Raw genomic sequence first — 48903 nt, 5'->3', positions numbered from 1 at the left:
CTTTAGGAACACGTTGGACCACCAGTCACACCGTCTCACTGCGTTGTTATAAGAGGCGCAATCCACACAAGCATTGCTTGTGATGAAGAGTTAGTGAGAGTGGGATAACACTCTCTCGGTGTAAGACCGTAGAAGCCCGCTCATTTATGAGCGTGGAGTTGTCACTAATGCGAGTATGCATGACGTGGGCATGTTTCAGCTGGAGGATTGAATGTACTGTTTATCAACGATGATGTTCGTTTCGGTCGAGTCAGAAGCGAGTGAGGAAAATCTCAAGAGCCATACCATATTGTAGCAGATGGATAATGCAACATCTCTTCTGTAAGAAGTTGGGAGCATCCCTGAATTCTTTGTGCTCTTATTCGTTTTCTATTCGTTCGTAAATGTCAGATAAGCCGTGCCGCTCTGCCAATCATCGCTGATACACTATTTCCTACGAGATTGCCCGTGATGAATCAAGACCGGGCAATCTGCGCTGAGATCGGGAGCGCTAGTTAGTGAGCCGCCATTGCTGGTTGTAATCTTGTCCCCACCACCAGCCCCAGTTGACCATGGGAGCTCCATTCGTGGAGACGCCGTAATTGTCGACACATTTGCCGGACGCGCGGCAAACAATGTTGAAGTATCCGGAATCCGCCGGCGTCAGCGCCCATTGCTGATTCCAGCTGCCGCCGTTCTGCCACTGCCCGATCGAGGAGCCGTCCGCCGTATTGTTGACGGTATCCAAATACAGGCCACCGGTGACACAGCTGAGCTTGTAGTAACCGTTCCCGATCGCCGTCAGCACCCACTTCTGGTTTGGGCTGGAGCCGGAGCTCCATTGATACACGCCTGATCCATTGGCCGTTCCTCCCAGATTGTCTAAAAACTCGCTATCGGCTCGGTTTTGCAGCCGGTATGTGCCGCTGGCGTACGGGAATTTCGTCGTGTCGCTCAGCCCCATATCCGCCCGAAGCGCGCCGACGATTGCGATGTGCCGATATCCCGTGGGTTCATTGTCATAATTCGCGCCGTAGGGCCAGTAGTGCTGAGCGTCACAGCCGATCACAGCGCTTGGGCCATCGAGCTGCTGCACTCGCGCCAGGGCGTTCGCCCCGGTCCACGCCCCATTGTTTCGAAAATTGTTCCAGCTTGAGTAGGTGCCCGTGCCCAACCAGTGGGAGATTTCATGCTCGGCGACCCGCGCATTGATCGATCCTCCGAACTCAATCCATCCCCCATAGCCGTCGGTCTGCGCCGTGGGAACGCCGGAGTTATACGTCACCGCGATATTGCCGCTGTAGTTTGCGTAAGTGTTGTAGTTGCCAACGGCGGTATTCATTGCGTTCGAGATCGCTGAGTTGATATTCGGATCGGAAGGAACTGATACCCACGACCACGTCAGCGCGGCGTGGCTCGCAGCCGCAAGATTGAGCATCATGAGAGTCAAACAGATCCTGCCGACTGACTTCTGTACAGCTTTTGTTGCATTCATAACTATTTTCTCCTTAAGCACTATCGCATCACGCGCCAGCGAACTCTCTCTCGATTTGATCTGTATAGCAATTATCTCTATCAAAACACCATAATTTTGTTGTGTATATTCTCCTTTCAGAGATCTCACTGAAGCGTTCCCCATCACTCCAAGGACGCATCAGAAGAGCCGCGAATACGCAGTTCCGCCACCAGGCGTGCGTATTGCCTTGGTATCTCAGGATCTGCCAGGCGAGCTTGCAGTAAATCCCAGGTGAGTTTGCACATTTCCTGAACGGGCTGTACGATCGTGGATAACGATGGAGCCACATCTTCGCTGACTTCGATGCCGTCACACCCGACAATGCGTACGTCCTGCGGAATCCGATATCCCAATCGCCGCAATTCCCCATGCACGCGAATAGCCAGCACATCGTTGGTGCATATGATTGCATCTGGGCATCCATGGACAGCCACATATTGCTTTAGCGCCGCGATCGTCCCAGCACGGGTCCAATCGACGCCACTGATGATTACCGGTTCAATCCCCCGCTCCGTCGCGGCGCGGTAGTAGGCGACGCATCGTGGGTCCGCCTGGCCTTGCTGGGATCGTTCGATAAGCGTTTGATGATCCGTATTCGACACATTAGCCCCGAAAAACACGACATGGTCTTTATTCGGCAGGAACAGATGATTGCACGCGGCTGCCGCCGCCACGGAAATATCCACATGAACGCTGTCCACGCCCGTCACATCGACGATGCCCATGGAGACGACCGGCTTGGAGGAAGGAACAAGCTCATCGACGTAAGGACGGTATCGATCGAAGACATCGACGAGAACGATGGCGTCATTCGGCGCGTTGAGTAAATCCCAAAGGTCCGGCAGCGCATTGGACGGAGCAATATGGCCAATCGTTGTGGCGATCAGATGGTAGCCGTGAGCATTGGTAATACGCTCAAAAAACTGCAGGACATTGCTATGATAGACGTCGATGGTTCCTGGGAACGCAACGGTAATCGTATTGGTGCGGCCGGAAGCAAGCGCGCGCGCGGCAAGATTCGGTCGGTAGCCAATTTCCTCCGCCGCCTGTTTGACACGCTGTCGCGTCGTCTCCGGGATGCCAATGTCATATCGGTTGGTGAGAGAAAATCCGACCGTAGCCTTGGAAACCCCGGCGCGTCTGGCGACATCCTCTTGCGTGGGCCTGCGTAACAAAATAGAAAGCTCCATTGAAATTTCAAGCGTGACGCCAAGGGCTACCCATAACTAGTGCGCGCTACTAGTGCGCGCTACTAGAAAACCATTATATACTGGGAGGCTGCGCTTGTCAAGAGATTTGATTGTGCAAAGTTGAAAACAGAGGGAGAGCATCTTTTGCAAGCCCCAAAATATATCAAAATGATGGGGCTCTTCGAAGTCGGATGCTCTGGCGAGTTAGAACCCATATCAGGGAAATCCAGGGATGTCAGCCATCCTGTCCAGGTTCTCTCAAAAACTGGCGACATCGATAACGGCGTCGGCAAATGCGCGCGGGGCTTCTTGCGGAAGATTATGCCCGACCCCGCCCTTGATGAGCCGGTGCTCATACTTGCCCGAGAACTTCTTGCGGTATGCGGCGCTGTTCGGGTGAGGGGCGCCGTTGGCGTCGCCCTCCATGGTAATCGTGGGGATGGTGATGACCGGAGCTTCCGCCAGCCGTTTTTCAAGAGCGTCATATTTCGATTCGCCTTCCGCCAGACCGAGTCGCCAGCGGTAGTTGTGAATGACAATGCTGACATGATCGGGATTGTCGAAAGACGCGGCGGTGCGATCGAACGTGGCGTCATCGAAGTTCCATTTCGGTGAAGCGATCCGCCAGATGAGTTTCGCAAAATCGCGCCGGTTTTTGTCGTAACCTGCTTTGCCTCGCTCCGTTGCAAAATAATATTGGTACCACCATTGCAGTTCCGCCTCGGGCGGCAGTGGTATCTTTCCGGCCGCCTGATTACCAATCAGGTAGCCACTCACGGAGACCAGCGCCTTGCAGCGCTCCGGCCACAGAGCCGCGATGATGTTCGCCGTTCTTGCTCCCCAATCAAAACCGGCAATAGTCGCCTTTTCGATCTTGAGCGCATCCATCAAGGCGATGATATCGACAGCGACTACAGATTGCTGACCATTCTGGATTGTTTCAGTGGAAAGAAATCGCGTCGAGCCATAGCCGCGCAGATATGGGACGATCACCCGATATCCCTGCTTGACTAACAGAGGCGTGACATCGACGAAGCTGTGAATGTCATACGGCCAGCCGTGCAGCAGAATGGCCACAGGACCATTCGCAGGTCCCTCGTCCGCGTATCCAATGTTGAGGACCCCGGCGTCGATCTGTTTCAGCGGACCAAAGGATGCCGGCGGATCGACGCCCACCGTATTGACCGCTGCTGGAGCGGCCTCGCCCTGGTCCGCGAAGAGCGGGCGCTGGGCGAGAAAAGTCGCCCCCACCGATGCGCTGGCCATCGCCAAAAGACGACGGCGCGATATGCCGGTTGGTACTGTTTCATTCATGATCGATCTCCCTACTCCATTCAAATATCAAGGACCACATTCGCAGCGGGCTGTGAGCAGCAAACAAGAACATTACCGGAAGCGGGACGCTCAAGTGGCTCGGGTCGATAACTCACCGACCCGCTAATCAGACCGCTGATGCAGGTGTGGCACACTCCCATCCGGCACGACCATCTCACCGAGACGTCGCAGGCCTCAGCGAACTCCAGCAAATTCTCGAATTTCGGATCCCAGGCGACCGTGATTCCACTGCGCGCAAAAGAGACGGATGGACCAGGGCCTGGCGGCCCTTGTGGCGGGTGAGGCGTGTGGTCAACCCGCGCCACACCCGGCGTAACGCCGTCAAGGGCGCCGAATATCTCCAGATGTATTTGCTCGAAGGGCGCCCCCCACGCCCTGAGGCCGTCGCTCATGTTCTTCAGGAATGCAGAGGGACCGCAAAGATAGAATTCGCTATTGGCGGGTACGTTCATCTTCTCTAGCAAAGGGATGTCAATGCGCCCTGAATCATCAAAATCCACCCCTTCCTGGTCAGCTGGAGCCGGCCGGCTATACAGGAAGCAGCTTCGCCCTTGAGGCAGCTGTCGCAGCAGAGAGCGGGATTCTTCCGCAAACGGGTGGTCCTCGCGATTGCGCGCTCCATAGATCCACCAGACGCGCCGCGGTGATGTCTCCGCAGCGAGCGCGTGCAGCATCGCTAATACTGGCGTGGCGCCGACGCCGGCGCTGAGCAGCACAACCGGACCGTCGCCGGGGCGTAACGTAAAGGCGCCCCGCGGTGCACTGACATCCAAGATATCGCCTTCTCGCACCTGGTTATGCAGGAATGAACTTCCAACCCCATGGGATTCGAGCTTGACGCTGATACGAAAGGAATCGATGCCCGGCAGATCAGACAAGGAATAACTGCGAAGAATGGGCGGTTTCTCCGGATCCACTTGCAGGCGCAGCACCACAAATTGTCCTGGCTGGGGCCTGACAAGGGGGAGCCCGTCGTTTGATGTCAGCACAAAGGAGCGAACGCTGCTGCTTTCTTTTTGGATATGCGAAACTCGCATTGGTCTAAACCCGAGCCATGCCGGCGGCGCTTCCTCTGTGGCAAGCCCTGAATTACCTTGACCCGTTTGTGCGCTCGATCCTTGCCTGAGCATCGCCTCAAAGGATTCCCGCCAGCCTTTACTGAGGGCTGGAATCCGAAGCGCGCGTTCCATTTGCTCGTGAGAATGCCCGGGCAAATACAGCAGCGCATCCACGTCAGCGACCGTGAGCCCTTCGGGACCATCGGCGATTTTCACGATCTCATCACCGGCTTCCACTTCTCCCTCCTGCAAAACGCGGAAGTAAAATCCGGGTCTGTGATGCGCCACGAGCAGGGCCGGCATACGAGGTTCGTTCATGCGGATGCCCACTCGGTAGCAGGTGACACGTGGCTGCGTCACTTCAAATACCGCGTCACCGATACGATAGCGATCGCCGATACAGACCTCCTCATCGAGAAGTCCCTCCACAGTGAAGTTCTCTCCAAACTGGCCGAAGGTGAAATCGTTACGCCCTAAAAAGCGCTCCCAGTAGTGGTAGGAGTCCATCTGGTAGACAAACACGGCGCGCTGCTCTCCGCCATGCCCCGACAGATCTGCTTGCGCATCGCCGTCAATATTGAGCTTGCGGACCATTCGCGGCCCCTCCACCGGGAATTTCCAGACCGAGGTTCGGACTGTTTTGCCATTCCATATCACTTCACGCGGCAAACCCACATTGACCGAAAGCAGCCGGGCCATAACGATCTCCTCCTCAAATCTTGCGCCGCCTCAGAATCATCCAAGCTAGAGTTGCTCCATGAACTCACGCACAAGCGCCGCAATTTCATCTGCGTTGGTGTCGAGCGCGAAATGTCCTGCGTCGAGCACGGCGACTTTCGCGTTCGGTACGTCTTTACGGTAGCGTTCCGGCTCGCCGAGATCGAACGAGAGATCGTGTTTGCCCCAGAGGACCAGTAGCTTGGGCTGCGTCTTCTGCAGCCATGCCTGCCACTTTGGATAAGCCTCGACGTTCGTGCGATAGTCGTAGAAAAGATCGCTTTGGATCTGCGCCTGCCCGGGAGCGCACAGAAAGGCGTATTCATCGGTCCAGAGATCGGGGTCATAGAGATCGATCTGGGGATCGTCTCCGAGATGGCGTGTCTTCGTGGTTTGAAGCGACAGTAAGTTTTCGCGCAGCGCTTCCTCATGAACCGATCGATCCGCCCAAAACGCCCTTCGGGCGGCCCAGTTCGCCCCAAGGCCATCGTTGTGAGCGACCGCATCCTGGACGATAAGCGCCTGTGCCCGCTCCGGGTACGCCAGAGCCATGCGAAAGCCAACGGGCCCGCCGTAGTCCTGCATGTAAAGCGTGTAATGCGCGAGCCCGAGGGTTTCGGTGAAGCGATTCATGATCTCGGCGTAGCGATCGAACGTATATGCGAATTGGCCTGGGTCTGGCCAGTCGCTGTGTCCGAAGCCAGGATAGTCGGGCGCGACCAGGTGATAGCGATCGGAAAGCCGAGCGAAGAGTGGCTCGAACATCCGTGATGACGAGGGAAGTCCGTGCAGCAGGAGCAGCGTCGGCGCGTCTTTGGGGCCAGCCTCTCGGTAAAAGAGGGAGAGCCCGTCTATCTGTGTCGTGCGATAAAAAGTCGGGTGTTTCATGGAACTTTCCTTTACCTCAGCAACTTGCCGGCGAGCCAGTAATCAGCACTGAATTTTCCCGGACCAGAACAGATCAGCCAGATAAAGAAGAGCACGTACAGGACTTCCGGAAGGTAGAGGAAGCCGTCGAGCCAGTTCCAAGGCGAAAGTCCTTTCGGCAGGGTAGAAAGCGTGGTGGTCAGGATGGCGACAATCATATCGATCAATAAAGCCACGCAGGCCGGGCTCGAAAGAAACCCTACGACCAGCAAGGATCCGCCCACGAATTCGACGCCCGACACGAAATAAGCCATCCGGTGGGGAAACGGGACTTTGGCCTGAACGAGCGTTTCGTAAACACGTTTCACGCCGCCTGCGACAAACAATTTGTTTGCCCCTGAGATGGCGAAGAACAGCCCGATCGAAACGCGCACCAGCAGGATGGCGTATTGTTCCAAATCACCGCCGCCTAGCAGCGCAAATTGAACCAACCGTTTCCAATCCATGTTTTACCCCTCCATCAGTTGACTTTGAGATTAGGCGTCCATCCGCTCCACCCATTGAGCGCGCGATGCGGGCGCTGCGAATGGGTCCGCAAAGTACTGTGTTTCCCGCGCCACCTTGTCGCCTCGGAACTCCATGATGCTCACGGTGTAGGACGGCTTGCCGTCATATGTCAGGATGAATTCCGTGACCCAAAGATCACCTCCGCCGATGATCCGTCGGATCGTAAACCGCTTCTTGCTCGGCTGACTCGCGCGCTGGTTCTGTATATTGTGTCGACTGCGAGTTCGCTCGCCCGACTGCGGGTATTCCAGAACTGCGTCCTCGTGATAGATGCGGTGTTCCGTTTCAAAATCGTTGGCGTCGGACGCCGCCCAATGCTGATCCAGCGCCGCACGGATCTCTTGATCTCGCACTCCAGAATACTGTTCCTTCTTTTGCTGATCGTTCATCTTGAGCCTTCAATTCAACAAGAACCTAACTGCTTTAGCGTAGGAGGAGTCTGCGCGACTGGACGAGCCGCGCAGACTCCTCCTACGGGTTATTGTTTCGCGGATCGTCTTTCGCGCTGAGGTATTCCAGCCCAAGCGGCCCCATCGCAGTTACTTGCGTGACGTACTCGCCGGATTTCGCCCAGTGGAAGTGGGGCGTATCGCCAGGGAGAATGATCACGGCGCCAGGCGGATAGGCTTCCAACTTACTCGCGTTGAATTCATCACCCAGCCCGATATAAAAGACGCCGGAAATCACGGTATAGACTCGATCCTCTGGGTGCTTGTGAGGCATGAGCTTCTCGCCGTGGGGCGCTTTGACCCTGATTGTGTATGGGCCGGGCTCCGAGGGCTGCCCCACGATGACGGCCAGCCGGATGGCGGGTGGAAACGCCGGGAACGGCATCCAATCTCAACATTTAAGTTCACCTGTGTTTTTTCCATGATTCTGGATGTCACGTTATTTGCTTCGGATAATGTGCGGTGGGCCCAGGTAGGGAAACTCATCCAGAAAATCGTTGTGAGGCCCGACGTTATCTCCCGTCACCTTCCCGTTGGTGAGAATAGCGAGGAAGACATCAGAAACGTCGTCGATGAGCGCGCGGCCGTTGACCGGGAAGGACGCGGGGCGTTTGGGGTCATAGCGCAAAAGGTCCGGCAATAGTTTTCCCGCCACCCGCATTGCTTCCTCCGGTGGATAGCCGCCCGTGTGTTCCAGAGCGTGCGCGAAGACAGGAACGAAACGGGCATCGTCCGCTGGCTCACCGGCGAGGTAGGCGTCGTTCTGCTCACCGGCAAGAAAGGGAGTTTGGTTGGGCCGCGCCCCACGATCCGCTTGGATCCAGCCCCCACCCGCGCTGTCTGCTGGAATCAACGTGCGAGCCCACAGGTCAACCTCTTTCGGCCCAAGAAGGGAGTTGGGCACTTCCAGCACAATGCTGCAAGTATCTTTGTCCGCGAAGAAATCCCCACTGGCGAACTGGAATTTGTCGAGCGTGCCCAGTACGTCGAAGAAGAAGGGATCGCTGCGCCAACCGGCAAAGAACCGGTGGTCACCAGCCTGCGTCACATGTCCCTCGCGCCCTGTCGAGACCGGCGCTCCTTCAACAATAACCTTCCCGTCCGCGCCTGTTTCGACGGCCTGTGCGCCCTCTACACGGCGCAGCGTCGCGCTCTGTTCGCCGCCCTCAAACGACGAGAAGCGCACCTCGTAACTAATATTGGCGACGGCATCGCCGTCCGTATCGATCTTTAACTCGTACCGGGCTGCGGGCGCGAAGGGCTCGGCAGTAGTAGGTCCCGGCGGATTCAGGCCGACGGACGGATGAACGTTCATAATGAAGATCGACTTGCCGGGGTCTCCCGGCTTGGGAAAAGCATACAGATCGGTCAGGTCGAGGCGCGCGTCCCCGCGCGGGAATCCGATGTTGGGACCGGAGTAATGGTGTGACATCGTCTATCTTCTCCTATTGTTTGCTGAAGCCGAGCGTTAACCATACGTGAAGTCCGGCTTGCTCTGTCCGACCTCGATAATGTAACCGTCAGGATCGCGAATGTAGCAGCGTATCTCGCCGTACTTCGGGATCGGCTCCGTGATGAACTCGGCTCCTCGACTTTTCCATAGTTCATAGCATGCTTGAATATCCGCGACGCGGATATTCATAAAGCTGTTGATCTTATCCGGGTCGGCGAGGACGCTGAGTGTTACCGACGGCTTGTCGGGGGTCGGCCCGCCCCCGACGTTGACGATAAGCCACGTATTCGCGATCTGAATGTACCCAGGCGCGCCCTTGCTGTCGCCTCGGCTCACAATGCGACCGTCGAAGACCGTTTCGTAGAAGCGAGCCGATCGGTCGATGTCGGAGACGGTAAGAAAATATGCGACGGTGAACCCGTCCTTCGGGGGCATCTCATAGCTCTTCTCTTCAATTTGTACGCTGTTCATTGGCGGCTCCCATTCCGCATAGAGTGCTCATTAAAAATTCGGTTGCGGCCTAGCGCTCGATTTGGCCCAGGTAGTATCCAAGCCGATTTTCGGCGTCCCCCGGCTTGTGGAAGCCGCGCTCCATGAGCGCTTTGATCCCATTCTGAGCGGCGGGTCGCCCGAGCGAAGCGATGCACGCATCCCACCCCGCGCCGAGCTCGACGTCCGGAGGCAGGCTGGTGTTGACCAGGCGCTTGGTGTTGGCGATCGCCCATTTGTCGAACCCGGCAATCCGAGTCGCGAGCGCTTCTACGAACGCATCCAGATCGGCGTCGGGCAGGACGCGATTCACGTAGCCGTAGGCCTCGGCCTGGTCTCCACTGATGTCTTCAGAGCTTAATAGCACCTCGAGGGCGCGGTTTCGGCCGATGAGTTGGGGCAGCCGGGCCATGGGGCCGCCGCCGGCGACCATCCCCACGCCCACCTCCCATTGCGAGATGATGGTCTTTTCGCGGCTGGCGAAACTCATGTCACAGGCGAGCGTGAGCTCGCTGCCGTTGCCCGTCGCCCGGCCGCGGATGAGGGCGATAGAGGCGACTGGCGAGCGGGTCAGACGCACGAGGAAGTCCGGCCAAGGCGGCAGGCCTGTGGGACCGGCCGGCATTGAGGTCAAGTCCCCGAGCTTGGCGATGAAATCGGAGTGATTCAGGAAGTAGTCGTCGACCGCGCTGTCGAAAACCACGACCCTCACATCTTCATCGGCCTCCAGAGCGTCGATGAGTTCCTGGAATTGCCGGACCATTTCCGGGCCCATGACGTTGATCGGGGGGTTGTCGATCGTGACCCGCCAATAGGCGGGCGACCGCCGGGCCAGGCGAATCTGAGCTGGTTTCGTTGGTGTATTCAAAGTTGTCATGATTTCTCCTTTTGCAGTCGGTTTATTGAACGCCCCATGAGTCGCAACGTTGACCGTTTTAACTCGCCGGGAGTTGCTCAATTACCGCCACGCCTGCCTTGCTGACCACCTCGTCTTGCGAATCAGTACCGCCCGAACAACCGATTGCGCCGATAATCCTGCCCTGCTCGATCAAAGGAATACCGCCACGGGAGGCAATGACCCCGTCGAACGCGAGCAGGTAGTTGAGATGCATAAGATTGACACCGTCCTCGAAGACCTTTGTTGGGCGCCGGAAGGTCGCCGCTGCTCGCGCCTTGTGTTCCGCAATCTGAATAGAGGCAAGCATCGCGCCGTCCATTCGTTGGAAGGCAACCAGGTTACCGCCGGAGTCGGCTACTGCTACGTTCATCTTCCAATTCCGATTCTTGGCCTCCGCCACGGCGGCTCGAATAACCGTCAGGGCTCGGTCGAGTGATATCGGGAGCCCATAGGGCACATCGAATGGCATTTCGTCTGGGACGGCATCAAGAGGATTCGACGACGTGAACCGTTCTTCAACGGCGATTTCTGTTTTGCTCGACATACGTTTCCCTCCTAAATAGAGAAATCATTTGAAAGTTATACAATCCCCGCCGCTCTCGCAAGCAAAGGAAAGCAAGTGATCGCGTAAAGTCTAAATAGCGCCTCTATTACATCTCGCCACGGTCAGATACTGAACGCTGAACAGGCGCTCCGGGTCCATCCAGACCTGCGCGACCTGCCAGCCCGCCTTTCGTGCGAGCGCCTCAAATTCATTCAGTCCGTACTTATATGACGACTCCGTATGAATCATCTCGTCTTTCGCAAACTCAATCCTCGCGCCGCCGACAGAGACCTGTTGATCGCACAGGCTGACCAGGTGCATCTCGATACGACTCTGCAACGGGTTGTAGCAGGCGAAATGCTCCCACTTCGTCAGGTCGAAATCCGCGTCGAGTTCGCGGTTGATTCGCGCCAGCAGATTGAGATTGAACGCCGCCGTGACACCCTGGGCGTCGTTGTAGGCCAGCTCTAATATCTGCGGAGCTTTCTTCATATCTACGCCGATCAGCAATCCGCCTCCCCTCCCGCATAAATCGGCAATCTGTCGCAGGAACTGGATCGCTTGCTTGGGCGTAAAGTTCCCGATGGTCGAGCCAGGGAAATAGACAACGCTTTGCGTGATGGCGCGGCTTCCGCAGGGCAAGGAAAAATCCTGCGTGTAGTCCGCACAGACTGGCAGCACTTCGAGATCGGGATACCTTTTGCAGAGCGCACGAGCAGAATTGTAAAGATGTTCCCGAGAGATGTCTATGGGAACATAGGAGGCCAGATCGGGCGCGTTGTCCAGGAGGATGCGCGTTTTCAGGCTGCGACCGCTGCCGTATTCCACCAAGCGACAGCCCGCTCCCAGCAGCGCAGCCATCTCGCCAATGTGCGCCCGTAGAATACCCATCTCGGTGCGGGTTGGGTAATATTCCGGCAGTTCACAGATTAGGTCGAAGAGCTGTGAGCCACGCTCATCATAAAAATATTTGCAGGGCAGCGTCTTCACGTCTTGCCGCAGTCCGCTCATAATCTCTTCGGCGAACATATCCAGGTAAGGCTCGAAATCACACAGCGCGATGTCCGTCATGGTCAAGCATCCTTTGCTAGCCGCAGGCTGGTGAACTGCCAACGGGCGTTGGGCGGGAAGAAATTGCGACGCGTGGATCGGATATGGGTTTGCGAAGTGGCGCACGAACCGCCGCGCAGTACGAACTGGTTGCACATGAACTTGCCGTTGTATTCGCCGAGCACTCCCGGCAGCGTCTTAAATCCAGGGTAGGAGACCGACACGCCGATCTGGACGGTTCGCATCACTTTGTCGAGCGATCCCAAATGCCGCCGCGCGACGGCAAGGACGTTGAGCGCCGCGACGCGAGCCGCCTTACGCCCCTCTTCCACATTGAGTTCCGATCCGACACGCTCAATCAATTTCGCGTCGCGGCCCTCCGTGGAAAGCATCCCGCTTAGAAAAAGCAGACAGCCCGTCCGCACAGCTTCCACAGAGGTTCCGAACGACTCGGGCGCCGCGAATGGATCCGCGAAGTACTGTGTTTCCCGCGCAACCTTGTCGCCTCGGAACTCCATGATGCTCACGGTGTAGGAAGGCTTGCCGTGATATGTCAGGATGAATTCCGTGACCCAAAGATCACCGCCGCCGATGATCCGTCGGATCGTAAATCGCTTCTTGCTCGGCTGACTGGCGCGCTGGTTCTGTATATTGTGTCGACTGCGAGTTCGCTCGCCCGACTGCGGGTATTCCAGAACTGCGTCCTCGTGATAGATGCGGTGCTCTGTTTCAAAATCGTTGGCGTCGGACGTCGCCCAGTGCTGATCGAGCGCCGCACGGATCTCTTGATCTCGCACTCCAGAATCCTGCTCCTTCTCTTGTGGATCGTTCATTTTGAGCCTTCCGTTAGAAGTCCTGCGCCGTGGGCCGGATGACGACCTCATCGATTTCCACTTCGGCCGGCTGATCGATCGCATAAGCGATCGCGCTTGCGATCGAGGCGGCCGGAATCGCCATTTTGTAGAGCTCGCGCAGATCCTTTCTGGTCGCCTCCTCCGAACTGCCTTCCGGAAGATCCGTGGCGACCGCACCGGGAGAGATCATCGTGCAGCGGATATTCTCGGAATGCAGTTCTACCCTCAGTCCTTCGGTCAGCGCGCGCACGGCGAACTTCGTGGCGCTGTAAACCGTCCCACCCGGCGCGAACACTTTGATCCCGAGGACGGAGGCGAGATTAATAATGTGACCGCTTTTCTGCTTTTGCATCTGAGGCAGGACGGCGGCGACCCCGTAAAGAACTCCCTTGATGTTGACGTCAATCTGTCGATCCCACTCCTCGACCTTGAGCTGAGGAATGGGAGCAATCGCCATAATACCGGCGTTATTCACCATTACATCGATACGCCCGAAACGTTCCAAGGCTCTCTCGATGAACATATCCACTTCTGCTCGCTTTGTGATATCGACGGCGAATCCGGCCGCTTTGCCTCCCGTTTCCAAAATCTCTTGCACTACTGCATCGATCCGGCCCTTACGCCGCGCTCCCAGCACGACTATCGCTCCGTGCTGCGCCAGAAGTCTCGCTGTGACTTCTCCAATGCCGCTGCTGGCGCCGGTAATGATCACGACTTTGCCTGCAATGTTCGATGACTCCATTTTCTATTTCTCCTTAGTCAGAGCATGCTTCGACCAGCTGCTGGCCGCCGTCGATGTCGAAGGTGGCCCCGGTGAGGGCAGTGTTTGTCATGATATGGACGGCGAGTGCGGCGATGTCGGAGGGACCGATGACGCGGCCGATCGGCAGCGTCCTGCGGAGTTGGTCGCGACGCTTGTCGAGCTGGTCGCCGAGCAGCGTTGCCGACAACGGCGTGTCGACGAACCCGGCCGCAATGAGATTGACGCGGACAGGAGCGATCTCCAGCGCCAGATTCTTCGTCAACGCAGGAAGCGCGGCGGTGAGCGCCGAGATGAGCGCGAGGCCGGACGCCGTGCGGCGGCCGCCAGTGCCGCTCATGAGGAGCAGGGTCCCGGGCGGGCGAATCGTGCCCGCAGCAGCTTGAGCAACCTGCATCGGCAGAAAGAGGTGGGACTCGACATCGCGGCGCGCCTTCTCGATGTCGAAGTCCGCCAGAGGCGCGTAGTAGGGGCCGGGGCCGGTCACCAGCACATGGTCGATCGGCCTGGGCAGTTCGTCGAAGAACCGTCGCAGCCGATCGAAGTCGGTAGCGTCGAAAGCGGCGATGTGGGCGGCGCCGAGCTCAAGGCCGGCGCCCTGAAGGCGGTCCGGATCGCGGGCGGTCAGGATCACGTCGGCTCCCGCCTCACGTGCGCGCCGCGCGGTCTCGAGGCCGATGCCCGCGCTGCCGCCGATCACGACGACGGTTTGCCCGATCAGATCCGGCTCGCGGCGGGCCGGAGCGATATTGGCTTCAGTCATCCTTATTCTCCTTTCTCCACCCGTGGAACGACGAGAGTTCGCCTGCGTTCCAGGCCTCGCGGAGCCCAGGCGTGCTCAGATCCCAATCGGGGCGGATCTCGCTGGTCACGGTGCGCAGATCGCTCCAGAGATCTACAACGGACGGGCGGCCCCAGAACCAGTAACCGTTGTAGATGCGGTGGATCACGAGACCCGGTTTGAGGACAAGCGTGTGTGGGATCATCGGGTTATGGTCGGGGTCGGTGTACTCCTGAATATCGAGATCCTTCTGAACAATGCGTCCAGGATCCGAAAGGAAAGGCCATGGAGCGCCGACCGATGCGCGAAATTCTTGAAGCGTGTGATGGTCGTCGGTCGCGATCGTTACGACCTGCGTGTACGCCACGGCGATCTTTGGGTAGAAGGCGGCGAGCTCCAGATGCTGCTGGTGCTCCTTGGGACAGTAGTGGCCACGCGCGAGCGTCAGGATCATCGGATCTTCGCCCTGCAGCTCGCTGAGCCGACGGAGCGTCTCCGTGTGATCGGGCAGCTCGTAATCGGGAAAAACGGCGCCGGGAACAATATCGGAACGCATGGGTGATCTCCTTTGCTTCTACGCCCCCGCAGACGCTGTCGCCCCGTCGTTCCGAGCTTCATTGGCCTTGGTAAGGACCACTTCCATGCGACTTTCGGCGACGGCGACAGCTTCCTCCGGACTGCCGCCGTTCTGACGCGCCTGCAGGTAGGGCGCGTACCAATCCCACCAGTGGTGTTCGGCGTGCGTCTTCTCGAATTGGCCATGGCGCTCTCCCGTCTCGCGCAAGAGCTCCGCAAGGGCCGCCACGTCCATCGCCTGCGCACTCGGGGACGGCTGCACACGGCCGGGCAATCGCGCCTGGATCTCCTGGAGCAGCCAGATGTTCCCGTCCGGATCGCTGAAGGAGGCGAACGAGGCGTAAGATTGGCGTTCCGGATCGGCCCCTGACAGCCGCCCTGGGACACCCAGCCCGGCGTAGTGGTACACCTCCGATACGTCTACGCCACGGCCCACGAGATCCGCTCGGGCTTCCTCCACATCGAACACGACAAGATAGAGATTCCGAAGCGAACCCGCCGCCGCTGAGGTAAGCCCCGTGCCGATGTGAATCGACGCCTGCGAACCGGGAGGAGTAAACTGCACCACCCGAAAATCATCTTTGCTGAAGTCGATATCTAACCGGAACCCCAGTTTCTCGTAGAATGCCTTCGCGCGGTCGACGTCGGAAACCGGGACGACGACGACTTCCAATTTCATCTCCATGATGACTGCTCCTTGTTCTCACACGCGCAGCGATCGGAACGCGGCGCGAATCTCTTCGCTGAAGAGTTTCGGCTGTTCCCACGCCGCGAAGTGACCGCCCTTTTCCACTCGGTTAAAGTAGATGAGTTTGGGATAGGCGCGCTCGGTCCAGCTCCGAGGGGCTGCATAGATCTCATCCGGGAAGACGCTCACGGCCGACGGGATCGGGACACCTTTCGGGGCAAAAAAGGCAAGCTTGCTTTCCCAATAGAGTCGAGCGGAAGAGACCGCCGTATTTGTAAACCAGTAGAGCGTGATATTGTCGAGGATGTCGCCGCGCGTGAGGCCTTCCGACTGACCGTCGAAGACGCGGGAGATGAGCGCCAGACTGCTCGCGTCGTGGTCGAGCATCCAGGCGGCGAGGCCGACCGGGGAATCTTGGAGCCCGTACAGCGTCTGCGGACGGTTCGCCATCTCCTGGGCGTAACCCAGGCCGTGCTTGTAGAAAGAATCGAGCTGATCCCACGCGCTCTTCTCGTCGGCGGAGAGGCCGGCAGGAGGCGGCTGGCTGTACTGGAGAGCCTTCGCAACGTCGTCAGGGACAGTGGCCGGCATGTTGGTGTGTATGCCGATCAATTCGGGCGCCGCCAGCAGAGCCATCTGCTCCGTCACCGCATTCCCCCAATCACCGCCTTGAGCGACATATCGCTTGTATCCAAGACGCGTCATCAGCACGGTCCAGGCGCGCGCGATGCGGATGGGATCCCAGCCGGTCGTGGTCGGCTTGGCCGAAAAGCCATGTCCAGGCAGCGAAGGGATCACGACGTCGAATGCGTCCGCCGCGACGCCGCCATGGGCGGTTGGGTTTGTCAGCGGATCGATGATCTTCAGCTGCTCGATGATCGATCCGGGCCACCCATGCGTGATGACGACCGGCAATGCATGCTCATGTTTTGAGCGGACATGGATGAAATGAATGTCGATCCCATCAATGTTGGTGACGAACTGGGGCAGAGCATTGAGCTTCGCCTCTACCTTGCGCCAATCGTAGTCGGTCTGCCATTGGTGTACGAGTTTCTGCATCGTCGCGCGCTGGACTCCCTGGGAACGGTCACCAACGGTCTCCCGGTCGGGCCATCGCGTTGCGGCAAGGCGCCGGCGCAGGTCGGTAATCTCGTCGTCCGGTACGCGGACTTGAAAGGGGCGGATGGCGTCGGCGGCAGAGTGCGCCGCCGCGTTGCCTTGGGTGGCCGCGGTCGTCGCCATGCCCCCATTACTCTTGGTCGATACTTCGGGATCGGCGGCGGCCCTCACCGGCGGGAGCGCCGCCAGGGCCGCCATCGCCACGCCATTGCGGATCAAGTCCCTGCGTGACAGGACGGATGCTTCGGTTGATTTGTGTGTGGTCACGTTCTCATACCTCCCGGCTGAATATGTAAAGCTCCAGTGGTTCCCACAGTGCGACGATGAGGAGAATACCAAAACGGCTGAAGGCGAATCTATTGTACGAAAGTATCGGTCGCTGCCCTGGCGCCAGCCGGCAATGTCCGCAGACCAATACCAAAGTCTGATAGGAATTCGTGGGTAACATGATGCATAGTACATGAGACGAAAGTGATGGGCCGATTTTCGCCCAGGTATGCTCGCTGGATGGACCTAACAGATGAACCCATTCTCTTGGTTCGGCGCTGGTGGGGAAAATGATCCTCTCGAGGTGTTATGGGAGGACGGCGAGCGTGTCTACTGCCGGACATGGCGCGAGGGGCCCGATGGCGCCCAGCATGAATTCCTGGCCGTGCTTGCCGCCGGAGAACACCCGACGCTTGGCGGCGTCAATCGTCTCACACATGAATACGGACTGAAGGACCACCTCGACGACGCCTGGGCGGTGCGGCCGCTGGAGCTTGTGCGCGAGGGCGGTCAGACAATGCTCGTACTCGAGTCCCCCAAGGGTGAGCCGCTCGATCGCCTGATCGGCCCGCCCATGGAGATCGGACGATTCCTACGGCTCGCGGTCGCCCTGTCGGCCGCGCTTAGCCGGCTGCACGGGCGCGGCCTCATCCATAAGGACATCAAGCCGGCCAATGTGCTCGTAAACTCCGCAGCGGACCACGTCTGGCTCACCGGCTTTGGCGTCGCATCTCGCCTTCCGCGCGAACGCCAGTCGCCCGAACCTCCCGAGATTATCGCAGGAACGCTCGCCTATATGGCGCCCGAGCAAACCGGACGAATGAACCGCTCCATTGATTCCCGCAGCGACCTTTACTCACTTGGGGTGACGCTTTACGAAATGCTGACCGGCAGCCTTCCGTTCACGGCTTCCGATCCGATGGAATTGGTGCATTGCCACATTGCCAGGCAGCCGGCTTGGCCGAACGAGCAGGTCAAGAATGTGCCGGTCTCTGTCTCTGCAATCACGCTGAAGCTGCTCGCTAAGACCGCCGAGGAGCGCTACCAGACAGCGGCTGGCGCTGAGAGCGATCTTCGGCGCTGCCTCTTGGAATGGGAAACCCAGGGCCGCATCGACGATTTCACGTCTGGCGAACATGACACGCCGGACCGTCTCATAATCCCCGAGAAACTGTACGGACGAGAGCTGGAGGTCGCCATCCTGCTCACCGCTTTCGACCGCGTCGTTGCTGGGGGCAGGCACGAGTTAGTGCTCGTCTCCGGATACTCCGGCATCGGCAAATCCGCGGTTGTCAACGAACTCCATAAGCCGCTTGTCCCGCCGCGCGGCTTATTTGCCTCCGGCAAGTTCGACCAATACAAACGCGATATCCCTTACGCCACGCTCGCACAGGCCTTTCAGAGCCTGATCCGGCCACTTCTCAGCAAGAGCGAAGAAGAACTCCGTCAATGGCGCGACGCCATTCGTGAGGCGTTGGGCTCCAACGGATCACTGATGGTCGATCTCGTCCCGGAATTGAAGCATATCATCGGAGAACAGCCGCCGGCGCCTGAACTTCCGCCGCAGGATGCGCAGCGCCGTTTTCAGTTGGTGTTTCGGCGATTTATCAGCGTATTCGCGCGGCCTGAACATCCGCTTGCCTTGTTTCTTGACGATCTGCAATGGCTTGATGCGGCGACACTCGATTTACTTGAGGATTTGTTAACCCAGTCGGACCTGCGGCACTTGCTGCTGATCGGCGCCTACCGGGACAATGAAGTCAATTCCACTCACCCTTTAGCGCAAAAGCTTGACGCGATCCGTCAGGCCGGCGCGATCATACAGGAAATCGTATTAGCGCCACTGGACCGCGAGGATTTAGGTCAGATGCTCGCCGATTCTCTTTACTGCGAATCAGAGCGCGCCGCGCCGCTGGCGCAATTGATTCACGAGAAGACGAGTGGAAACCCGTTTTTCGCGATTCAATTTATTTCGACGCTCGCGGACGAGGCTTTGCTTAACTTTGATTACGATCGAGGGGGATGGTCTTGGGACCTGAACCGAATTTACGCCAAAGGTTACACCGATAATGTTGTGGACCTGATGGTCGGCAAGTTGAATCGCCTGTCCGTCGAAACCCAGCAGGCGCTCCAGCAGTTTGCCTGTTTGGGAAATCGCGCGGAGTTCGACATGCTAAGAATGGTTTATCAGAATTCGAATGATGAAATGCACGACCAGCTTTGGGAGGCAGTTCGGACTGGCCTCATCTTTCGCTCGGAGAATTCCTACCGATTCCTCCACGACCGAGTCCAGGAAGCAGCCTATTCTCTGATCCCGAAGGAGCAGCGCGCAGCCGAGCATCTTCGGATCGGCGCCGTCCTGGCGACGCACAGCTCCGACGAAAGGCTGAAGGAAGTCATCTTCGAGATCGTCAATCAACTCAATCTCGGCTCGCACCTCATCACTTCCGTCGAGGAACGAGAGCGGGTGGCGGAACTGAATTTGATAGCGGGACAGCGCGCGAAGTTTTCGACAGCGTTTGCATCGGCTCTGCAATACCTCCGAGCCGGCCGATCGCTGTTAACGGAGACTGCTTGGGACCTCAATTACGAACTCATCTTCGCGACCGAATGCCTCATCGCGGAGTGCGAATTGTTGACGGCAGAGATGATTGCCGCCGAAAATCGGCTGCTGCTCCTGGCCGAACGTGCTCAAACCCGTCACGACTTTGCGATTGTCACACGATTGCAGCTGACACTTTACACAGCGCTGGACCAGAGCGATCTCTGCGTAGACGTCTTCCTCGAATTTCTCCGACGTGGCGGTACTGACTGGTCACGCCATCCGACCCGCGATGAAGTCCTGCGCGAGTATGAACGAATCTGGACGCTGATCGGAAGCCGGCAGATTGAAGATCTTTTTGACCTGCCCTTGACGACAAACCCGAATGTCCTTGACACTCTGGATGTTTTTACGGAAATTGTCCACCCAGCGATTTTCTACAATGAGAACTTATCGTCACTCGTGGTTTGCCGCATCGTCAGCCTGAGCCTTGAGCATGGAAATTGTGATGCTTCCTGTTTTGGTTATGTATGGTTCGCTATGTTCGCCGGGCCACGCTTTCATAACTATCAGGACGGATATCGCTTCGGCCAGCTTGGCTTTGATCTGGTCGAGAAGCGGGGCTTGACACGGTATCAGGCCAGAACATACCTTTCCTTCGCCACACTCACGCCGTGGACGAAACACGCTGCGAGCGCGCGTAATCTGATCCATCGCGCGTTTGACGCCGCCTCCCGGAACGGAGATCTGACATTCTCCGCATATAGCTGGGAGCAGTTAATCACGAACTGTCTGATGGCGGGGGATCCTCTCGCCGAGGTGCAGTCCGAGGCCGAAAATGGCGTTGCCTTCGCGAAAAAGACGGGGTTCGGCCTTGTTGTCGAGATTTGCAGCACGCAGCGGGCGCTTATCCGGACCCTCCGTGGATTGACTCCGACATTTGGCTGCTTCAATGATGACGATTTCGACGAGATGCGAACCGAAAACCTCCTGGCTGGCAACCCGGTTTTGTCACTCGCGGAATTCTTTTACTGGACCCGGAAGTTACAAGCCCGTTTTTTTGCGGGAGACTATGCGGCTGCGGTCACAGCGTCGCGAAGAGCTCAGAGCCTTGTCTGGACAGCGTCATCGCAAGTCACATCCGCCGATTTCCCTTTCTATAGCGCGCTTGCTCACGCCGCGTCCTGGGATTTTGCATCTTCCGACCAGAGAAAGGGGCACTTCGATGCTTTGACGGCTCACCATAAACAGCTCGAAGTATGGTCTGAGCATTGCCCGACAAACTTCAAGAATCGCGCGGCGTTAGTTGGCGCGGAAATCGCACGCATTGAATCTCGGATCCTCGATGCCGAACAGCTTTACGAAGAGGCCATCCGATCGGCGCACGCGAACGGCTTCGTCCACAATGAGGCGGTCGCGAGCGAAGTCGCAGCGCGTTTCTATGCGGCGCGCGGTTTCGAGAAAATCGCGAATGCTTACTTGCGGGACGCCCGGTACTGCTATCTTCATTGGGGGGCCGATGGAAAGGTGCGTCACCTTGACCAGCAGTATCCGCGCCTCGAAGCGGAAAGGCCGACCTCCGATCCGACAAGCACGATACTGGCGCCGGTCGAACACCTCGATCTCGCTACCGTGATCAAAGTCTCACAAGCAGTGTCGGGCGAGATCGTCTTGGAAAAACTGATTGGCGCCCTTATGCGCACGGCGATCGAGTACGCCGGCGGCGAACGTGGTCTGCTTATTCTGCCGCAGGGTGATGAATATCGGATTGATGAGTATCGGATCGTGGCGGAGGCCACAACCCATAGTGATACCGTGGCGGTCGGCCTGAGACAAGCGAGCGTCACTGCTATGGATCTGCCAGAGTCGATTTTCCACTACGTCCTGCGAACCAAAGAAAGCATTCTTCTGCACGATGCCTGGGCAAAGAACCCGTTTTCTGCAGATGATTATATTTGTCGATGCAATGCGCGTTCAGTACTCTGTATTCCGCTGCTCAAGCAGACAAGGCTCATTGGAGTACTCTACCTCGAAAACAATCTGGCCCCGCATGTTTTCACTCCCGCCCGGATGGCCCTTCTCAAGCTGCTCGCCTCGGAGGCGGCAGTCTCACTGGAAAACACGCGTCTTTATCGCGATCTTCAAGAACGAGAGGCAAGAGTTCGGCGGCTGGTCGACTCCAACATCATCGGCATCTTCATCTGGGATCGAGACGATCGGATCATTGACACAAACGAAGCCTTTATCCAAATGATCGGATATAGCCGTGACGATATCGGCTCTAGCCACATACGCTGGAGGGAACTCACGCCTGTCGAGTGGCGCGACACGGACGAGCAGCGCTTGGCGGATTTGAAGACAATTGGGATTGCCCAACCTTACGAGAAGGAGTTCCTCAAAAAGGACGGCGAACGCGTGCCGGTACTGGTAGGCGCCGCGATCTTTGAAAGCTCGCCGCAAGAGGGCGTCGCCTTCGTTGTCGATCTGACCGACCGCAAGCGCGCCGAGGCGGCAATGCGCGAAAGCGAACGGCGCTACCATGAAGCGCAGACGCAGTTAGCGCTCGCAAACCGCGTCGCGAGCGTCGGACATCTCTCGGCGTCGATTGCTCACGAACTCAACCAGCCACTGTCCGGCATCATCACGAACGCCAGCACCTGCCTGAGAATGCTGGCCGCCGATCCGCCCAATGTCGACGGCGCGTGCGAGACTGCCCGGCGCACGATCCGCGATGCGAACCGCGCATCGGATGTGGTCACGCGATTGCGCTCGCTCTTCGCCAACAAAAACACAGTGATCGAATTCGTGGATCTGAATGAGGCGGCGCGAGAAGTGATTGCGCTCTCATTGAGTGAACTCCAAAGAAACCAGGTAATTCTGCAGTCGAAGTTTGCGGACAACCTCCCGCCCATCACAGGCGACCGTGTCCAGCTACAGCAGGTTATATTAAATCTGCTTCGGAACGCCTGGGAGGCGATGAGCGGCGTCGACGATCGTCCACGACAGCTAGTAATCAGAACCGAGCGAACAGAAGGCGATTGCGTGTGTCTAACCGTGCAAGATTCGGGGGTGGGCCTCGACCCGCAAGCGGTCGAGCGCCCCTTCGAAGCGTTCTATACCACGAAGAGCGGAGGTATGGGGATCGGTCTGTCCGTCAGCCGCTCCATTATCGAGAGTCATCAGGGCCATCTGTGGGCGGCGCCCAATGATGGTCCGGGGGCCACATTTTCGTTTACTATTCCTCTCGAATCCGAGGGTGTGACCGGCGGCTTCAATGTTGGGGCCATTCGGACCTCCGGCGGAACGGATTCGGAGCACGTTAGGAGGAATCCGTGATGGTCATACGTTCGCTCGTGACGGTCGTTGATGATGACGAGTCCGTGCGCGAATCGCTCCCCGATCTGCTGAGACAGTTTGGCTTCGCGGTCCAGGCATTCTCGTCTGCGGAGGAGTTCCTGGCGTCTGATGATCTCAGCCGTACCGGATGCCTCATTCTCGACATCGCCATGCCGGGCATGACCGGCCCCGAACTGCATCAGGAGTTGAAGAACCGCCGGCAAGAGATACCGATCGTCTTCATCACTGGTTACGGGGATGAGAGCATCCGTCCGCGCGTACTCAAACAGGGCGCCGCAGAGTGCCTATTCAAGCCATTCAGCGAGACGGCTCTGCTCGAGGCGCTCAATACCGCACTTCGAGTGAACTGAGCCATCCGTCACGCTTTGACGCCCAGGAGGGATACACAATGAATTCATCGATCGCACATAGTGACGAACTGAGGTCATCATCCCTGCCGCATCCCACACCAATCGTGTTCGTTGTTGACGACGACATCTCGGTGCGCGAGTCGCTGGAATTGCTGATTGACTGGGCAGGATGGCGACCGGAGACATTCTCGTCCGCGCAGGCGTTCCTCGCCCGTCCACGAGTCCTGGCTCCAAGCTGTCTGGTGCTTGACGTTTCTCTTCCAGACCTCAATGGGCTCGATCTGCAGGCGCGCGTCGCCGCTCGGAGTGACATGCCGATTATCTTCATCACGGGCTACGGCGATGTGCCGATGACGGTCCGGGCCATGAAGGCGGGAGCGGTCGAGTTCTTGACAAAGCCATTCGGCGACGAGGAGCTGCTGAGCGCCATTCGGAACGCCATCGAGCGCAGCCACACGGCGCTTGATCACGAGGCAGAGATACGGGCGCTCCAGGACTGTTACGCATCACTCAGTCCTCGCGAACGGGAAGTCATGGCGTTAGTGGTCTCCGGCCTGCTGAATAAACAGACTGGCGGCAATCTGGGCATTAGTGAGATTACGGTGAAAGCGCACCGGGGCAAGGTGATGGGGAAAATGAAGGCCGACTCTCTCGCCGACCTCGTAAAAATGGCCGAGCGCCTCCACCTGGCGCCGGCGCCGAAAATCTGACACTTCGCCGACCAGTCATTCACCGCCAGGGACGACCGATTGCCCTCAAGTCTGCCCCGCGGATGAGGCGTAAGCGGGCGGTATGGACGTTTTATTCCTTCCAGGGATCTTCGGAGCTATTTTGCGTGCGGCGCGCGCGTGCTCCAGCCCACCACCATGGATCGCAGGGTGTCCCATCCGTCGACCAGCACCAGGATAACATGCGGGATCACGAAGGCGGCGAAGTACCACATCAGCCAGAAGTGCCAGATGCGGGCAAGGTCGTAGCCGCCGAAGAGCCCCTGAAGCCATCCCAGCTGCTGGGGCTTGTGGATCGCCCACCCCGTCAGCACGGAGAGCGTCGCCGCCACCGGCATGCTGGCGTAGGCGCCGCGCTGAAGGGCATTGTACTTCGACAAGATGACGGGATGCTTCCAGGGCTTGCGCAGAAGTTTCGCGGGGACAATGCCGAGGTAGTAACGGATCATGGCGAACGTTTCGGCGGGATCGGTCCGGCGCGGAAGCAGAGCTTTATAGCCGCCGCCCAGCGAAAGTCCCAGAAGGTAGAGCACGCCATTCGCCATAAAGAGATAGGCAAACAGCCAGTGCAGATTTAAGGCGTTCGCGAGCAGCCCCGTTCCCAAACTCGTATGGTTGTAGACCCAATCGTTGGCCGCAGGCAGTGTGTCCGCCTGCGTCGATCCGGGCAGCGCATAGCCGTGAAGATGCGCGTGCATGACGATCCAGCGGCCGAGATCGGCAATGTAGTCGTCGCTCGCCGTCGTCTCATTCCAGGCGTGCTTATAAACGGGCGCCGCCCAGTAGATCGACATCCCGCTCAGTCCAAGCCCCAGCAGCAGTGGAATATTCAGCCAGTGCGAGATACGCACAAGAATATGATGCTTCGGGACAACCGCGACCGACTCCGGCGCGGCGGGTATCGCGTGTGCGACCGCCATAACGTTATGCTCCTCTTACGCCGACTCGCGGCGCTTCTGATTTGGGAACGCAGAAGCAATGTAAAAAGTTCAATCCTAAATTTCGTGAAGAGTGAGGAGGCCACCGGACACTGTATGTCGAAACATCCAATACCACAATACGAGAAGGATTGGATAGTTTATGAGTCACTGTCGATCGGCGAGTCTTTTCCTCATCGCCGCCCTTGCCGTCTCCGCAGCCCCGATTGCCCACGGCGCCCCCAAACCCAAAGCGACGCCCAAGAAGCCAGCGCAGCCGGGCGTGCGCGGTACACAGCAGATGGCGGGCGCTCAGGGCGCTTTCGGCGAGACCTATACGCTCAAAAGCGGCTTCAATTTCACGCTCGTCTCGGCTGAATACTCCCTGAGCCGCGTCTCGGCCCAAGAAACCCTTTACGCGGACGCCGGCGATAAACTGCTCGTGCTGCACTACCGCATCAAGAATTCCGCCAAGGACGATATGTTTTTCGATCGCTCCGTCCACACGCTCAACGCCATCGATTCCAAAGGCGAAGGACACACTGGCGGCAGCATTATTGGCCGCACCAGCACCGGCGCCGCGATTGAACCCACCCTCAAGCCAGGACAGGGCTACAACGACTGCTACACCGCGATCAAAGTCCCGGCGCAAGGAGCGGTTGCGAAGCTGATCCTCAACCAGGGGCGCCTGCACACCAGCGAAGATGTGATCCGCTACACGATCGGCGAAGGCAAAAACGCGATCGCTCCCCTCCCCGACTACGCCCGCGACCCCGCCGACCCGAGTGGAGACAGCGTTCTTGCACAGATTCCCGCGAAACTGGGCGTCTCCTACCCGCTTCAGGAAACCGACCTCACTCTGGAAAAGGTGGAATTTACGGATCAACCCATTCGAGACAGCGCGCCGGACGACGGTAAACGATATCTTGTCGCCACCGTTCTGATCAAAAACCAGACTAGCGACGAACTCGGCCTTTACGTCAGCATGTTCACCGCGAAAATCGCCAACGCGGACGGCGACACATTCGACTCCAAGGGGCTTCTGCGCACAAACAGCGATGAAAATCTGGACGCCAAACTCAAGTCCGGCGGGACCTACCGCGCCCGCTGGTACTTCAGTGTTCCCAAGGATGGCTCGCTCAAGACCATCATTATCGCCGAGAGCGAATCGCATCAATATACGTTCGACATCTCGAATGTGAAGTAGACGTCGGCTCCTACTCCCCGCTCTGTTCGATCAGCTTCGCCACCAGGCCGGTCCATCCGGTCTGGTGACTGGCCCCAATTCCCGCGCCGTTGTCGCCGTGGAAATATTCGTGAAAGAGGATCAAGTCCTTCCAATATGGGTCGGTCTGGAACTTCTCCAGCGATCCGAAAACGGGGCGGCGGCCGTCGGCGCCTCGGGTGAAGGTGCGGGTCAGGCGACGGCTGAGTTCGGCGGCGATTTCGGCCAGGGAGAGCTGCTGGTCGGATCCGGTGGGGAAGGTGACGGGGAAGTCGGGGCCGAGGTAGTAGTCGAACTTTTGCAGGGCCTCGATGATTAAGTAATTGAGCGGAAACCAGATCGGGCCGCGCCAGTTGGAGTTGCCGCCGAATAATCCTGTGGTGGATTCGGCGGGTTCGTAGTCCACACGGTACTCCGTGCCATCCACATGCATGGAGACGGGGTGGTCGCGATGATACTGGGACAGAGCGCGCAGGCCGGTGGGGGCCAGGAACTCGGTCTCATCAAGCATCTTCTCCAGAATTATGCGCAGACGCTCGGGGTTCACGATGGAAAGCAGACGCCGGTCGTGATCGCCGACAGAGTGCAGATCGGCGACGTTACGACAGAGGTCCGGGCGGTTGTTGACGAACCATTCGACGCGCGCCTTGAAATCTTTGAGCGTCTCATACTGCGATTCTTCAATGGTCTCCACAGCGAGCAGCGGGATCAGTCCCACCATGGAGCGGACGCGCATGAACTCGTGCGTGCCGTCCGGGCGGTGCAGCACGTCATAGTAGAATCCATCGGTCTCGTCCCACAGGTCTTCGTCGGTCTCGCCGAAGTTGTTCATCGCGTGCGCGATGTAAACAAAGTGCTCGAAGAACTTGGTCGCCATGTCCTCGTAGGAGAGATCCTCGCGGCACAGCTCCAGCGCGATCGTCAGCATATTCAGGCAGTACATCGCCATCCAGCTCGTACCGTCCGACTGCTCCAAATACCCGCCGGTCGGCAGCGGCTGGCTGCGGTCGAACATGCCGATGTTGTCCAGCCCCAGAAAGCCGCCCTGGAAAACGTTCTTCCCCTCCAGGTCTTTGCGGTTAACCCACCAGGTAAAGTTCAGCAGCAGCTTGTGGAAGATCTTTTTGAGAAAAACAGTGTCGCCCTGGCCGCCGCGCACACGCCGCTCGATCTGGTAGACGCGCCACGCGGCCCAGGCATGGACCGGCGGGTTGACGTCGCCGAACGCCCATTCATAAGCGGGAAACTGACCGTTCGGATGCTGATACCATTCGTGCGTCAGCACGAGCAATTGGTGTTTGGCGAACTGGGGATCGATCACCGCGAGCGGGATACAGTGGAACGCCAGATCCCAGGCGGCGAACCAGGGGTACTCCCAGGTGTCCGGCATGGACAGGACATCGGAGCAGTTGACATGCCGCCAATCGTGATTGCGCGCATTTTCACGCCCGGCGGGCGGAGGCGGCTGCGTGGGATCGCCGTCAAGCCAGCGCTGGACGTTGTATCGATAGTACTGCTTTGACCAGAGCATGCCCGCGAAGGCCTGACGCTGCACATTGCGCGAGTCTTCACTCAGTTCCGGCGACCCGATCGCGCCGTAAAAATCGTCGGCTTCGGCGATTCGGGCCTCAAACAGGCTGTCGAAACCCGGCCCGAGCAGCTCGGCGCTCGGGCGGCGCGGCGTCAGCCGAAAGCGCAGGCAGGTTTGACCGCCCGGCTCGACTTCCACGGTGTAACGCGCCGCCGCCTTGGTCCCCGTCTGAGCGGGATTGACGCACTCATGCTCCCCATGAACGACGTAGTCATGAAAGGCGTCCTTGGTGTAGGGGTTCTTGCCGGCAGTCGTTCCGTAAAGCTTCGCTGAGTTCGTCTCGTTCTCCGTGAAAAGCATCTCCGGCTCGTTCAAGCAAAGCAGGCGGCGCAGGCCCATTTCCGCATGATGCGCCTCAATGGCGCACACACCCTCCGCGCCGGCTGTCGCGGTCAGAGTCCCCTTCGGGCTTACATAGCCCCAATCCCAGGTGTTGCGAAACCAGAGAGTCGGCAGAATATCCAGCGTCGCCGTCTCCGGTCCACGGTTATGGACAGTGATCCGGATCAGGATATCCTCGGGACTGGCCTTGGCGTACTCGACAAAGACATCCCAGTAACGGTTCTCGTCGAACACTCCCGTATCAAGCAGCTCATACTCAGGCTCGTGCTTACCGCGCCGGGCGTTCGTCTCGACTAAGTCTTGATAGGGAAACGCACGCTGGGGATACTTGTACAGAAACTTCATGTACGAGTGCGTCGGCGTGCTGTCGAGATAAAAATAATACTCTTTGACATCCTCGCCATGGTTGCCCTCGGGACCGGAAAGCCCAAAGAGACGCTCCTTCAGAATGGGGTCCTGCCCATTCCAGAGCGCCAGCGCAAAGCACAGCTTTTGGTCGTCGTCACAAACGCCGCCTAGCCCGTCCTCACCCCAGCGATACGCCTTGGACCGCGCCCAATCATGCGGAAAATAAGTCCACGCCGAGCCATCGGCGCTGTAGTCCTCACGCACGGTCCCCCAGGCCCGGTCGCTCAGATACGGCCCCCACCGCTTCCACTCCACCTGCGCCGGCCCCGGCGCGCACTCTTCGACGCGGCGACGCTCGTTGTCTAAGATTGTCATACGCAAGTATTCGGGAAGGGACGCGCCGTGTCCTGCGTGGGATTTACGAAAATATGGTGAAACGAACCTGGTAGGAAATCCGTTAAGGAGAGAAGAATATTTCCCGTATCGAGCCATCTTCAATTTACATTCGACCGGAGCCTCCTCATGAAAGCCTTATACGGCGCCGTCGCCATGATCGTGTCCATCGCCGCCCTCAGTCACGCCGAGACGCCGCTTCCTGACAAACCGATCCACCTGACCGGATCCGTCGTGACACCGGACAAAAAACCCGCGACGGACACCTCCGTCGTTCTGATCATCGCCGATCAGAAAACCCATCGTGTGATCTTCACGAAGACGATGCAGGTTGACCAAAACGGCGCTTACGACATCACCCTGCCGCCGTCGGTTTTCAAATCGGCGGCAAGCGAGAAAACCAGCTTCGTCAGCTACGCGCGATCACCCCAGGGCGTCACGATTGAAACTTTAGGGGGCGTCATGACGTTAGCCCCGTTCACTCGTGTGCGCCTGCGTTTGATCGGCGAAGACGGAAAGCCTTTGCTACACACCCGGATCTCTCCGGTGTTTTTCATGAAAACAGGGCGTTACGGATTTTGGGATTCGGTGGCGGGCAGTCAATGGGATGTTCTGACAGATTTGCAGGGGTACGCCGTGTTCGAAGGATTGCCTCAAGGCGCTACCGTGCGGTTTTTCATCAATGACAAGCGCTATATCGCCAAGGAAGATGCGAACATCGCGCTCGCCTCCACGGATCAGACACCCGACCAGACCATTACGCTCATCCATGGCGGCGCCATCACGGGCGTCGTCCGATTTACCGGCTCAGGCAAGTTCGCCGCCGGAGCCGCAGTCGCGGCCTTCGGGATCGACGGCAGAGGCATCGGTTGGGGGCAGACGAATCTCCATGGGCGCTACACGATCTCTCACCTTCCCCCGGGCAGTTACGATGTCGAAATCGACACGGAAGAGCGCCGCAGAAACGGCGTAGACCGTGCGCGATGGTCGCAGTGGACGGCAGCCGCCATATCTCCCGTTGCGGTATCGAACGGCAAGACCTCCTCCGGCGTCGACTTCACGCTGACCCACGGCGCATTGATCTCCGGCCACGTCACGGATCAGCAGACCGGCAAGCCGGTGGCCAGCGCGGACATCACGGTGCAGGGTCCCGCGCATCGAAAAATCGACGACTACAGATCGACTTTGAGAACAGGGGACGATGGCGCATACAGTGTGCGCGTTCCCGCCGGCCATCAATTCATTAAGGCCGCGAACCATGGCGTCCCGGGCGCACCTGCCTCACAATCGTTCCAGGTCAAGGAGGGAGAAACAAAGCAGGTGGACTTTCAGGTCATCTCCCCAAAGCCGCCAGTCACGGTCACGGTGCAGGGGGTCGTCGTGGGAGCGGAGGGAGCGCCGGTCTCTGGCGCCGAAGTGGATTTGCAGGGCGCATATCTCCCTGACCCAACCTGCACAACGGACGCTCAGGGAAAGTTCACATTCGATTTGAATTCTGGCCGTGATGGCGTGGCGCTCCGCGCCCGCAGCGGCGCATTGGCGACACAAAGCGCCACACCGGCGCCTGCGGACGGATCGCCGGTGACACTGCGTCTCGCGGCCAATACTCTGTGCGTCTTCCAGGGGCAAGTCACCGACCGTGAAGGGAAACCGATTTCCCTCGTCAAAGTGTCGCTCATTCACCAGTTGAACAGCGGCTTCGGTTTGCCTTCTATAACGGTCTCCACGGACGCCTCAGGGAAATACACATTCGCGCCCAATTACAGCGACGCCGAATACAGCATCTGCGCCGAGGCCCCTGGATACGCACGCAATGATACGAGACAAACGCCCGAAGCGGGCAAAACACGGGATGTTCCCCCACTCGTTCTGGCGAAGGCCGACAGTTTCGCAGGCGGCGTCGTGCTTGACCCACGGGGCAAACCGGTCGCCAACGCCGCCGTTGAGGATATGGACGTTACCGACGTCAAGGCTGTCACCAGCAAAGACGGGCGGTTCCATCTGAGCGGCGTTCCGAGTGACGTCACGAACATCAATATCGTGGCTCCGGAAGGGCGCCAGGCTCTGACGCGGATCTCTTCCGACCGGGACGACAATGAAATCAGGGTCAAATCTCAGGCCGAACAGGAAGAAGAAAGCAAGCATTTCGAAGCGCTCATGGAAGCCGATACGGACAAGCATGGCGACGGGGCGGATGCACACGTATTGCTTCAGGCCGCCCAGACGAAAGCCGCCCGCGAAGGCAAAAGCGTCCTGCTGATCTTTCACGCCTCCTGGTGCGGCGGCTGCATATTGCTGGACTACTTCCTCCAAGACCCCAAAATCAAGCCCATTATGGAGTCGCGCTTCGTCATCCAAAATTTGGACATCTGGGAGGAGGGCGACAAGAAGAAATGGGAGAACCCGGGCGCGCGGGAAATCAACACCCAGTACGGCGGCCCCAACAATATTCCATTCTGTGTCGTGCTCGACCCCGTCGGAAAGAAACTGGGCGATTCGAAACGCAACGGCGAGAATATGGGAATGCCCACACGGCCCGCCGACATTCAGTTTTTTCTCAAGATGTTCAAACAAGCCCAGCCAGATCTTTCGGACGCCGAAATTCTCACGCTTCGAGATGGATTGAAGCGGCACAGTCCCCTTTGATGCCAAGTACACCCTTTGCGGAGATAACACCATGAACAATTCCATCGCTTGTTACGCCATCACCGCACTTTTGCTCTCTTTCAGTCCTCAAGGATACGCCGCACCGGCGGCGCCGGCCAAGCCATTTCACATTACGGGAAAGGTAGTCATGCCGGACGGCAAGCCAGCGGCGGGCGCAATCGTCACACTTCTGATCGGGGATGAAAAGACGAACCAAGTCATCGTCCGGAAAACCGCCACGCTGGACGCGAGCGGCGCTTACGACCTTGTTCCTTCTAAGCTTCCCCCCCCGGGCCATTCTCACTGGGCCTCCGTGCTTTATGCGAAGTCCGCACAGGGAATCGCCATTTGCACCTTTGGGCCGGAGCCGTCGGTGCTGGCGCCGTTCACGCGCTTGAGCCTGCATCTCAAGGACGATCAAGGAAAGCCCGTCGCGCATGTGCGTCTTTCCCCAGCGGCCTTCCACAGGGAAAAAAGCTACTTAGGATGGAGCAAAATCGGCGGCAATGGATGGAGCGTTGTCACAAACGCGCAGGGGGACGCCGTTCTCCCAAATCTGCCGCAGGGTTATGAAATGAATATCCGTGTCGATGACACACGGTTCGCGCAGCTGAATTGGAAAAGCCAGATTACGCTTGCCGCGGCGGCGCAGACGCCTGACAAGACGATCACACTGGCTTACGGAGGCGGCATCGCGGGCGCCGTGCGCTTTCAAGACGGCAAGCCGGGCGCCGGAGTGACCGTGCAGGCGACTGAACTCGGCGATGATGCGACGGGAACGGGATCCATTCAAACCGATTCTCAGGGGGGCTACTCATTCTCGGGATTGCCCATCGGCCTTTATAATGTCGAAATCCTGACGGAGAAAGGTTATTGGCAGGCTTCGAATGATCCCAAAAACCCGCACTGGGAAAACTGGACCGCCGCGGCTCGCACCGCCGTCATGACACGCAAGGGCAAGACCATCCCCGGAGTCGATCTTACGCTCACTCATGGGGCCTTGATCTCGGGCCGTGTTCTCGATAAAAGCAAGGGAACGCCGATTGCCGGCGCCAGCGTCAACGTCAGTGGCCCGGCGCACCCGTCGAACTCGCGCTTCTCCATGGGTGTGCAAACGGGCGCGGACGGATCCTATGAGATCCGAGTCCCCGCCGGCCGACAGTCTGTCTCTGTCTATGTGAATGGGTCCGACGAGTACAATGAGACGCAGGAGACGCAGGTCGCGGACGGCGAGACAAAGACAATAGACTTCCAGGTCGCCGCCGCCAAACCACAGGTGGCGATCTCCGGCGTCGTCGTCGGGCCGGACGGCGCTCCGGTCGCGGGCGCGGAGGTTTCGCTGCAAGATTACACGCGCCAGCCGGCGAAACAGATTACGGATGCGCAGGGAAAATTCGCGTTCGAGCCCTCGTTCGCCAATTCCGACACCTGGCTGTACGCCCGTTCGGACTCGCTGGCGACATCAATGGTCCAGGCTCCAGAAGACGGATCAGCCGTCACGCTGAAGCTGGCGGAAAATAATCTTTGCGTCTTTCAGGGACAGGTCAGCGACCAAGAGGGCAAACCGATCCCCCATATCAAAGTGGCGCTGATCCGATGGACACAAAATCACGGCGGCTCGGATGTCGCCTCAGTCACCACGGACGAATCTGGTCGTTACGCCTTTCCGCCCGATCTTTCTGGCGCCAAGTACAGCGTCCGCGCGGAAGCCGCAGGATATGCGACCAAGTATTCCGATAATCTAGCGACGATTTCAGGCAAAACGGTGGATATCCCCAGCCTTGTCTTAGTGAAAGCCGACAGTTTCGCCGGCGGCGTCGTGCTTGATCCCAAGGGAAAACCCGTCGCGGACGCCAAGGTCCGATGCTACGACCTCAAGAACCTGGAAGTAATAACCGATAAAAACGGTCGATTTCATCTCGCCGGAGTTCCACGGGACAATACCAGGGTGGGTGTCGAAGCTCCGGAAGAGCGCCGGGCGTCGGTTCAAATCTCATCGGGAAGCGACGACAATGAGATCACGGTAAAATCCCGCGCCGAGCAGGAGGAAGAGGGCAAGCGTTACGTCGCTCTGCGGGACGCCGACACGACGAACCACGGCGACGGCCGCGACGCCCACGTCCTGCTCAAAGCCGCTCAGGACAAGGCGGGCGCAGAGGGCAAGAGCGTTCTGCTCGTCTTCCACGCCACCTGGTGCGGTCCCTGCTTTATGCTGCACCGTTACCTCGAAGATCCCAAGGTCAAGCAAGTCTTGGACAAGCACTTCGTCGTTCAAGATCTGGACATCTGGGAGAACGACGACAAGAAGAAGTACGAGAACCCCGGCGGCGCAGATATCTACAAGCAATACGGCGGCCCCAGCAGCATCCCGTTCTATGTCGCGCTCGATCCACAGGGGAAGAAGCTCGGCGACTCGATACATCACGGCGAGAACATGGGCATGTCGACCAGCTCCGGCGACGTGCAGTTCTTCCTGGACACGCTCAAACAGGCGCAGCCCGCGCTGACAACCGCCGAAATCGCGCTGCTCAAGGCCGAATTGAAGCAGCATGCGTCGCTGTAACCCAATCGCTTATGAACTACTACAACACATTGATCCAAATTGCGCCGGACAGCGCCGCGAAAGCCGCGAGCGCGCCTGCCGCCAAGGGCGAGAAGAAAACGATTCCGGTCCTGGAGTACGAGATGCTCTCGGAACGGCCCTATTTCTACACGCAAGAGGAGTTGCAGTTCGAGGTGGACGTACGGCGCAAAGGGATTCCCGACTCGGAGATTGCCGCCCGGCGGGAGGCGCTCTGGGCGGAGTTCTTTTCCAAACCCCACGCCTGCCTGCGGACGTCGTCGCTGGCAAAGACATACGGCTGGGGAATCCATTTCGATGGCGAAGGAAAGATCGGCCTCATTGCGGTCGAGAGTCCTGAGTATCGGGAGTTCGCTGAAAGCCCTCATCTCCAGCAGACTTTCGCCATGCGCGGGAAGCGCGTCAAGTAAACGCGCTCGGAGCGGGGGGAGCATCAAATCAGCTCGCGCAGCGTGAGGGTGACATCGCGCTCGGCTTTGTCGGCGGCGCGCAGCTTCAGGCGCATCTTTTCGCCCGGAGCTCCCTGAGCGGCCGCCGTCACGCGGTCGAACTCAGTCTCGCCGACCGGCGATCCGTTCAGCTCCACGATCTCATCGCCCACGATCACGCCGGCCTGCTCGCCGGGGCCGCCGGGGATGATTTCGGTGACGTGAAGCCCATCCCCGGCGACATCGAAGCCCACCCCGGACCGGTTGTAATCGAACGGCTTGTTTTTGATCCCGGCGTCGGTCAGAATCACGCGCGCGGCCTGATAATCGAGTGTGATCTTGAAGCGGGACAGAATGCCATAGCCGATCACGCCGTCAAAATAACCGGCGGCGAACACGCCTGTCTTTTGCAGGGAGAGATTGCCGGCGACATTATTCAGAACCGCCGTCCCCAGCTTCAGAGTTTTGAGGCGCACGACGCTGCTGCGCACGCTGCCCCCCACCCCAAGCCCCGTCACCAGATCGATATGGCGCGGGTACTTGTCCGCCAAGTGGTTGCGCTCGGCGAACTTGGCGACGATTTCAATCGATCCGCCATCGCCGGTATCCACTTGAAAACGCCCCCGCACCCCATCGATGTCCACATCCACGACCGGAACGCCGCGCGTGGGCTTGAGCTCCAGAACGACATCGCCTGTTTTCGGGGATGACGCGGCGCTGAAGGTCACCGTCTTTGCCTGATAATCAATCGACGTGACAAAATTGCACAAAAATTGGTATCCGAGCAGCCCGTCCAGCTTCGCGGATTTCGGCAAGCCGAGCACGAAGATTTGCGAGTTCGTCAGGGAGGCGCCGCCGATTGTCAGCGAATCGATCGGAACGATCCACGATTTCTGCACGCCGCCGACCCCAACCGCTGTCGTGGATTTCCCCGTCTCCGACGCGTCGATGCCCAGGCGTTTCGCCGCCTCGGGCGTCAATACGTTCGTATAGGCGTCGGTGTCCAGCCCGAAAGTGGCGGGCTTTCCATTGACCTTTACGGAGACATAGATATGCCCGCGTGAAAGCGTAAATGGGATAGTGAACGCCTTTCCATCCCGCAAGTCCGACGTCTCCTCCGGCGGAGGCGCGGCCAGCGAAGCGGAGATGGGCAAGAACGCCGCGATCCCCATGAGAATGGCGGCGGAAATGAAAACGCGCGATCGAACGGAGAGCATCAGCGTGGACGCCTTTCTTGACGGGATCGATTCTTCATACAATCCCGGCGCGTCAAAGGTTCCCGCCGTTCGAAGGGTCTCAAAGCAGCTCTCGCAGGGTCAATGTGACTTCGCGCGGGTCTTTGGAGGGCGAGCGCAGGGTCAGCTGCACCGTGTCGCCGGGAGCGCCCCGGATGGCTTGGCGCAACGCATCGAAATTGCTGTCGACAAGCAGAGCGCCGTTGACGGCGATTACTTCGTCGCCGACGGCGATTCCGGCCTGCTCCGCCGGACTGCCAGCAATCACATCCCCAACCTTCAGCGTCTCGCCAAGGATGGAAAGCCCCATCCCAGAGCGATTGTACTGGAATGGTTTGTCGTTCACACCGGCGTCGGCCAAAATCACCTTCTTGTTCTTGTAATCCAGGGTGATCTTGAAGCGCGAAAGTATGTCATACCCCAGCGTGCCCGCGACATCCGATGTCGAGAAGGCGCCCTGTGTCTGCATGGACAGATTGACGATGGCGCTTTTGATCGTCAGCGGCCCAACCTTCATCGACGGAACGCGAACGACACTGCTCCGATCTTCTCCGCCCACCCCCACCCCCGTCACCACGTCGAGACGTGGATGGTACTTCTCCCGCAAGCCATGACGCTTCACAAAGGGAGTATTGACATCGACCGATCCCGAATCCCCGGTATCGATCTGGAACCGTCCTCGTTTTCCATCCAGATCGGCGTCGATCCCCGGAACGTTTCCCGTGAGCGCCATGGGCAAAGCGGTCCCTTCGGTCGGCGACGGCGGCGCGTCGCGAAACGTCACCGTCTTTGCCTGATAGTCGATGGTCGTGACGAACCGATGCAAAAATTCGTAGCCCAGCAGGCCGTCGGCTTTCAGGACATGCGGCAGGTCAACAAGAAAAACCGGCGAGTTCTTCAGCTCCGCGCCGCCCACCTTCAGCGTCTCCAGCCGCCCAAGCCAGGTCTGCTGCTGACCACCGACTCCAGTCGTCACAATTGGCCGATCGGTATCGAGTGTGGCCACCCCCAGCCGCTTCGCCGCATCGGTCGAGAGAATATCGGCGCCCGCGCCGCTGTCGAGCACAAATACGCCCGGCTTGCCGTTGATCTCCACGGTAATAAAGATATGGCCGAAGGACAGCGTCATGGGAACCGTGACGGGCTTGCCGTCCGGCAGATCCGATACGGCCGCCAAGGCGCGTATCGGAACAAATGTGGACATTGCCGCCAGGAAAACAGCTAAAGCAACAGCGGCGCAAGGCCGCGCTTTCAAAATCATGAGGCATCCTTTTTTGGAGCGAGTCTCTCAAAAATCGCCGCGCCTAAAGCAATTCGTGCAGCGTCACGGTCACTTCCCGGATCGACTTGTCGGCAGAGCACAGCTTGATCTTTACCGCTGCGCCCGGCTTGGCGAACAAGGCGGCGGCAAAGTCAATGGAATTGGTGTCGATGGAAACGCCATTGATTTCCAGCATCTCGTCTCCGACTTTCACGCCGGCCTCCTCGCCTGGCCCGGCGGGAACAAGATCGGAAACGACGGCTGCGCCACCTACCACGGAAAAACCGATCCCCGACCGGTTATATTCAAACGCCGGCTCCTCGGCGTTAGCTTTTTCTAATACGATTTTGTTCGACGGATAGTCAAGAGTGACCCGAAATCGAGAAAGCACCTCGAATCCCAGAAGCCCGTCGAACTTCGAATCCGTCAGCGCTCCCTTCGTTTGCAGGGAGATATGGCCAATAAGATTCTTGATTTTTTGTGTCCCTAGCGTCAGCGTTTGAATCCGAACGACCCGACTGCGCACCTCTCCGCCAAGTCCAAGCCCGGTGACCGTATCGAAATGGCGTGTATATTTTTCGAACAGATGATTACGCTCCGAGAAAGGACGATTGATGTCGATAGCAGCATTGTTTCCTGTATCGACTTTAAAGCGCCCCCGCTTACCGTCTACATCGATTTCGACGCTTGGGATATTTCCGATCAGTTTGAACGGGATCGTGGTTGCGTCATCCACCCGGAATGCTTTCCCTCGAAATGTGACGGTCATTGCCTGATAATCGATCGTCGTCACAAAATGGTGCAGGAAGTTATATCCCAGGATCCCCTGAGCGGGAAACTGGGGCGGAAAGTTTATCAACACTGCTGCGGATTGATGCAATTCCGCTCCGCCAATCTTCAGCGAATCGATCCTCGCCCACCGTCCGGGAGCCTCGATCTGGCCTCCGGTTCCAGAAATGATCATGGTATCGTCAGACGGTTGAGCTGTTACGCCGTAAAACTTCGCGATGCCGTCGTCCAGCATATCGAGTTCCGCTCCGCTATCCAAGATGAACGTCATCGGGATAGAGTTGACCTGAGCCGAAATGGAGATCAAGCCGCTGGAGATTTTCATCGGGAACGTGACAGAGCCTCCCTCTATTGAAGCAGAAACATCCGGCTCGGACGGCGGCTCCCCAAGAACGCGTCCGTCACCAGACATGAAGCCGCACAACAGAATAGCGGTGGTCAAAAAAACGCGACAACCATGGCGCGAGAAAGAAGTCATTCCGGTTCCTCTTCAAAATCGAGTATCGATGGATTACAGACGAACGCCGTTCGCCGTCAGAATGATCCGGCTGCCCGGGTAGTCGAAGGTTATCGTGAAACGCTCCAGGACGCCGGTCCCCACAACACCCGCCGTTTTGGCGTCCGCGAAGGAGCCTTGCGTTTGCCGCGACATTTCGGCGACCACTCCATCCACGGCGGCGGTCCCCAGCTGGAAGCTGTCCAATTGGATCCAATCACTTTGCGTGGCGCCGCCGACGCCCCGCCCAGTCGCGGCCTGCCCGCTGTGCGCGTAGCGATCGCGCAGATGATATTTCGCGACAAAGGGCGCGTTGAGGATTACCGTCCCGCCGTACCCCGTATCGACGACGAACCGCCCGATCCACCCGCCGGCCTGTCCGACAACCGTGGGGGCGCCGCCGCTCAAAACAAAGGGCAGCGACCATTGGCCCGGCGGCGCGGCGCCCGGCCGCCGCAGGACGATCGTGTGACTGTTGAAGTCGAAGGTCACGACGTAGTTTCGCAGAAATCCATACCCCAGCAGCCCATCGCACTTCACGCTCCGCGAGACATTCAGAAGAAACGCCGGCGAGTTTTGCACGCGAACGCCTCCAACCTGCAAAGTCGAGAGGGTCACAGGGTATGCCCGCGCTGTGCCCCCGCCGCCGGTCACCACGGCGCTGTCTCCTTTGGGGGCGCTGGGAAGACCCAGGCGGCTCGCCGACGCCGTATCGACAATATCCGCCCCGGAACCGGTGTCCACCACAAACGTCGCCGGCCTCCCATTGACCCGCACTGCGACATAGATGTGTCCCTTGGTCAAGGTGAACGGGATCACGGCGAGGACTCCGGGAGAGGCTTGCCCCGCGTGCGCCGCAGTGATGGAACTGAGAAGGAGCGCCGCGACGCACATGCGACACGGCATACGGTAATCAAGCTTCATCGAATTAGGGGATCTCTCTTTGCTTCGATCTTATCTGAGAGGTTTTCACGGGCAAAGTTGCAGTGAATTTCCATGCATACAGATACGGCGCGCGGTTGCACGGCTCCTGTCCATTATGCTATAATAACTCCTCGTTGAGGGCCCATAGCTCAACGGTTAGAGCAGCCGGCTCATAACTGGTTGGTTGGGGGTTCGAATCCCTCTGGGCCCACTTTCCCCCTCACCCATTCTCGATTAATCGTCAGGCGTCTGTTTGCGCTCGGTAAGCGCTGGGCGTCATGCCGAACACCGACTTGAACCGGCGCGCAAAATAGTTCGCATCTGGCCATCCCACCCGAGCGCCGATCTCGCTGATTGGGTGATCGGTCGCAATCAGAAGGCTGGCGGCGAGTTCCGCCCGATGCCGAGCTAAATACTGCATCGGTGATTGTCCCGTCGCGGCTTTGAACAGGCGGGTCAAGTAAGATGGATTCAGCCGAGTGAGTTCGGCGAGGCGGGTGAGATCCCATTCCTCGTCGCAGGAATCTTCCAGAAGCTGCATCCCCTGACGCACGGCGGCATGTAAGCCCCCTTCTCGTTTCCGTTCGTTCGGATAGATGCACTGTCCCAGATAACCCAGCAGCACCAGCAGGCGCCCCGCCCGTACGGTGAATGGCTCGTCGGGAAAATTCGACAGCGGGCTCAAATTCGCCGCGGCGCCGTGCGTTTGTTCTTCGGTCAGCCTGCGATGCAGAACGCCGCGCACTTGCGGCGCCAGCGGCTCCACCCACAGGAGCTTGGACACCGCCGCATCATCCCCCAGGAGCGCAAGCTCGCGCCGCAGCAGCTGAGGGGCGCAGCAGCAGTTGTACACATGCAGGTTCTTGCAGTCTAAATATTCATGCCACGCCCCCGGGCGCAATACGAAAAAGTCCCCGCGCTGGATCGTCTGAGCGCCATGGATAGAAATATGCGTTCCCGTTCCGCCGGCGACAAGCACAAGCTCCAGGAAGTCATGGTCGTGCGCGTAATTGTCTCCCTCCATGATAGGATCGCCCACAAAGAGCCGCGCCCCTTCGTCGCTAAAAAAGTCTTCCCTCGACAAGTGAAACATTCTCACGCCACGCATGCTCGTATTATGAAGTATCGCGATTGGGATGTCAATTTTGTGCTATTACTGAGGCAATACTGTCCTTACGGCGTCGGGCAGTACAGTGGTATCATTGTCCATGCGATTGGAACGAGAAGGCGAGATGTAAGATGTTAAACCGACGATCTTTTTTGCTGCTTGGCCTGAGCAGCGCGCTGCCCAGCTGGCTGCCGCTGAAGGCGCGCCCCGTGAAAAACAAAACCACCCCACTCATCCTGGACCGTCAGGCGCTTGTCACCCGGCATAATGTCCGGCGAACGCAACTCAGCACGCGCAGTCCGCTTCAGGTGGGCAACGGAAGCTTTGCGTTCGGCGCCGATATCACGGGTTTACAGACATTCGTCCCGTTCAACACGATGTCCGATTGGGGATGGCATGCCGAGCCGCTGCCGACCGGTCAGAAGCCTTCGGATTTCCGGGGAACGGTCTTTGAGACGCACGGCCGCCCCACGCGTTATCCCAGCTGGAGTAAGGAGCAGCCGGAGCTCGGCGCCTGGCTCTACGCCAACCCCAATCGGATTAATTTAGGCCGCATCGGCCTGGTCCTGAACAAAGCCGATGGCTCGGAAGCGTCGGCAAACGATCTGACCGATTGCGTGCAGGACCTCGACCTCTGGAGCGGGACCCTGGACAGCCGGTTCCAGCTGGAAGGCCAGTCGGTGCGCGTCGAAACCGCGTGCCACCCCGACCAGGACACAATCGCCGTTCGCATTTACTCGCCGCTGATCGCTTCGGGGCGACTGTCCGCCTTTCTGCACTTTCCACGCGATGACGGACGGGAGTTCGCGGACTATGTCGGCGCTTGGGACGGCGACGGCCAGCATCAGTCCGAAATCGTCGCGCAGCATGCGCAGCGAGCCGATCTCGTACATCGCCAGGACGAAGCACAGCATCACGCCGCGCTGTCCTGGGGACCGAAGATGAGCTTCCAGCCGCCCACCGCGCCGACGACGGCGCAGCCACTGGCGATCACCAAGGCGGAGTACGGTTCGGGTGAGCATCAAGCCGACGTGACCGCGCTGCTGCAAAAGGCGATCCGCGACAATCAATTGTCGATGGATGTCACGAACGATACGATGGGCGGCGATCCCGCGCTCCATGATCCGAAGATCCTGCGTATCGACTATACGCTCGGCGGCAAAACGCAGCACGCGGAAGTGGGCGAGAACGGAAGCCTGAGCATCCCGCCGCGCCCGAGCCGCCATCGTTTTACACTGACGGGCAAGGGCGACACAATGGAGTTCATCTGCTCCTTCACGCCCGGCGCCTCGCCCAAAAAGCTGCCCACAGTGGACACTGTCTTTGCAGCCGCAAAGAAGCACTGGCCCGACTTCTGGAACTCCGGCGGCGCGATCGATCTTTCCCAGAGTAAAGACCCGCGGTGGAAAGAACTGGAGCGCCGGATCGTCCTGTCTCAGTATCTGATGGCGGTGAACGAGTCGGGAGATCTGCCGCCGCAGGAAAGCGGCTTGGTCAACGACGGCTGGCATGGCAAGTTCCATATGGAGATGTATTGGTGGCACGCCGCCCACTACGCCCTCTGGGACCGCTGGCCAGTTCTCGACCGCAGCCTGGCCGTCTACAAGCGTTTCTTGAAGTCCGCGAAGGCCCGCGCAATATCTGAGGGAGTTCAAGGGGCGCGCTGGCCGAAAATGACGACGGGCGAAGGCTGGGAATCGACTCATCCCTGCAACGCCATGCTGATCTGGCAGCAGCCGCACCCGATGTTCTTCGCCGAATTGGACTATCACGCGCACCCGACCAAGGCGACGCTGGAGAAGTGGCGCGAGATCCTTTTCAACACCGCCGAATTTCTCAGTTCGTTCGCCTTCTGGGACGAGCCGACGAAGCGCTATGTGCTCGGCCCTCCGATCTACATTGTCTCGGAGAACACCGAGCCGACGGTGACGCAGAACCCGACGTATGAATTGTCCTACTGGCGCTTCGGCTTGCGGATCGCACAGACCTGGCGCAAGCGTCTGGGGCTCCCACCCGATCCGGAGTGGGAAAAGGTCCTGAAGGGACTGGCGCCGCTGCCCGTGGAAGATGGGCTCTATATCCTCTACGAAGGCGTCAAAGACATGTGGACGAAGTATAACTTTGAACACCCCGCCCTGATCGGCGTCTACGGCATGCTGCCCGGCGACGGCGTGGATGTTCCAACGGCTCGCAAGACTTTGGACAAAGTCTCCCAAACCTGGAATCTCGAACGCACCTGGGGATGGGACTTCCCGATGCTGGCGATGGCCGCCGCCCGCGTGGGCAAGCCATCGCAGGCCGTCGACTTCCTGCTGCATCCGTCGAGCGGCTTTCAGTTTGACGACGGCGGCTACTGTACCGGAGGCCCATACCCCTATTTCCCCGCCAACGGCGGTCTGCTCTATGCGGCGGCGATGATGGCGGCGGGATGGGACGGCGCGCCGAACCGCCACACCCCCGGCTTTCCCGACGATGGGCAGTGGACGGTGCGCTCGGAAGGCTTGAGCCCCGCGCTCTAATCGAAGGTTTGACTATGCTCACCGATCCCCAACTACTCGCCTCGGACATCGTCGCGAATCGCACGATGAACCGAGGCCGCGTTCTCTCCGGCGTCAACTCCTACGAACGGGAGTTAGGCTTCGACCCCATCGACTGGCTCCTCGCCCGACGGCGCGCCCATGGCCACGCCGTCTGGGTGGACGCCTGCTGCGGCGAAGGTCTCGCGCTGCTCCACGCCGCTGCTCGTCTGCGTGAGCTGGGAGTTTCGGAGGAGATCACGCTGATCGGCGTCGATCTCCTCGGCGCCTTCCCCGCGCATGACTTCCCCAATTTGACCTTTGTCGAGACGGACGTGACGAAATACGCCCCTCCGGCGAACACGGATCTTGTGACCTGCATCCACGGCCTGCATTACCTGGGCGACAAATTGGGATTTCTGGAAAACGCCTACGCCGCGCTCGGCGACGGCGGGATGTTCTGCGGACAGCTCGACGCTGAAAACGTTCGCAGTCACGATCCAAAGCTCGGGTGGCCCGCCATACTGCGGCGCGCGAAGCGCGGCGGGATCGACGCGGCGCTTCGGAAGCATGTGCTGAAGATCGTCAAGAGCGGCTCGGCGATGCAATTTGAGCTGCAATACGCAGGCGCGACCGTGTCCGAGAAGCCGAACTATTCGGGGATTACAGTGATTGATTCCTGGTATGATTTCGAGAGCAGCTAGGTTATACTCTCTGCATTCTACGCCTATCATCGATCAGCAGCATGTGCCTTACAGATCAATAGACATACCAAATACATCTACAAAATAGATATTGTGTTTTTTGTGAAAGCATGTTAGTATTAACCGAATACAACGTAGCACATACAAATTGCACCAGGAGAACCTCTTGAGAAGTTCAGATCTAGAAAACGATATCAAACAATTATTGGCCTCCACAAAGGCCCGCAATGAATTTGATGGGATCCAGCGACAGTTAAGCTGCCGCGTCAATGTGGTTTGTCATTACCAGATTGGAGTATTGGCGGATAAGGTGAACATGACAAGAACCGCTCTCGCCGAGCGTCTTCTTGAACAAGCAACTGCAATAGCATGGGAGGCCGCAGGCCTTGGGGAATTATCGGATATCGATATTCACGCAATCAAAGCGCCAGCACGAGAACAAGAGATTGAAAGGGCAAAGGGTAGAGTATCAATGGCTTCCGACGAGACAAAGTTTTCGCGTATCAATTGCATTAAAGTAGTATTTCGTCATCTTGGTCTTGAAGTCGGCAGAGCCAAAGATTCTGGAGCCTTGGCTGTCTCTCATGACACCTCCACACGTATTTGCTGCTTAACCTCAAAAGATTATGAAGCAGAGAAAGGGGTGCCCGACGGTGAACGCTACTGGTTTACTATTTACGAGAATCAGTTGGAAAACATCCAGCGCGCCAAACAAGCATATGTTGCATTTGGATGTGGCTCAGTTGGACAAATTGTTGTTGTGCCGAGTGAAGACTTTAGCAAATGGTGTCAATATCTGCCACCATACACTCAGGGAAAAGTTGGCTGGCACGTCCGTATACAAAAGGATGCGGGAAAATGGGAACTGCGACGAGAAGGGAGAGGTGAGTCCCCCATCGACATTGCCAAATTCGTCATTTAAGGTGGATATTCCTAAATGCGCGAGGCGGAACGATCGATCGTTCCGCCTTGATCTCTTGAATTTTGCTTTATCGATGAAACCCACAGTACTGCTCGACCGCCACAGCAACTGCCCTCGTCTCATTCTCTGACCACACCGTAAACGGCTTTGTCTCCACAACCATCGCCCCCTTCTCCACGGTCCGCCCCCAAGTCCCAATCGCTCTTCCCTCATAAACCACGAGCGGGGTAAAGATCCCGTTCTTCGGCGTAAGCGCCTCCATTTGCTCGCTGGGAATGACGGCGCTCCGGTCGGCGTAGCCCAGGGAGTATTCGTCGAACCCGGGCAGCAGATACGCCGCTTCTTCTCTCGTACTGGACTCTGTCTTTGATGGAGACATCCAGTAATCGCTCCCCTCAATCGTGACGCGTTCGAGCTCACGCTCGATCGTTCCTAGCGCCGCTTTGGACGCCGTGAGCGACTGTCCCGACCAGCGGGCGAAGTCCTGAATGGTCGCGGGGCCATGGCTTTGAAAGTAGCGGCGCGCGAGTTCCGCCGACGCTTCCTCGCCGTCTAAGGCGCAGACTCCCGGCGACCATTCGTCGAGCAGGGCGAAGGTAAACTCTTTGCCTCGACGAGTCGCATGGCAGATCACCCCGTCCAGCGCCGCCCGGTAAAGCAGATAGTTGGGACGCGTTCCCGCAGCGGAGACGCCGCCAGCCTCGACGGCGGTCAGCAGTTCGGTGCGTGACAGACAACATCCGCCTTCCAGCGCCCGAACCATCGCCGCCGCGCTTTTGGCGAACTCGGACTCCGTCAGGCCCGCCGCTCGGCAGGCGCCGGCGAAGCGGGGCATCACGCGCGGCGCGAGCAGCTTGAGTACCCAGCGCACGTCGCCAGCGGCGAGAAAGTGCAGCGTTCCGCGCAGCGATGTCGTGCGCACGATTGCCTTGTCGGCGATGGCGCGCTCAATATCGGCGTCGGCGACGCCTGGGAGGCGCAGCCCGAGCGACCATTTGGCGCCGGCGTAATCCTGCGCCTGGGTCGCCCCCATCCACGCCGCCACTTCCCCAACGGTCTGGAAGTCATGGCGGGTAATCTGCTGCCGGGCGAGACGCATGGCTAATAATGGAGGGGGGCGCATGGGCATCCTATTTCAAAATGCCCAAGATGGACGCGATGTAGTTGATCTGGCCTTCATGATACGACATATTCCAGTAGCAGTACGAGACTGTAAAAGAGATCGGGAATTTTCCGAAAGGCAGTTCGGCTATCTCATTCAAACGATCGTCGGGGAGATCGCGCACCGCAGCGCAGAAGCGCTCGGTATTGCTGCGCAGGAGGGCTTCGAGTGTCTCCCACTCGCCGTTCGTAAGGTCCGTTTGCGCCTGCATAAAATCTTCCAGAGTCCCATCGGGCCACTTGCCGTTCTCGATCAATTCGGCGGTGTGGCCGTTGCCGAGCGCGCATTCGGCGATCAGATTCATCGCGGGACGGGATGTCGGCGCGGGCGTCCAGAGACGCTTGTCCTCGGGAAGCTGACGCATGGCGCTGATCAGGTTTTCGCAGGTGGCTTTGCAGGCGTCGGCGAGAAAGGTTTGCATTGATACTGACATAAGATTTCTTCTCCTTGAGATTGGTCGGGCGATGCATAGCGATGACCGGCGGGCGCTTTCGATTACTTCAGTTCCCCGAGGATCGACGCAATATAGTTGATCTGCCCCTCATGATAGGACATATTCCAATAGCAGTACGAGACTGTAAAAGAGATTGGATATTTCCCGGCGAAACGCCCCAAAGGCAGTTCCACGATCTCATTCAAGCGATCGTCGGGAAGATCACGCACCGCTGTGCAGAACCGCTCGGTATTGCTGCGCAGCAGAGCTTCCAATGTCTCCCACTCGCCGTTCGTGAGTTCCGTTTGCGCTTGAATAAAATCTTCCAGAGTCCCATCCGGCCACTTGCTGGTCTCGATCAATTCGGCGGTATAAGCGTTGCCAAGCGCGCATTCGGCGATCAGATTTATCGCGGAGCGGGATGTTGGCGCGGGCGACCAGAGACGCTTGTCCTCCGGCAAGTTCAGCACGGCGGCGATCAGGTTTTCGCAGGTGGCTTTGCAAGAATCAGCGAGAAAGGTTTGCATTGATACGGACATGAGATTTCTTCTCCTTGAGATGAGGCGGACCATGCAGGGTGATGACCGGCGGGCGCTTTCGATTACTTCAGTTGCCCGAGAATCGATGCGATATAGTTGATCTGCCCCTCATGATAGGACATATTCCAGTAGGGATACGCGAGCGTTTGCGTCATCGTGAATTTACCGAAGGGGATGACGATCTCGTCATTCAAGGCATCATCCGGGACGCCGCGCACGCAGGCGGCGACGCGCTCGGCGCTGGTTCTTAGCAGCGCTTCCAGCGTCGCCCAATCCCCATTCATCAAGTCTGTTTGTTTTTGGAAAAATTCTTCCATCGACCCGGCGGTCCACTGACGCGTCTCGATCAGATCCACCGTGTAGCCATTGTTAAGAGCGCACTCCGCCACCAGGTTCAGTGCGGGGCGGGCGGTCTCGGAAGGCGTCCAGAGCCGCTTGTCTTCCGGCAGTCGAAGCAGGGCGGCAATCAAGCTTTCGGCGGCGACCGGGATGGAATCCGCAAGGAAGGTTTGGGCTGAGGTGGGCATGGTGATCTCCTGTGATGGTGTAATTGGCGCCGTGTTTATTTGTCCGATACTTGACTATATCGCCCATACAGGACATAATTCGCCCTGATTAAGACGCCACACAAAAAGTTTTTCAAAAGGCCCCCATGTATTACCCAACCACGCGTGTGCTGACGGTGCTGGAGATGCTGCAGTCGCATCAGACAATCGGCGGGGCGGAGATCGCGCGCCGCTTAGAGGTGGATGTCCGGACAGCGCGACGCTATATCGCGATGCTGGAAGAATTGGGGATTCCCATCGTGGCCGACCGTGGACGCCATGGCGGTTATCGGCTGACTCCGGGCTTCAAGTTGCCGCCGCTGATGCTGAGCACCGACGAAGCGCTCAGCATCATGCTGGGGCTGCTCGCGGCGCGCAAGCTGGGTCTGGCGGCGCACGCGCCGGGTGTGGAGGGAGCGCTCGCTAAAATCGATCGGGTGCTGCCGGAGACAGTCCGGGACAAAGTGCGCGCCGTGGAGGAGACCTTGATTTGGGATCTGAGAGAGCGCACGGACGCGGGACTGGGAACCGCCTTAGTGCTGACGCTCAGCCTCGCCGCACGAGAGCGCCACAGCGTCGCGCTGTGCTATCGCCGCCACGACGGCGAGCAGACGGAGCGTGTCTTCGATCCCTACGGGCTGGTCTGCCGCCATGGACGCTGGTACGCCACCGGCCACTGCCACCTGCGCCAGGATCTGCGCCTGTTTCGACTGGACCGCGTCATGGAGGCCAAGGCGCTCGCCACGGACTTCGAACGTCCCGAGGACTTCGACGTACTTGGCGCCGTATTGACGGCGCTGGGAAGTGTCCCCAAACACTTCCCGCTGGAAGTCGTCATCCACACCAGCCTGGAGCGGGCGCGCTGGGTGATCAGCGCCGGCATCGCGGTCCTGGAGGAGTGCGAGACCGGCGGCGTGCTGGTGCGCGGCTACGCGGAGAATCTCGATTGGATCGCGCAGCTATTCGCCAGCCTCGGCTGCCGCCTGGAGGTGCGCCGCCCTCCCGAACTGCGGGACGCCCTGCGCCGCCTCGCCGGCAATCTCACCGAGTGGGCGGACGCCCCCTGAGACTGACCCAATCCTGGCCGGGCGCGGTATAATGTCGGGGTCGCGGCGTGCGCGCCGTATCAATTAAGGACGCGAGAGCTAAAACCCATGCCCAAATTGCTGTTATTTACCCCCTGCCTCAAAGCCATCGGCGGCGACGACGGCCTGTTCACCATCGTTTCCGTTTTGGAATCGGTGGGAGTCAACGTTCCCGCCGGCGAGACGCTGGAAGAGAACTCCGTCGTGCGGCTTCAGTGGCAGATGGTGTCCATCTGGTATCAAGAGGAGAACGACGCGAACAAGCGCTTCGAGCAGACCGTTGATTTTATCCTGCCGAACGGAAAATCCGCGCACTCGGCCATCTACCCATTGGACCTTGTCGACCGCACGACAAAAATCCGCATCGACGGCGATGTCTTCCCCGTGGGAATCCAGGGCGAAGTGACGATCAAGATTGGATGCCGGGAAGTGGGATCGACCGACGCTCCCATTCTCGCCGAATATCCGATCCTCGTACGATATAACTCATAACCCGGAGTTCGCCCCTCCGCCCCAATTCTGGGGACCCGATTTCGGATTATGGCATTTTCCGGTCCCCCAGAATTGGGGCGGAGGGGC

At 58.6% G+C, this 48903-nt stretch carries 41 protein-coding genes, 1 tRNA gene and 1 pseudogene; 13 read left to right on the top strand and 30 right to left on the bottom strand.

Features of this window, described 5'->3' with window-relative positions; genetic code table 11:
- Positions 1–490: 490 nt before the first annotated feature.
- The 19 genes and pseudogenes from ABIZ35_RS13910 to ABIZ35_RS13820 form a co-directional block, all read right to left on the bottom strand.
- Positions 491–1474, bottom strand: a complete 984-nt coding sequence (locus tag ABIZ35_RS13910) for an RICIN domain-containing protein (protein WP_348220511.1) — start codon at positions 1472–1474, stop codon at positions 491–493.
- A gap of 143 nt (positions 1475–1617) precedes the next feature.
- Positions 1618–2670, bottom strand: coding sequence for a LacI family DNA-binding transcriptional regulator (locus tag ABIZ35_RS13905; RefSeq protein WP_348220510.1), 1053 nt, complete (start codon positions 2668–2670; stop codon positions 1618–1620).
- A gap of 273 nt (positions 2671–2943) precedes the next feature.
- Complete coding sequence (locus ABIZ35_RS13900) at positions 2944–3999, bottom strand: alpha/beta hydrolase (RefSeq protein ID WP_348220509.1); 1056 nt, start codon at positions 3997–3999, stop codon at positions 2944–2946.
- A 20-nt stretch (positions 4000–4019) separates the two neighbouring features.
- Positions 4020–5777: an MOSC and FAD-binding oxidoreductase domain-containing protein gene (locus ABIZ35_RS13895; protein ID WP_348220508.1), complete on the bottom strand. Its 1758-nt coding sequence runs from the start codon at positions 5775–5777 to the stop codon at positions 4020–4022.
- 45 nt (positions 5778–5822) lie between these two features.
- The gene (locus ABIZ35_RS13890; RefSeq protein WP_348220507.1) at positions 5823–6683 is read right to left on the bottom strand and encodes an alpha/beta hydrolase; all 861 of its coding nucleotides are present in this window, start codon (positions 6681–6683) and stop codon (positions 5823–5825) included.
- Between the two features lie 11 nt (positions 6684–6694).
- Positions 6695–7168, bottom strand: coding sequence for a DoxX family protein (locus tag ABIZ35_RS13885; protein ID WP_348220506.1), 474 nt, complete (start codon positions 7166–7168; stop codon positions 6695–6697).
- Positions 7169–7198: 30 nt separating this feature from the next.
- Entirely contained in the window at positions 7199–7618 is a 420-nt protein-coding gene (locus tag ABIZ35_RS13880; protein WP_348220505.1) for a nuclear transport factor 2 family protein, read from the bottom strand.
- Between the two features lie 82 nt (positions 7619–7700).
- Positions 7701–8063, bottom strand: coding sequence for a cupin domain-containing protein (locus tag ABIZ35_RS13875; protein WP_348220504.1), 363 nt, complete (start codon positions 8061–8063; stop codon positions 7701–7703).
- A 54-nt stretch (positions 8064–8117) separates the two neighbouring features.
- Entirely contained in the window at positions 8118–9110 is a 993-nt protein-coding gene (locus tag ABIZ35_RS13870; protein ID WP_348220503.1) for a DUF4331 family protein, read from the bottom strand.
- Positions 9111–9146: 36 nt separating this feature from the next.
- Positions 9147–9602, bottom strand: a complete 456-nt coding sequence (locus ABIZ35_RS13865) for a VOC family protein (RefSeq protein WP_348220502.1) — start codon at positions 9600–9602, stop codon at positions 9147–9149.
- A gap of 49 nt (positions 9603–9651) precedes the next feature.
- Entirely contained in the window at positions 9652–10497 is an 846-nt protein-coding gene (locus ABIZ35_RS13860) for an enoyl-CoA hydratase/isomerase family protein (RefSeq protein ID WP_348220501.1), read from the bottom strand.
- Positions 10498–10555: 58 nt separating this feature from the next.
- Positions 10556–11062, bottom strand: a complete 507-nt coding sequence (locus ABIZ35_RS13855; protein ID WP_348220500.1) for a heme-binding protein — start codon at positions 11060–11062, stop codon at positions 10556–10558.
- A gap of 90 nt (positions 11063–11152) precedes the next feature.
- The gene (egtD, locus tag ABIZ35_RS13850; protein ID WP_348220499.1) at positions 11153–12133 is read right to left on the bottom strand and encodes an L-histidine N(alpha)-methyltransferase; all 981 of its coding nucleotides are present in this window, start codon (positions 12131–12133) and stop codon (positions 11153–11155) included.
- Positions 12134–12567: 434 nt separating this feature from the next.
- Positions 12568–12945, bottom strand: a pseudogene (locus ABIZ35_RS13845) (nuclear transport factor 2 family protein); the annotation flags it as partial.
- 13 nt (positions 12946–12958) lie between these two features.
- Positions 12959–13708: an SDR family oxidoreductase gene (locus ABIZ35_RS13840; protein ID WP_348220498.1), complete on the bottom strand. Its 750-nt coding sequence runs from the start codon at positions 13706–13708 to the stop codon at positions 12959–12961.
- A gap of 13 nt (positions 13709–13721) precedes the next feature.
- Positions 13722–14489, bottom strand: coding sequence for an SDR family oxidoreductase (locus ABIZ35_RS13835; RefSeq protein WP_348220497.1), 768 nt, complete (start codon positions 14487–14489; stop codon positions 13722–13724).
- Positions 14482–15063 carry a redoxin domain-containing protein gene (locus ABIZ35_RS13830; RefSeq protein ID WP_348220496.1) on the bottom strand — a complete coding sequence of 194 codons (582 nt, stop codon included), beginning with the start codon at positions 15061–15063 and terminating at the stop codon, positions 14482–14484. Before ABIZ35_RS13830 ends, ABIZ35_RS13835 begins: the two co-directional genes overlap by 8 nt.
- Before the next feature lie 18 nt (positions 15064–15081).
- On the bottom strand, positions 15082–15768 hold the full coding sequence (locus ABIZ35_RS13825) for a VOC family protein (protein WP_348220495.1): 687 nt from the start codon (positions 15766–15768) through the stop codon (positions 15082–15084).
- Positions 15769–15786: 18 nt separating this feature from the next.
- Entirely contained in the window at positions 15787–17013 is a 1227-nt protein-coding gene (locus tag ABIZ35_RS13820; protein ID WP_348220513.1) for an epoxide hydrolase family protein, read from the bottom strand.
- Between the two features lie 397 nt (positions 17014–17410).
- Here ABIZ35_RS13820 and ABIZ35_RS13815 point away from each other — a divergent pair, with 397 nt between their 5' ends.
- Genes ABIZ35_RS13815 through ABIZ35_RS13805 form a run of 3 tightly spaced genes read left to right on the top strand, consistent with a single transcriptional unit; the run spans position 17411 to position 24116 of the window.
- Positions 17411–23035 (top strand): AAA family ATPase, encoded by a 5625-nt coding sequence (locus ABIZ35_RS13815; RefSeq protein ID WP_348220494.1) that lies wholly within the window; start codon positions 17411–17413, stop codon positions 23033–23035.
- On the top strand, positions 23035–23406 hold the full coding sequence (locus tag ABIZ35_RS13810; RefSeq protein ID WP_348220512.1) for a response regulator: 372 nt from the start codon (positions 23035–23037) through the stop codon (positions 23404–23406). Before ABIZ35_RS13815 ends, ABIZ35_RS13810 begins: the two co-directional genes overlap by 1 nt.
- 38 nt (positions 23407–23444) lie before the next feature.
- Complete coding sequence (locus ABIZ35_RS13805) at positions 23445–24116, top strand: response regulator transcription factor (RefSeq protein ID WP_348220493.1); 672 nt, start codon at positions 23445–23447, stop codon at positions 24114–24116.
- A gap of 116 nt (positions 24117–24232) precedes the next feature.
- Here the strand turns inward: ABIZ35_RS13805 and ABIZ35_RS13800 are convergent, their stop codons facing one another.
- The gene (locus ABIZ35_RS13800) at positions 24233–25054 is read right to left on the bottom strand and encodes a cytochrome b/b6 domain-containing protein (protein ID WP_348220492.1); all 822 of its coding nucleotides are present in this window, start codon (positions 25052–25054) and stop codon (positions 24233–24235) included.
- Between the two features lie 160 nt (positions 25055–25214).
- On the opposite strand from ABIZ35_RS13800, the gene ABIZ35_RS13795 reads away from it, so the two are divergent.
- A complete protein-coding gene (locus ABIZ35_RS13795) occupies positions 25215–26258 on the top strand; it encodes a DUF4352 domain-containing protein (RefSeq protein ID WP_348220491.1) in 1044 nt (347 codons plus the stop codon).
- 10 nt (positions 26259–26268) lie between these two features.
- On the opposite strand, the gene ABIZ35_RS13790 is transcribed toward ABIZ35_RS13795, so the two are convergent.
- A complete protein-coding gene (locus ABIZ35_RS13790) occupies positions 26269–28932 on the bottom strand; it encodes a glucosidase (RefSeq protein ID WP_348220490.1) in 2664 nt (887 codons plus the stop codon).
- Between the two features lie 147 nt (positions 28933–29079).
- Here ABIZ35_RS13790 and ABIZ35_RS13785 point away from each other — a divergent pair, with 147 nt between their 5' ends.
- Genes ABIZ35_RS13785 through ABIZ35_RS13775 form a run of 3 tightly spaced genes read left to right on the top strand, consistent with a single transcriptional unit; the run spans position 29080 to position 34587 of the window.
- Positions 29080–31596 (top strand): carboxypeptidase regulatory-like domain-containing protein, encoded by a 2517-nt coding sequence (locus ABIZ35_RS13785; protein WP_348220489.1) that lies wholly within the window; start codon positions 29080–29082, stop codon positions 31594–31596.
- Positions 31597–31627: 31 nt separating this feature from the next.
- The gene (locus tag ABIZ35_RS13780; RefSeq protein ID WP_348220488.1) at positions 31628–34159 is read left to right on the top strand and encodes a carboxypeptidase regulatory-like domain-containing protein; all 2532 of its coding nucleotides are present in this window, start codon (positions 31628–31630) and stop codon (positions 34157–34159) included.
- An 11-nt stretch (positions 34160–34170) separates the two neighbouring features.
- Positions 34171–34587 (top strand): DUF6157 family protein, encoded by a 417-nt coding sequence (locus tag ABIZ35_RS13775; protein WP_348220487.1) that lies wholly within the window; start codon positions 34171–34173, stop codon positions 34585–34587.
- 23 nt (positions 34588–34610) lie between these two features.
- On the opposite strand, the gene ABIZ35_RS13770 is transcribed toward ABIZ35_RS13775, so the two are convergent.
- The 4 genes from ABIZ35_RS13770 to ABIZ35_RS13755 all read right to left on the bottom strand — a co-directional run bounded on the left by ABIZ35_RS13770 (position 34611) and on the right by ABIZ35_RS13755 (position 39310).
- Entirely contained in the window at positions 34611–35822 is a 1212-nt protein-coding gene (locus ABIZ35_RS13770) for an aspartyl protease family protein (RefSeq protein WP_348220486.1), read from the bottom strand.
- Between the two features lie 79 nt (positions 35823–35901).
- Positions 35902–37101 carry an aspartyl protease family protein gene (locus tag ABIZ35_RS13765; RefSeq protein WP_348220485.1) on the bottom strand — a complete coding sequence of 400 codons (1200 nt, stop codon included), beginning with the start codon at positions 37099–37101 and terminating at the stop codon, positions 35902–35904.
- Between the two features lie 43 nt (positions 37102–37144).
- The gene (locus ABIZ35_RS13760) at positions 37145–38215 is read right to left on the bottom strand and encodes an aspartyl protease family protein (protein ID WP_348220484.1); all 1071 of its coding nucleotides are present in this window, start codon (positions 38213–38215) and stop codon (positions 37145–37147) included.
- A 186-nt stretch (positions 38216–38401) separates the two neighbouring features.
- Entirely contained in the window at positions 38402–39310 is a 909-nt protein-coding gene (locus ABIZ35_RS13755) for a TIGR02281 family clan AA aspartic protease (RefSeq protein WP_348220483.1), read from the bottom strand.
- 138 nt (positions 39311–39448) lie between these two features.
- On the opposite strand from ABIZ35_RS13755, the gene ABIZ35_RS13750 reads away from it, so the two are divergent.
- Positions 39449–39521, top strand: a tRNA-Ile gene (locus ABIZ35_RS13750).
- Between the two features lie 30 nt (positions 39522–39551).
- Here ABIZ35_RS13750 and ABIZ35_RS13745 read toward each other — a convergent pair.
- Positions 39552–40334 carry an AraC family transcriptional regulator gene (locus tag ABIZ35_RS13745; protein ID WP_348220482.1) on the bottom strand — a complete coding sequence of 261 codons (783 nt, stop codon included), beginning with the start codon at positions 40332–40334 and terminating at the stop codon, positions 39552–39554.
- Positions 40335–40549: 215 nt separating this feature from the next.
- On the opposite strand from ABIZ35_RS13745, the gene ABIZ35_RS13740 reads away from it, so the two are divergent.
- The 3 genes from ABIZ35_RS13740 (at position 40550) to ABIZ35_RS13730 (ending at position 44560) form a co-directional block, all read left to right on the top strand.
- Positions 40550–42937, top strand: coding sequence for a hypothetical protein (locus ABIZ35_RS13740; protein ID WP_348220481.1), 2388 nt, complete (start codon positions 40550–40552; stop codon positions 42935–42937).
- A 14-nt stretch (positions 42938–42951) separates the two neighbouring features.
- Positions 42952–43638 (top strand): class I SAM-dependent methyltransferase, encoded by a 687-nt coding sequence (locus ABIZ35_RS13735; protein WP_348220480.1) that lies wholly within the window; start codon positions 42952–42954, stop codon positions 43636–43638.
- Positions 43639–43804: 166 nt separating this feature from the next.
- The gene (locus tag ABIZ35_RS13730) at positions 43805–44560 is read left to right on the top strand and encodes a hypothetical protein (protein WP_348220479.1); all 756 of its coding nucleotides are present in this window, start codon (positions 43805–43807) and stop codon (positions 44558–44560) included.
- A gap of 67 nt (positions 44561–44627) precedes the next feature.
- Here the strand turns inward: ABIZ35_RS13730 and ABIZ35_RS13725 are convergent, their stop codons facing one another.
- The 4 genes from ABIZ35_RS13725 to ABIZ35_RS13710 form a co-directional block, all read right to left on the bottom strand.
- On the bottom strand, positions 44628–45683 hold the full coding sequence (locus ABIZ35_RS13725) for a winged helix DNA-binding domain-containing protein (protein ID WP_348220478.1): 1056 nt from the start codon (positions 45681–45683) through the stop codon (positions 44628–44630).
- 7 nt (positions 45684–45690) lie between these two features.
- The gene (locus tag ABIZ35_RS13720; RefSeq protein ID WP_348220477.1) at positions 45691–46155 is read right to left on the bottom strand and encodes a DinB family protein; all 465 of its coding nucleotides are present in this window, start codon (positions 46153–46155) and stop codon (positions 45691–45693) included.
- Positions 46156–46217: 62 nt separating this feature from the next.
- A complete protein-coding gene (locus tag ABIZ35_RS13715; RefSeq protein ID WP_348220476.1) occupies positions 46218–46694 on the bottom strand; it encodes a DinB family protein in 477 nt (158 codons plus the stop codon).
- Positions 46695–46756: 62 nt separating this feature from the next.
- On the bottom strand, positions 46757–47221 hold the full coding sequence (locus tag ABIZ35_RS13710) for a DinB family protein (RefSeq protein WP_348220475.1): 465 nt from the start codon (positions 47219–47221) through the stop codon (positions 46757–46759).
- 125 nt (positions 47222–47346) lie between these two features.
- Here ABIZ35_RS13710 and ABIZ35_RS13705 point away from each other — a divergent pair, with 125 nt between their 5' ends.
- Positions 47347–48306: a YafY family protein gene (locus ABIZ35_RS13705; RefSeq protein WP_348220474.1), complete on the top strand. Its 960-nt coding sequence runs from the start codon at positions 47347–47349 to the stop codon at positions 48304–48306.
- A gap of 87 nt (positions 48307–48393) precedes the next feature.
- Positions 48394–48816, top strand: a complete 423-nt coding sequence (locus tag ABIZ35_RS13700) for a hypothetical protein (protein WP_348220473.1) — start codon at positions 48394–48396, stop codon at positions 48814–48816.
- Positions 48817–48903 lie beyond the last annotated feature (87 nt).

The sequence above is a fragment of the Capsulimonas sp. genome (genome assembly GCF_039929585.1).
Taxonomy (GTDB): Bacteria; Armatimonadota; Armatimonadia; order Armatimonadales; family Capsulimonadaceae; genus Capsulimonas.
This window is presented reverse-complemented; position numbering and strand designations above follow the sequence as displayed.

Bases quoted from the DNA above. Each gene is read 5' to 3' on its own strand.
- ABIZ35_RS13910 (WP_348220511.1), bottom strand. From the start codon at position 1,474: ATGAATGCAACAAAAGCTGTACAGAAGTCAGTCGGCAGGATCTGTTTG.
- ABIZ35_RS13900 (WP_348220509.1), bottom strand. From the start codon at position 3,999: ATGAATGAAACAGTACCAACCGGCATATCGCGCCGTCGTCTTTTGGCG.
- ABIZ35_RS13895 (WP_348220508.1), bottom strand. From the start codon at position 5,777: ATGGCCCGGCTGCTTTCGGTCAATGTGGGTTTGCCGCGTGAAGTGATA.
- ABIZ35_RS13890 (WP_348220507.1), bottom strand. From the start codon at position 6,683: ATGAAACACCCGACTTTTTATCGCACGACACAGATAGACGGGCTCTCC.
- ABIZ35_RS13885 (WP_348220506.1), bottom strand. From the start codon at position 7,168: ATGGATTGGAAACGGTTGGTTCAATTTGCGCTGCTAGGCGGCGGTGAT.
- ABIZ35_RS13880 (WP_348220505.1), bottom strand. From the start codon at position 7,618: ATGAACGATCAGCAAAAGAAGGAACAGTATTCTGGAGTGCGAGATCAA.
- ABIZ35_RS13875 (WP_348220504.1), bottom strand. From the start codon at position 8,063: ATGCCGTTCCCGGCGTTTCCACCCGCCATCCGGCTGGCCGTCATCGTG.
- ABIZ35_RS13870 (WP_348220503.1), bottom strand. From the start codon at position 9,110: ATGTCACACCATTACTCCGGTCCCAACATCGGATTCCCGCGCGGGGAC.
- ABIZ35_RS13865 (WP_348220502.1), bottom strand. From the start codon at position 9,602: ATGAACAGCGTACAAATTGAAGAGAAGAGCTATGAGATGCCCCCGAAG.
- ABIZ35_RS13860 (WP_348220501.1), bottom strand. From the start codon at position 10,497: ATGACAACTTTGAATACACCAACGAAACCAGCTCAGATTCGCCTGGCC.
- ABIZ35_RS13855 (WP_348220500.1), bottom strand. From the start codon at position 11,062: ATGTCGAGCAAAACAGAAATCGCCGTTGAAGAACGGTTCACGTCGTCG.
- egtD (WP_348220499.1), bottom strand. From the start codon at position 12,133: ATGACGGACATCGCGCTGTGTGATTTCGAGCCTTACCTGGATATGTTC.
- ABIZ35_RS13840 (WP_348220498.1), bottom strand. From the start codon at position 13,708: ATGGAGTCATCGAACATTGCAGGCAAAGTCGTGATCATTACCGGCGCC.
- ABIZ35_RS13835 (WP_348220497.1), bottom strand. From the start codon at position 14,489: ATGACTGAAGCCAATATCGCTCCGGCCCGCCGCGAGCCGGATCTGATC.
- ABIZ35_RS13830 (WP_348220496.1), bottom strand. From the start codon at position 15,063: ATGCGTTCCGATATTGTTCCCGGCGCCGTTTTTCCCGATTACGAGCTG.
- ABIZ35_RS13825 (WP_348220495.1), bottom strand. From the start codon at position 15,768: ATGGAGATGAAATTGGAAGTCGTCGTCGTCCCGGTTTCCGACGTCGAC.
- ABIZ35_RS13820 (WP_348220513.1), bottom strand. From the start codon at position 17,013: ATGGCGACGACCGCGGCCACCCAAGGCAACGCGGCGGCGCACTCTGCC.
- ABIZ35_RS13815 (WP_348220494.1), top strand. From the start codon at position 17,411: ATGAACCCATTCTCTTGGTTCGGCGCTGGTGGGGAAAATGATCCTCTC.
- ABIZ35_RS13810 (WP_348220512.1), top strand. From the start codon at position 23,035: ATGGTCATACGTTCGCTCGTGACGGTCGTTGATGATGACGAGTCCGTG.
- ABIZ35_RS13805 (WP_348220493.1), top strand. From the start codon at position 23,445: ATGAATTCATCGATCGCACATAGTGACGAACTGAGGTCATCATCCCTG.
- ABIZ35_RS13800 (WP_348220492.1), bottom strand. From the start codon at position 25,054: ATGGCGGTCGCACACGCGATACCCGCCGCGCCGGAGTCGGTCGCGGTT.
- ABIZ35_RS13795 (WP_348220491.1), top strand. From the start codon at position 25,215: ATGAGTCACTGTCGATCGGCGAGTCTTTTCCTCATCGCCGCCCTTGCC.
- ABIZ35_RS13790 (WP_348220490.1), bottom strand. From the start codon at position 28,932: ATGACAATCTTAGACAACGAGCGTCGCCGCGTCGAAGAGTGCGCGCCG.
- ABIZ35_RS13785 (WP_348220489.1), top strand. From the start codon at position 29,080: ATGAAAGCCTTATACGGCGCCGTCGCCATGATCGTGTCCATCGCCGCC.
- ABIZ35_RS13780 (WP_348220488.1), top strand. From the start codon at position 31,628: ATGAACAATTCCATCGCTTGTTACGCCATCACCGCACTTTTGCTCTCT.
- ABIZ35_RS13775 (WP_348220487.1), top strand. From the start codon at position 34,171: ATGAACTACTACAACACATTGATCCAAATTGCGCCGGACAGCGCCGCG.
- ABIZ35_RS13770 (WP_348220486.1), bottom strand. From the start codon at position 35,822: ATGCTCTCCGTTCGATCGCGCGTTTTCATTTCCGCCGCCATTCTCATG.
- ABIZ35_RS13765 (WP_348220485.1), bottom strand. From the start codon at position 37,101: ATGATTTTGAAAGCGCGGCCTTGCGCCGCTGTTGCTTTAGCTGTTTTC.
- ABIZ35_RS13760 (WP_348220484.1), bottom strand. From the start codon at position 38,215: ATGAAAATCTCCAGCGGCTTGATCTCCATTTCGGCTCAGGTCAACTCT.
- ABIZ35_RS13755 (WP_348220483.1), bottom strand. From the start codon at position 39,310: ATGAAGCTTGATTACCGTATGCCGTGTCGCATGTGCGTCGCGGCGCTC.
- ABIZ35_RS13745 (WP_348220482.1), bottom strand. From the start codon at position 40,334: ATGGAGGGAGACAATTACGCGCACGACCATGACTTCCTGGAGCTTGTG.
- ABIZ35_RS13740 (WP_348220481.1), top strand. From the start codon at position 40,550: ATGTTAAACCGACGATCTTTTTTGCTGCTTGGCCTGAGCAGCGCGCTG.
- ABIZ35_RS13735 (WP_348220480.1), top strand. From the start codon at position 42,952: ATGCTCACCGATCCCCAACTACTCGCCTCGGACATCGTCGCGAATCGC.
- ABIZ35_RS13725 (WP_348220478.1), bottom strand. From the start codon at position 45,683: ATGCGCCCCCCTCCATTATTAGCCATGCGTCTCGCCCGGCAGCAGATT.
- ABIZ35_RS13720 (WP_348220477.1), bottom strand. From the start codon at position 46,155: ATGTCAGTATCAATGCAAACCTTTCTCGCCGACGCCTGCAAAGCCACC.
- ABIZ35_RS13715 (WP_348220476.1), bottom strand. From the start codon at position 46,694: ATGTCCGTATCAATGCAAACCTTTCTCGCTGATTCTTGCAAAGCCACC.
- ABIZ35_RS13710 (WP_348220475.1), bottom strand. From the start codon at position 47,221: ATGCCCACCTCAGCCCAAACCTTCCTTGCGGATTCCATCCCGGTCGCC.
- ABIZ35_RS13705 (WP_348220474.1), top strand. From the start codon at position 47,347: ATGTATTACCCAACCACGCGTGTGCTGACGGTGCTGGAGATGCTGCAG.
- ABIZ35_RS13700 (WP_348220473.1), top strand. From the start codon at position 48,394: ATGCCCAAATTGCTGTTATTTACCCCCTGCCTCAAAGCCATCGGCGGC.